A 57671-nucleotide genomic window follows, 5' to 3' on the forward strand; every position below is an offset into this window, starting at 1 on the left:
GAAAAGAAAGAGCAACGCCTTGTAAGAGGTGATCTAGTTTTAGAAGAAGCAAAACATCAGATTTTAAAAGACGGAGACGTCTTAGAGTTAACGAAGACACAGTTTAAAATTTTGAGCTATTTTATGCGTAATAATGGTCTTATCATTAGTCGTGAACAGTTGATTCAAGGTCTAGGCATGGAAGAACTGACAGGCGGAACTCGTAGTATAGATGTTCATATAGGCAACTTGCGCGAGAAAATAGAAATTGATCCGAAACATCCAGAACGTTTAAAAACAGTTCGAGGGTTTGGGTATCGTTTTGAAAGCGGCACGAGTTAGTATGAGAAAAAAGGGGAAACTATTAACCGGCTTAGTTTTACTCGTTCTAATGGCTAGCGTGAGTTATTTTTTTAGTAATCGCTATGTGACACATCAACTCTATGACCAGCATAAATATGAAATGTTAGATGAGGCGAATGTTATTTTACGTGCGACAGCCATTCGTGATTGGACCGTCAGCCCGCCTGAAAATCAACAAGCGATTATTCGAGCAATTGCTAGAGAAAATAAGCAACGTATTTCAGTTTTAAGCGCAGAAGGACGGGTCGTTTTTGATACAGGGGAAACATTAGACACTGAATCAGAACAAGATCATGCGAATCGACCAGAAATAGCAGCAGTTATTGATGGGTCTAAATTAGGGGCTGATTTAAGATTAAGCCAAACGTTACATGAAGACTATTACTACATTGCTATTCCAATTACGTCAAAATCAGGCGACTTAGTAGGTATTTTACGCTTATCAGAGAATGCCAAGCACTTTACTAAGAATGTTCACTATTTTCAAAAAATTCTGTTGAGTTTATTAGGATTATTTGTCTTACTAATGATTCTGTTGGTCATCAATGTTTTGTATTATCAAAATCGTAAGGATAAAGAAATAACTGATGCTCTAATTGGAATACAGGAGAAACGTTATACAAGTCAGTATCTTTTGATGGAGAATGGCCATTACTCAACCTTAGGACGAATCGTTCGCGATTTGGCAGAAGAGATGGAACAGCAGAGTCAAGATTTCTATTTAAGTGAGAAGCGTTTTGAAGAATTACTAGATCAGCTTAATATAGGCGTGATGTTAGTTTCACCTAGTCGAACGATTGTGATGGCGAATCCAACGGTGACACGCATCTTTGGCTGGCAAGAATCGGTACTAGGCTCTGATTATGTCCAACACATTCCGATAGCGGAGTTATTTGAACCGATTGAAAAAGTGTTTGAAACAGGAGACTTAATTCGTCAAAATATGGCAATTAATGAGAGATACTACGATGTTAAAATAACACCAATTACAGAAGGACATGGCACGCATCAATTAATGCTGCTATTCCATGATATTACAGACATTCAAAATGTTTTAAAACACCAAAATGATTTTATAAGTAATGTCTCTCATGAGTTAAAAACACCAGTAACGGCGATTAAAGGCTTTAGCGAGACGTTAATTGATGGTGCTCTTGATGATCCAGCAGTGGCGACTGACTTTTTAACGATTATTTTAAATGAAAGTTTGCGACTGGAGAATTTAATAGAAGACATATTGAGTTTGTCTCGTTTAACTGATCGTGTTAAGAATGAAGCGACGGCATTTTCGCTTGTAACCGTAGTTGAGAAACTTGAAAAGAAATACAACTTAACCTTAAAGAAAAAGGAATTAGATTTCATATTCGAGCTCACAGGGTCACCAGACGTTATCTTAGATTATCATAAAGTGTACCGTTTGGTAGACAACTTAGTGAGTAATAGTATTAAGTACACGCTAAAACAAGGTAAGGTTCAAGTTACAATAAGCGGAGATGATGAGATGATTACTCTTGTTGTATCTGATAATGGTATGGGGATAGCTCCAGAAGAACAGCAACGTATTTTTGAACGTTTTTACCGTGTGGACAAAGCAAGAACGAGTGATATTAAAGGTACCGGTTTAGGTTTAGCTATCGTGAAAGAATTAGTCGAACAATTAGACGGTGAACTAGAACTTGAAAGTCAATTGAATAAGGGAACATGTATCACCATACATCTTCCTAGAAAAGTGTAAGGATAATATCCTTACACTTTTTTTTACATTAATTTTACAAAAGACTGGCTAACTTTTTACATCACTTTTGTATAGTTGGGTTAGCAAGAAGAGATGTAGGAGGGTATGAATGTGAAAAAATGGGGTATGTTACTCGCTTTAGTTTTTGTTCTAGGAGGATGTGGAGCGAAACCTGATTCAACAACAGCAGTAGGGTCAACAGCAATTCAACCGTTAATTGAAGCCGTTGCCCATGATTTTATGCAAGTAAATAAAGGGAAGGTTATCAATGTTCAAGGCGGCGGTAGTGGAACGGGATTAAGTCAAGTTCAAGCAGGCGCTGTTGAAATAGGAAATTCAGATGTGTTCGCAGAGGAGAAAAAAGGGATTGATGGCGATAAGCTAATTGATCACAAAGTAGCAGTGGTAGGAACTGTCCCTGTTGCAAATAAAGAAAATGGTGTGAGCTCTCTTACCACAGAGGAATTACGTGCGATATTTGCAGGTCAGCTTAAGAATTGGAAAGAATTAGGTGGCAATGATTTACCGATTTTAGTTGTTAACCGTACGGAAGGCAGTGGAACACGCGTTAATTTTGAAAAGTATGGGTTAGCTAATCAAGAAGTTATTCCAAGTCAAGAGCAAGAAGCAAATGGGATGACTCGTGAGATAGTCGGACAAACACCAGGTGCGATTAGTTACATGGCGATCCCTTATATCAATGAGCAAGTGGTTCCTTTAAAAGTGGACGGTGTTGAAGCATCGACTGAAACGATTAAAACTAACAAATGGAAAATTTGGTCGTATGAACATATGTATACGCAAAAAGATGCAAGCGAGCAAACGAAAGAGTTCATCGAATATGTCTTATCAAAACCAATTCAAGAAAAAGTCTTTAAAAAATTAGGTTATATCCCGATTTCAGAGATGGAAGTAGAACGGGACCAAACAGGTGAGGTTATGCCGATAGCAGGAGGTCAAAACTAGATGAGTAAAAAGCATGAGTTGTTGGAGCAATCGCCAAAATCGAAACGAGAAAAATTTGGCTATAGTCTGAGTCTTATTTCAATTATCGCATTAGCAGGTGCTGTGTTAGCAATTTTTATTTTTATAAGTAGCAAAGGCTTACCGTTATTTTTTAATGATGAAGTAAGCATCCGTTCATTTTTTACAGGAACAAAATGGTCGCCAGGTAAAACAGGAGCAGATGGTTTTCGCTTGGTAGGTGTTTTACCGATGTTAGCCGGATCATTATCGGTTACCTTGTTAGCCCTACTAATTGTAACGCCTTTTGCAATTGCGGTGGCGTTGTATATTACTGAGATTGCTCCTAAAATTGGGCGTTATGTGTTACAACCGATTTTAGAATTACTAGTAGGTATCCCTTCTGTTGTTTATGGATTTGTAGGACTATCTGTTATTGTCCCATTCATTCGTAATCAATTTGGAGGCAGTGGTTTTGGTATTTTAGCTGGGGGGTTAGTTCTAGCACTGATGATTTTACCAACTGTTATTAGTATGACAGTAGATGCTTTTAAACGTGTGCCACGTCATTTGAAGCATTCATCACTAGCACTGGGGGCAACGAATTATCAAACAATGTACCGTGTGACGTTGCCAGTAGCAAAGACTGGTGTTTTAACAGGAATTATTTTCGGTGTGGCACGTGCCTTTGGTGAAGCGTTAGCTGTTCAGATGGTTATCGGTAATGCCATTGTGATGCCAGATAGCTTAATCACACCAGCAACAACCTTAACCAGTGTCCTAACATTAGGTATGGGAAATACAATTATGGGAACATTTGAGAATGATGCGTTATGGACGTTAGCTTTAATTCTCTTAACAATGTCATTAGTGTTTAATTTAATTATCAAACGTATCAGTAAGAAAGGAGCGATTTAATATGAGAAAACAACAGTTAGACCGTTTAAATACGTTCTTTTTAAGTACGATTACACTTGGTGTTTTTGCTTTAGTTGCAACCTTTTTAATTTATATTCTCGTTAAAGGAGCACCTGCTTTATCATGGGAATTTTTAACTTCAGTGTCCAAAGCATTTGAAGAAGGTGGCGGAATTGGTATTCAGCTATTTAATTCCTTGTATATCATGATTTTAACATTACTGATTTGTATTCCAATCTCATTAGGAGCAGGGATTTATCTAGCTGAGTATGCAAAGGATACACGAACAACACGATTCTTTAGAATGGCAATAGAAGTGATGAGTTCACTTCCTTCAATCGTTATTGGGTTGTTTGGTTACTTACTCTTTGTTGTTAAGTTTGATTTTGGGTTTTCAGTTATTGCAGGGGCATTTTCACTGTCACTTTTAAACTTATCATTCCTAACACGTATGGTGGAAGATGCGATTAGAAGTGTGGATGAGGCCCAACGCGATGGCGGATTGGCACTTGGTTTAGGTCGATTTGAAACGATAATGAAAATCGTTGTTCCGTCTGCTATACCAGGGATTGTGACGGGAGTAGTCCTTGTAGCAGGACGTGTATTTGGGGAAGCGGCAGCTCTGATTTTCTCTGCAGGGCAAAGTGCACCGGCTTTAGACTTTACAGTTTGGAATCCAATGAATCCAGCAAGCCCACTTAATATCTTTAGACCGGCTGAAACATTAGCTGTTCATATTTGGAAATTAAACAGTGAAGGCTTGATGCCTGATGGTCCACTTGTTGCAGCAGGAGCAGGGGCAGTATTGGTTATTATTATCTTACTGTTCAATACACTGGCAAAAGTTTTAGGTAATTTATTAGAAAAAAGGTTATCACGATAAGGAGCGTATGAGGCAATGGATGAAACTAAAACGGACTATGTCTTAGAAACAAAAGACCTTTCAGTTTTTTATGGAGACTTTGAGGCAGTAAAACGTGTCTCAATGAAAATTCCTCAAAATAAAATTATAGCGTTGGTTGGCCCTTCTGGCTGTGGGAAATCAACTTTTTTAAAATCACTGAACTTAATGCATGATACGGCAGAAGGAAGATCTGTAACTGGTGAGATTATGTATCAAGGGATTAACATTAACCAGCGTGCTATTAATCAGTATATCTTACGTAAAAAAATAGGAATGGTATTCCAAAAACCTAACCCCTTTAAAATGAGTATTCAAAAAAATATTACATTTCCATTGGAACGTCACGGTTTACATGATAAGGAGAAGCTCCAAGAAATTGTTCAAGACGTGTTGATTAAAGTAGGTCTGTGGGAGGAAGTGAAGGATAAACTTTCTGAAAGTGCACTGTCATTATCAGGTGGACAGCAACAACGATTGTGCATCGCCCGTGTGTTAGCTATGGAACCAGATATTATTTTGATGGATGAACCAACAAGTGCACTAGATCCGATTTCAACCAAAACAATTGAAATGACACTTGATTCATTGAAGAGTCAGTACACAATCGTTATGGTAACCCATAATTTAGCTCAGGCTGCCCGTTTAAGCGACTATACCGCCTTCTTCTCATACGGAGAGCTTATCGAGTACAACCCAACAAGTAAGGTCTTTACAGATCCTGATAAAGAATTAACAAATGATTATATTACAGGTGATTTTGGTTAGGAGAGGAAGAATGACATGTCATTACAAGTAGAAAATTTAAGTGTGTATTACGGAGACGTGAAAGCTGTTAAAAATGTGTCAATTGATTTTCCTGACAAAGGAATCACGGCGTTGATTGGACCATCCGGTTGTGGTAAATCCACTTTTTTAAAAACCTTAAATCGGATGAATGATTTGATACCTTCTGTGAAAGTAGAAGGCTTGGTTACTTTAAATGGAAAAAACATTTATGCACCTGATGCCAAAGTAACGTCACTTAGACAAAAAGTGGGTCTCGTTTTTCAGCAACCCAATCCTTTTCCATTTTCAATTTATGAAAATGTCGTGTATGGTTTAAGAGTAGATGGTATTAAAGATAAGCAAGTGCTAGATGAAGCTGTTGAAGTTAGTTTGAAAAAAGCAGCAATTTGGGACGAGGTTAAAGATAAACTTCAAACAAGAGCAGATAAATTATCAGGTGGGCAACAGCAACGTATTTGTATGGCAAGGGTATTGGCGATGAAACCGGATATCATTTTAATGGATGAGCCAACAAGTGCTTTAGATCCAATTTCGACTAAAGCGATTGAAGATATGTTAGATCAAATAAAAAAAGAGCATACGATTATCATGGTCACACATAACCTTCAACAAGCGGCTCGTATCTCAGACTACACAGCGTTTTTCTCAAAAGGAGAATTAATAGAGGTAGGCAAAACAAAGCAAGTCTTTTTAAATCCAGAAAAGAAAGCAACTGAAAATTATCTAGCAGGTAAATTAGAATAGGAGTGTGTCATGATGAAAGATAGACTTGAAAGACGCGTGAATCGCGTGAATTTAGCAATGGTTGAAATGTCTAGTTTAGTTAATGAGGCAGTTAAAGAGTCCCTTGAAGCGTTTCAAGAAGGGGATTTAAAGTTAGCAACAAGCGTAATAGAAGGGGATTCGCTAGTTAATCTAAAAGAGCTTGAGATTGATAAAAAATGCATCGAATTAATTGCGTTACAGCAACCTGTAAGTAAAGCGCTCAGAGAAATTATTTCAGTGATGAAAGCTAGTTCAGATTTAGAACGAATAGGAGATCATGCGGCAAGTATTGGTAAAGCTGTATTACTCCTTGAAGATAAACCACGCTATCCTGAAATTGAAGAGCAATTACTGGCGGTAGGAGATATTATTTACAGTATGGGTGAAGAAGCGATTGAGGCGTTTATTAAAGGTGATTCATCCTTTGCCAAGGAAATAGCCAGTCATAATCAAGAAGTTGCTGCTCTTTACTCACACTTTTATGATACAAGTGTGAAAAAAATGACAGTCGAACCTGCAAGTATTTTAACTGTGACAGAGTATCAAAAGATTGGACATTACTTAGAGCGTATAGGAGACTATATTACGAATGTCTGTGAATGGAGTGTCTACCGCGAAACTGGTGATATGGTTGATTTAAATTAATACAAAAAAGTCCTGCCTATTTATGAATAGGTGGGACTTTTGCTAGTTTAGCAGCTAATTTTTTTTCGGCCATGACTTTTCTGATATATAATTTTGTGATAGAACGAGTAACATCTTCTAACGTTTCTTCAGTATATGTATTTGCAAAATAAAAGAAGTGCTCAGCAGGTGGAGCTAGATTGAACTTGTTAGAGATATAAAGATCAATTTGTTTTGATGTTTTTGGGACTACTTTCACAGATGCGGCAAACAATTTGGACACGAGTAAGGTAAGGTGTTTTGTAAGAAAGGCATTTTGTTTAATGTCAAAAGCAATTGTTAACGTTGTTGCGTAGTCATATTGGAAAAAATTATTTAATAATATATTGAAAAATGACATATTGTTTTCTAGAAGGAGGCGTGTATCTTCAGACAAGTCTACTTCATTTTTGTAATAGTCATGCAGTGTTTCTAAGTCATAGGTATGAATTAAGATAGGATCAGATATAACTTTATTCATTGTCATATCAAATAATTCTAAGTTGACTAATTTTAATAAAATATCAAAAAATAATGTTTCTTTATTGTTAGAAAGACCTGTGATGTGTTGAAAGTAATTACTAATTTCATGCGCTCTAGCTAAAAGAACAGACTCGCCACTGGCTAATTTTTTTATTAAGGTGTTTTTTTCTTGAGGGGTGTATACTTGTTCAGTTAGAAACTGTTTAATATAAAAACTACTGTTTCTAAGGGCTTTATCTGCTAAATACTTATAGAAATGTTTGTCATGAAGAGAGCTATTCTTTTTTAACGTGTTATAGAATAAGTTTAAAAAGAAAGTTAAATCATGATTTTCTAAATTTAACGAACCGCGTAAGAGTTGCGTATTTGTTATTAAATCTTCAAATGTCAATGTAGAGTAACTAGTATTTATAGCATCTTCAGCTGAACTTGAGCCACCATAATTTTGGTAAAAATCTAGAAAAAGGTATTGAAAAGCTAATATATTTGGAAAACTACCAGTTAAGGTCGTTTTTTTATTCTGCTGTAAAATTTGTATTTTTAAAGGGGCTAATTTTTCATTTGTTTTTTTTATGACAGTAGCTAAATAACTTTGAGAAATCGCTATATCTTTTATAAGTTTATTAGACGATACCTCTTGATGAAGTATCAACGTTTTAACTATAAAATAGCTATATGAATTTTGTAAAAAGTAGTTTAGGAAAATGATGATCATATCATGTTTTGTTTGAGCTTCAGAAGGGGCGAAGTTAGTTTCTTTTTCATATGTTAAGTGAAAACCACCGGATGAGCGCACTATCTTTGGAGAATGATCGAAGTCAGCTAATTTTAGCTGATCATTTATTATTGTTATATAGCGAGAAAGAGAAGTTCGTGTGATATTAAGTTCTTCTAAAAGAGTTAATTGGTCAATAGTTTCCGAAAAACTCAACTGGTTAATTAATTCGAGTATTTTTAGTTCATTTTTTTTGATAAATAAAGACAGTAACATGTTTTATATCCTCCAAGGTAGTTTATGGGTCTATGTTAGCATGAGTTTTAGTATAAATGTATGCAATATTCAACTTTAAAACGAACGAATGTGAACGAAAAAAAGTTCTTGTGCAATAATGTTAAGATAGCATTTTCATAATTCTGAAAAACTGTTTTTTTTTAAGGTTTTTACCTAAAAATTAAAAAAAAGAGACGTTTAATTATCGGTATACTGTTTTTATAGAAGATGATTAGATTAGGAGAAAAAAATGAAAAAATACAGTTATATGCTTTATACAGCTTTATTAGTCTCTGCGCCTGTGGTGAATGCGTCGACAAGCCTTGCTACTAACACAAATTCTAAAATGAATGACGTAACTTCAGAGCAAAAAAATAGAAAGAAAACGAAACGTAAAAAAAGCTTATCATTAAATTCAGTAGTTTTGAAGAGTGAGGTAAAAGACGTTTTAGCGGGTGAAGTTGCCCCATTCAGATTAAAGTTAAATATTTCTAAGCCAGTTAAAGCCACAACGGCCACATTAGTAGTTAAACTACCTGAGAAAGCTGAATTAGCAACATCTTTAAAGGACTTAACAATCGAAGAAGTGACACCCGTTCTAAAAAATGGAACGCTTCGCTATGATTTTAAAAAACTAACAAAAGGTATTTCGGCTAACAAAAAGCTGAGTTTTAAAACAAAAAACGGAATTACACCAAATGGTACAAAATTGTCAGTTAATGGAGAACTCGAAATAGATGGTGCGCGGTCTAAAACAGAGAAAGCAGTTGTTACAATTCTGAGTGAAGCAACGTTTGCATTAACAAATAAATTCAGCCATAAAGTTGGCGACGATTCAAAAGTACAAATCCCAGCTCCAGGTGAAGAAGCAGTTTGGAATTTTAATATAACAAGTCCGAAAGTAAAAGAAGGAATAGAGTATATTAAAGAAGGAACTGATTTAACTTACAGTCTAATACTGGATGAAGGGTTGACTTTTGTCTCGATGGAAAATAATCAGCCAAAACCTACAGTCAGTGTGATCAATGTACCTGGTAGTCCTAATAACGGTAAACAAGAATTGACTTGGGTCTTACCCGCACCCTCTTATGAGGAACAAGGAAAGAAAGAAGGTGTATTACAAGGGCATGATTTTTCTTTAAAATTAAAAGTAGCTGAAGATGCAAAAGTATTTGAATCATTAATGACAAGTCTTACAGCATTTGCCACATTTGTAGGTGGCGAGTTTAAATCAATTAATCATGATGGCTCGTTAATGGTTGGACCGGACGATACAAAGAATCCTCCTCCAGTCACGGACGGTGGAGTTTATGCGATTGCGCATCGTGGTGCTTTAGATGGGCATGGAAATGTGTCGACACAATCTGATAATCCAGATCCTGATGTTTATGAAGGTGCCCAACTTAACTGGCAAGTCATGTTGACATCTGGAATGACAAATAGTCCACACTTAACTAATGATATGAAAGACTACACAGTTGTCTACGATTTAGATAAACATCTAGAATTCACAGGATTTGCAGCAGGTAGTGCTGATTACCGTCCGAATAGTTCGTATCCAGAAAATGTTCCTCTCCTTAAGCAACCTAATTATGATTTATATGTTAAGTATACAGATGAAGCTGACTTTAGAGAGAAACCTAACTATAAAGATGTGAAACCTGGAAATAATTATACACCAAAAGTCTTAGGTATTGAAAAAGGTAAAAAAGTAGATAAAATCATGTTGAAATTTAACTACGCACCAGCAGGTATGTATGGCCCTACTGTAGCATTTGGTACAACACCTGAAAAAGAGTATTTTGGTAAGATTACTAATCATGCAACTGTCCAAGCTCAAGGTGTCCGTTTTTCTAGTCAAGGTGCTATCTATAAATACAGTGAAAAAGGTGTATTTGACTTTTTAACCAATGACTATATTCCGGGAAATGACAAATGGTTGGGATATATGGGTGTTCGTTCTGCAAATGTTGTCGCTTATCCAGAGGGTGACGATAAAGTTATCAATACAACTGTAGGGCTAACTCAAACAGCAGAAGATGAAACTGTTATTTCTGGTGATAATAAAGTTCAAGTATCATTGGTTAGTGATGAATCAAGTTTAGCTACAATTAAAGGCCCATTTGAAAGTTTTGTGGCGCTACCAAAAGGCATAACATTAGATGAAAGTGCGGTTAAAGATTTAACTCACTCAATCAAAGTAATTGAGAATGATTTTCAGGGTAAGGGTAAACAGTTAGTTGATATTAAATGGGATGCAGAACGGATTGTACCCAAAGCTGATCTGACAGAATCACTACCCGTTCATATTGATGTTGAAAAAGCACCAAAAACACTTAATTTTGAGTTGTTTACAACGATTAAAGAAGATCAAAAAGTAAAGGTGCCAGAATCAAGTCAAGAATTGGGAACGAAAAAAGTTGAAGATGTATTTGATATTGATAAGGATGGGGATACAAAAGAGTTTATTTTAAAGAATGATAAAAAATACGTTTCTGTTAGAGATGAAGCCTTAATCATAGCTACAAGCTTTAATAATAAAAATGTATCAGTAACCGAAGGAATCAATGAAGCAGATCTTGGTGATACGGTAACTGGTGTGATGGATATTCATAAAACATCTTCAGAAGTCTTTGATGATTTTATCCTGATGGGAAGTGTTCCGTCATTAAATGACTCTACTTTGATTACAGGTGAAGAAAGAAAGTCTGAATTTGAGCTTAGCTTGAAAAAAGCAATTACGCTACCAGAAGATTGGAAAGATAAAGTTAGTGTATTTTACAGCACAACTAAAAATCCTAATACTGTAGGTGAATTAGATGTCAATACAGATTATGCGGGTCAAGACCCAATTAAAAATCCGATTCAAGGTGAGAACGCTAAATGGATAAGTGAATCAGATGTTAAAGATTTTTCTGAGATGAAATCATTTAAATTGATTTTTGATAAGAAAGATAAAGAGTGGGTAGCAGGGAGTACTCGTCGTGTGTTATTTGAAATGGGAGTACCGGAAAGCGTTTGGGATTTAAAAGTGGGTGACGTTAAAAAAGCATGGTTTACTGTTGCAGCAGCAGCTGATAAATTAGTTCCGACAGAGGCTGTTAAAACAGGTGTCTCAGTAGAAGGTAAAGCTGAATTTATTTCAGTCACTCATAAAGTATCTTCAGGTGAAGACTATGCGCCAATTGAAAAAATAAAAGGTAAAGCTGGAGAAAAAGTAACGGTTAAATCAGCTCCGATAAAAGAAGGGTATCAATTAGTAAGTGTTAAGGTTGACGGTAAAGAAGTCGGAGTAAAAGAAGCCTTGGACTTAGAAATAACTAAAGTTGAACAGAAAGTAGAATTTACATACGGCCCCAAATTGGTGATTGAGTTACCTGAGCTAACAGAGCAACCAATAACAGCTACTCATATAACAACCGAAGGTAAAAAATATGCTGATGCGGAAGTATTTGAAGGGAAAATAGGGGAAATATTTGATATTAAAGCTGCTCCGATAAAAGAAGGCTATCAACTAGTGGGTGTAAAAGTTAATAATAGATTACAAAAAGTGTCAGAGACAGTGCCTGTCAAAGTCACAGCGAGTGCCCAAAGTGTTGTCTTTATTTACGGACCTAAATTAACTATTGAATTACCTGAATTGGATGTTCAACCTGTAAGTGTTCAACATGTCACGACAGAAGGAAAAGAATATGCTGAAACCGAAATATTAACAGGAACAAGCGGTGAAAAAGTAACAACAAAAGCCGCACCATTAAAAGAAGGTTACCGTATTGTAGGTGTTAAAGTTAATAATAATTGGCTAGAACCAATTGAGAGCACAGATGTTACTCTAACAGGAACTGCTCAATCCGTAACGTATGTTTATGGTCCCGATTTAACTATAGAATTACCTGAATTAGAGAGTCAACCAGTTATGATCCATCATGTATTAACCACGGGTGAAGAGTATGCCCCAAGCGATGTTAAAACAGGGGCTATCGGTGACGTTTTAACTACGGTACAAGCTGGATTAAAACCAGGATTCAAATTAGTCGGTGTGAAGGTTGGCGACAAGTGGGTAACGCCAGCGGAAACGGTCGATATCAAGGTGACAGCACAAGCACAATCAGTGACCTATGTCTATGGACCAGATATTACCGTCGAATTACCAGAGGTGACAGCTCAGCCTATTACGGTTAAACATATTACATCAGATGGTAAAGAATATGATAAAACAACAGTAATTGAAGGGAAGAATGGTGACGTTGTTAAAGCTAAGTCAAGTGCGCTAAAAGAAGGTTATGATTTAGTAGGTGTCTTGATTAATAAACAAGTAGTTAAAACTAATGATACGGTAGAGTTGAAAATAAAACCTACTGCCCAATCGGTTATATTTATATATGGGCCGAAGCTAATTACGGAATTACCTTTATTAGATGCGCAACCTGTAAAAGTGATGTATAGCTATAATAATGGTGAGGAATACGCTAAATCAATACAACTAAGTGGAAAAATTGGCGATAAAGTCCATCCTAAACCAATTAAGCCTAAAAAAGGTGATGAATTAGTAGGGATAAAAATTAACGATAAGTTGCTAGATGAACGTAACGATAAAGAGTTAGAGATGACCGTTACGGCATCTGTCCAAACTGTCGAATTTATCTATGGGCCAAAAGTAATAGAACCAACACCTGAAGTTGAAGAACATAAAATTAAAGTATCGTATGTTATGAAAGATGGTTCAGAATATGCGCCAAGTATTATTTTAAGTGGTAAAGTAGGAGCAAAAGTCCTTGCTAAATCAGCTAAATTAAAAGAGTTAGTTAAATTAGTTGCCGTTAAAATAGATGGTGAAGATGCACCGTTAGATGAGGGAACAAAATTAAAAACAGAGTTGGAAATGGTTATTGGAGACAAGGATAAAGAAGTACAGTTTATTTATAGTAAACACAATAAAACTGAGCCTTTAACTGAAGAAAAACCAAGTATTTCGTTTAATAAACCAGACCGACCGAAGTTTAAATCTCACTCAACATCAACTAGACCAGAAGTTAAAAAATCATCAAAAGATAGCACAGCTTTACCACAAACAGGAGAAGGAAAAGTAACAGGTGTTATCGCTTCTATCTTAGGTGGTATAGTAATAGCTGGCGCTGGATTTATATATGTTAAATCATCACGATCACGTAAAAGAGATTAAAAAAAGAAGCCAAAGGCTTCTTTTTTTTGTGGGTTTAATTGTAAAAAGTTAGTAAAAGAAACAAATAAGAACGGTGTTGTGTTAAACTAAACATTATAATTATTCAAAGGAGCGTGTCAGGTATGAAATTTGGCGTTTTGATTGAAACAAAGGAACCAGAAAAAGCGTGGAATGGTTTTAGGTTTGCGTGTGCGTCTTTAGAAAAAAAACATGAAGTTAAAGTGTTTTTGATGAGTGAAGCAGTTGAATGTGAGCTTATAGAACATGCTGTTTATAATGTTAAAGAGCAGATGGAACGTTTTGAAAAATTAGGTGGAGAACTATTAGCTTGTGGAACATGCCTTAAATCAAGACAGTTAGAAGAGGAATCCGTATGTCCAATATCTACAATGTTTGATTGTGTGGAGATGGTGGAATGGGCGGATAAAACGATCACTTTCTAGCTTTGGAGGATGACCTAAAGGGGAATTTTTTTCACTACGAAAAAAGTTCTTCTATTTTTTTATGACTATTTTAAAATATACAATAAGTTTTTTTATTGAACGGTATTTAAACGCATTGACAATAAAAGTAGCAAATGGTATTTTTAATTCAATGTATGAGTGTTATATAGTGTTATATTCATATAGAGCTAAAAAAGTGTAAAAAATTAAATTTATCCGGATTTTTTGTATATAAAAGGTGCGTTAAAAATTTAACGAGATTTCTATTTGTTTTAGGAGGAGTTGTTAGCAGTGATTAAGTTATTTGGAAAGAAAAAACCAAAAGTTCAATATTTGAATTATGATTCATATGAGGAAGAGTTAGATTTAAATTTAATGAGTGATAGTGTTATTATTAAAGTTGAAAATGGGTTAGGAAATTTAAAAACGACTGTGTCACAAATTGGTGAGGAAAATGGATTGTCGTTAGAGTTGAATGGTACGAAGGTTCTTTTAGCAGAGTCCGATGTAAATGTGGATGAGACAACTGTAAAAACTATAGAAGATTATGCGAATGTAACGAATCCAGAGCGTATTGTTACCAAATCAGATGATTATCGTATGATAATGAATGAAGAAGAGGCAACGTTTGATGAACTTTTGAAGATTAATGAGGATATTTTTGGAATGATGGCGTCTGGATTTTATAAAATATCTTTAAAAACTATTTTTCCAACTTATGGTCAAAAAGAACTATTTTCTTCAGAAATTAAAAATAAAGAATTAAAAGCCTCTGTAGATACTTATTATGGCTCAGTTGAGGGAGATGCCATTTTTGCAGATAAACGCTTGGCCTACATGTTACCCACTCAAAATGAAGAAACTATTTCGGATAAATGTTTAGAGAGTTATCGTAATAAATCGTATTTAGGTAGAGGACTAATTCTGTCGTTTACTGGATTTCTAGGCGGCCTTTTAGATGGTCATCATAAAGCAACAGTTGCATATGAACGTGGCATTCCTTTAGAGTGTTTAACAATTGAAGCTTTGTCAGACCAACGTGCGCTTCGTTTGAAGCGTTCACAGCTCAAATTGTTAGGTGTTAGACCACAAGCTTTCCCAACACCCAAGTCTATTCCTACAATTGAAGAGTACGCTCAAATTAATAGTTTTATCAATGACTTAGGTTTAGCAAGTCACCGTGAAGTAGGCTTGCTTTATAGACGTATTTTAAATGGTGAACAATTGTTATCAAGTTCTGAATTTGATGCTTTAATATCGTATTGTCACTTGTATTATAAGAAAGCATTGGTTGAATTATATCCAATTGCATTGGAATTGCAGTATAAAAATTCTAGGAAAAAGTACTTCTCATATGTGACACAAATCAATAATGAATCGAGTGTAGATGAGATTTTGTATGATTATTTGAAAAAGGATCAACGTAGTTGCCCTGAAACAACAAAAGAGTGTGAGGGATACTTTGGTCGTAAGCTGAAAGTAAATAACTCATATGTTATAAATTCAAAATTTGAAAAAAAACACCAATCAGATTCTGCATTTTCAGCAAGACCAATGTTGCCATTATTAGCATTACTTAAAATGGACGAAGCAAAATAAAATACCGATCTTTCGGTATTTTTTTTTTGAGTCCAAACGATTGACCCGCTTAATTCCTTTGTGTTAAGGTCATAGAGTTGAGTTTTTTAAGGAGGAGTTAAGAGTATGACAAGAAAAAGACAGCAGTATTTATTAATGCTGGGCATTATATTGGTTGCAACGAATTTAAGGGCCCCAATTACTTCGGTAGGCCCAGTTGTTAATCAAATTAGTAGTGAGTTAAATTTGAATGGGACATTAACAGGATTGGTTTCAACGACCCCTTTAGTTTCCTTTGCAGTATTTTCAATGCTAGCACCAAAAATTGAGAGACGGTTTGGTATTGAGCGAGTATTATTTGTTGCCTTATTATTTTTGACAGTTGGAATTATAATTCGCTCGCTTGGTTCAACATTCAGTTTATTTTTTGGTACGGTATTTATTGGAATTGGCATAGCGCATGGTAATGTACTATTACCTAGTATGGTGAAACGTTATTTTCCAGATAAACTTGGAATGATGACCGGAGCCTATTCTGTTGCAATGACGACGTTTGGAGCATTGGCATCGGGTATTAGTCTACCCGTTTCAAAGATAGGTGGAATGGGATGGCAAGGAGCACTAGCTATTTGGATGATCCTTTCACTTGTAACAGCATGTGTATGGTTCCCACAACTCAAGACTAAAACAACAGTTGATTTGTCGATAAGTAAAGAGGAATCAACTAAACTTATGCATTCGTCACTTGCATGGGCGATTAGTTTATTTATGGGAATTCAATCTTTAGTTTTCTATACGTTAGCTGCATGGTTGCCTGCTATATTGTCAGATAAGGGAATTAAGGCAGAGAGTGCAGGTTTGATCTTAACTGTATTACAATTGTTTATTATTCCTGCGACATTTTTTGTACCAGTTTTAACAACAAAAGTTAAAAAACAATATCTATTAGTTATTGTAGGTGTTGGTAGTATCATTGTCGGTGTATTTGGTATTATAGTTTCAGATTCAGTTATTATTAATTATATAGCTGCTGCTTTGATTGGAAATGGTGGGGGATTCTGTTTTAGTTTATCAATGATGTTCTTTAGTTTGAGAACATCAAGCCCGCATCAAGCTTCTGAGTTATCTGGTATGGCACAGGCGATTGGTTATTTACTTGCAGCCTGTGGACCATTGATGTTTGGTATGTTGCATGATTTAACAAATAGTTGGTTATCTCCACTCTTTATTTTATTAGCATTATCTGTTATTTTATTAGGTGTAGGGTTAAAATCATCCCAAAATAAACAATTATAAATCATTGTGTTCTTCTATAATAAGTGAGGTGTAACATGATACAAGATGCATTGGTAGTCATTGATTTACAAAGAGGGGTTCATACGATAGAAGCTCCTTTGTATGAACTAAATAAAATCATAAAAGGTGTGAATGACCGTATTGATTTATACCGTGAAGCGGGTAAGACAATTATTTTTGTTCAACATTTTAATGATAGTAATTTAGTTAAAGGCAGCAAAGACTGGGAATTATTTTCAGTATTAAAGAATGAGCCAACGGATAGTTATATTGATAAAGAAACGGCGAATTCTTTTTATAACACAACTCTTTTAGATATTTTAAAAGAAGAGGAAATAAATTCAATTGAATTTTGTGGAGCGCAAACAGAGTATTGTGTGGATACGGCGATTCGATTTGCTCAAGGTAGTGGCTTTAACTGTTATGTTACCCCGGGGTTGCACACGACTTCGGATAGCGAGATTTTATCAGCAGAACAAATTATTGCGCATCATGATTATATTTGGCGTAATTGGTTTTTAAGTAACTAATAGCAGTAACAACACCTATTTAGATTTTATTCTAAATAGGTGTTGTTTTTTTATAATCCCAATGTTACACTCTATTTAGAAAGTTATCTAATTAGAAAAACTTCTAAATAGAAAGGAGTAAGAAAATATGGGGATGTCAGAAACGTTAAAAGCCATTTCAGATCCTGTCAGGCGACAGATTCTTGAGATGTTAAAAGGTGGCGATTTATCCGCAGGGGATATTGCAGAGCGCATTGATTTGACCAATGCGACGGTATCTTATCATTTATCTCAATTGCAAAAAGCAGGATTGATTGAAAAACGTAAAGAGAAGAATTTTATTTATTATGAGTTGAATCTATCAGTTTTTGAGGACGTTCTAGTATGGATTCAACGTTTGGGAGGAAATTAAGATGGAAAAAGTAGATTGGAAAACAGCGATAATAACAAGTGTGGTTACTCTTTTACCAATAGGAGCGGGCTTGTATTTTTATAAAGACTTACCTGAAAGAATGGCCATACATTTTGATATTAATAACGTCGCAGATGGATTTGCAAGTAAAAATGTCACATTATTCTTGTTGCCACTCTTTATGGCAGCTGTTCAGTTATTTACTTGTGTGATGAGTGATCGAAAAAAAGAAGCAGGGTATAAACCTAAAATTGATTATATTTTTAAATGGATTATTCCGATTTTAAGTTTTATCGTATATGGTTTAACACTAGCGGTAGGGTTAAATAAACCTGTTGATATTCGTGTTGTGATTTGTCTTGTTTTAGGTCTTATCTTTATGATTATTGGAAACTATCTACCTAAAACACGTGGTAATTATAGTTCTAGTAACCGGCCGTTTAGAAAAGTTAAGTCGTCATCTGTTATGAAGGAATATAATCGAGTGATGGGGTATGTCTTTTTAATTATAGGTTTGCTAATGGTTGTTTCAATTTTCTTTGCACCAGTTGTTTCAGCAGCGGTTATTGTTATATTTGTTGTTATAAGCATTGCTATGGGTCTGTATTACATGAGAAAAGGGAGATAGTTATTATGTTATACTATAAGTAATATAAGAGGGACAAGGGGAATGGTTATGAAAAGAAAAGCGTTTATTTTTGATTTAGATGATACGCTATACGATCAGTTTTTAACCTTCAAACAAGGGTTTGATTTATTTTTAGGTACGTATACGGGAACTGAACCATTGTCGTCAATACCTGATACTATTTTACATTCGATATATATCAAGAGTCGTTACTATGGGGATCAAAATTTTGAAACCATTCAAAAGTATCCCGATAAACGTTTTTATTATGACAGTTTACGTGTTCGTTTAGCTTTTCAGGATTTTGGCTTTAACTTGACAGAAGAGGATACAAATTCTATTGATACGTTATATAAAAAAGAACAGTCAAACCTTATATTAGCTCATGGTATGAGAGCGTGCTTAACAGAGCTGAAGAATGCAGGTCACTTTATTGGAGTCATAACAAATGGCTATTCTCAACAGCAACGTGATAAACTAGCGGCCCTTCAAGTGTCAGATTTGATGGAGAGGGAAACGATATTAGTATCAGCGGATACGCCCTGGATAAAGCCTCAAAAAGAGTTGTTTGAGTATTATATATCTGAGCATCATTTAGAAGATTTCGCTACATTCTATATAGGAGACTCTTATGAGAATGATGTACTAGGAGCGTGGAATAGTTCTATCACGCCAATCTGGTTAAATAAAAAGAAACAGCTAGTTGAAGAGGGTGAACATGATTTGTATCATGTAACATCTTACGACGACATGTATCATTTACTAAAAAAAATAAGCACCCAATAATAGGGGGCTTATTTTTTTTAGAGACAAGAATCTGCTAGTTGATTTAGAGTTTCATTAGTAAGCGAATACTCTGCGACAACCGAGCCTTTTTCAAGTTCGATGATTGAGTCGGTTGTTAGTGCAAGTAGTTCCAAGTCATGGGTGATAAGTATCACGATTTTACCAGCTTCTTTTATTTCCTGAATAGCAGAGGCTACTTTAACTAAATGATAATAATCTAACCCACTTGAAGGTTCATCTAAGATAATGATAGGTTTTTCAGATAGGTACGCGGTAGCAAGTGCTAAGCGCTGTTTCTCACCACCAGATAATGTCCTTGGGTGATGGTTAAGTAGGTGCTCAAGATCAAATAAAGAAAGAGCATGGTCTACTTTTTCTTTATCAGGTGAATTAAATAGTAATTCTTGCTTCACTGTTTCGAAGAAGAATTGTAACGAAACATCTTGCATAACCATAACAGATTGTTTCATGCGTTTTTTCTTTTTTAATTGTTTATCATCAAGATGGACGGTCCCATGCTTGAATCGTTTTAGCCCAGCTAACGAGTTAATTAGAGTGCTTTTTCCTGCACCGTTATGCCCCATTAGACTCGTGACACGGTTTGAGTTAAACCTGATGTTATCTATTGTGATAACGTTGGGTTTTCCTGAGAATCCTGTTACGAGTTGTTTCCCATCTAGTTTAGTATCAGGTGCAACTTTATCTAGGTTGTTGATAGCTAGATGAGAAGGTTCAAGCGTTCTAAGGCCGATTTCTTTTCGGTAGTTTTCGCCTAGTTTTTTAAAGCCATCATTAGCTAAATCAAGAGTAATGTTTCCTTTTTCTAGGATAAGGTAACGGTCTGCTAATTCGTTCAGGTAAGAAAGTCGGTGCTCAGATATAACAATTGTTGTTCCTTTTTCTTTTATCGTAGTAAGGATAGCAGCTAGTTTTTTTGTGTTTTCAAAATCAAGATTACTACTAGGCTCATCTAAAACAATAAGCTTCGGGTTTTGAATATAAGCCGCTGCACAAGCTACAAGTTGTTTTTCACCACCGGATAAATCAAACATTGAACGGTTTAAAAGTGGTGTCAAATCAAAGAGTGAAATGGCTTCTTCTCTTTTTTGCAAGATTTCTTCAGGAGAATGCCCTAAATTTTGAGCAGCAAATGTGAGTTCGTCATTTACTTGTGTTGTAAAAAATTGTGTACGCGGTTGTTGGAATACAGAGCTTATGTCTTCTGAAAAATCATTAAGTGTGCTTTTTCCCAGTTCTTGATCACCTACAAAACATTTTCCAGAGAAAGCGTTAGGGTGGTTAATCGGTAATAGACCATTTAAACACTGAGTAAGGGTTGTTTTGCCACACCCGCTTTTCCCGCAAATGACTACAAATTGTCCTTTTGGAATAGAGAGGTGCCCAATAGAAAGTACTGGCTTTTTTTTATTAAATTGAACGACCATGTTTTGAATCTCTATCATAGTGCTTCCTTTCTATACTATAAAATTAAAAGCATGAGTGATGCTATGACTACACAAGCATCAAGTGTTTTAAATTGTAATGTTTGCAGCTGTGTACGTGGATTAGTTCGATCGAGACCTTTAGATAGACCTGCGAGTGTGAGTTCTTCGGCGCTTGTAATAGCAGAGTTTAGCAATGGGATTAAAAAAGCTTCCCATGAAAAACGCTTAAAAAAAGGTTTAGAACTTAATCTAAGGCAGATACTATGGTAAACAGATTTGGCATCGCTTAGAAAGTGCGGTATAAATCGTATCATAATTAAGAGAGGAATCACTAATTTTTTTGGTATTTTTAATTTTTCGAGTGATAAAATTAATTCTGATACAGTCGTTGTTTTAATCAAGTAGATGCCAGCCATCATAGTCGGCATAAGTTTAATTAATCCTAATGAAAAAGCGGCTACGGCACTTGCGAAAAAATACTCGTGAGATGTGGAGGTAAGTGTGTAGAGTGTTACCAGCACAAGTAGTATCGAAAGTGTTGTAAAAAGTGTTCGGTATTTCTTAGCTATAAGCAATAAAAAAGCAAGACCTCCGATTAAAAGTGCTTGCTTTGTAAAGGATAGATGGAATAGAAAGGCAAGATTGCCAATTATAATCATAAAGAATTTAATACGAGGGTCTAAAATTAATCCAGGCATTCTTGACCATCCTTATTAAAATGTTTTTTTACCATCTTTTGTCCATATAACCCACCAACAATTGAAAGTAACAGAATCAGTAAAATGATAATGATTAAAAAGCTATTAGTTACATAACTAAAAGTTTGATCGATGTAAGCTGTATCTTTTCCACGACGAACTAAATCGTTAATATACTGATTTTTCATAAACCAAAGTGGAAGCAACGGTCCAATTAAACCAAAGCTGAATAAAATGTAGCCAGCTAAATCTTTAATTTTTTTACGCGATCCTATATGTGTGAGACAATCTGCCAAAATACCGAATAGAAAATTTGGTATAAATGATAATGGGAAATGACCAGTTAAAAGCATGAAGACACCCATCACAGAACTAAGAATAGTGATGACTCCAAATTTAGGAACACGGTCTAAAAGAACAAAGTAGATTGGACCTACAAGAAGTGCGCAGACACTAGGTAGTAAGAAATTACCTAGACCAGGTAACAAGAACATGCAACTGAAAGTTATAATTGTAACGATTACAAAGTATAAACCAGAAAAAACGCCAGTAGTAATTAAATCTTTTGTTGATAAATTAAGTTTCATTGCGGTATTTCCTTTCATTTTTAAGTCTAGCCTTACCTTATCTATTTTATCACAAATGAGAACTGATATCAGTTGATAGGCTTGTGAAATATAAAAAAACACCCACTTTTTTTTAAGGGGGTGTTTTTTTGTTTGGTCTGACATGTTAAGTTGTAATAGTTTGACCACGCTTTATATGTTGCATAATTTTTAAAGCTGTTTTTTCGTCGATAATCATGTCTGTAAAGAAATTCCCATTTAGTGCTCCGAGACAAGGGTTGGCCTTGAATTTATTATTACATATAGCAATTCGCTTAGGAATTTGTAAAATCTCTACAAGACTTAAACCGAACGTTTTGTCATGTGCTTGATTTAGGAATTGTCCATTGATGTCATAGGGGCGCCCGTACACCATACCGATAGCTTCCTTAAATTGGGGTCCAAAAACAAGCTCTTTATTTTGATTCCAAGCATCAACACTTGTAATAGAGCTTGGAGTGGCCAATCCTGTCAAAAGTAAATCAGCTTTTTTAGCGGCTGATAATGTTGTATTGATAATCGGTTCAAGAGCAAGTAACTCACGAACGTCATCATTCATAATATAGAGAGGGGCACTTAAGGTTAGGTAATTGGCTTCGAATTTACTAGCTGCTTTTTGAACCAATCTTAATGAACCGGCAAGAGAATGGTATTTTCCGACTTCACCTATAAATTGAGTGAATGTTAAATCTTCACGAATTTCGTTTTTAAATTGTTCTATGACCTTGTATACACTATCTCCCCATGAGAGAGCTACAGTTTGAGATTGATCAATACGAGATTGAACTGTTTTGGCACAGAAGTCCCAGAAATGTCCGTCGTCTTCGGTAATATTCTCTGTGTTTTTTAAAACTTTTACATTTGTTTGAAATTGTCGATTGAAAAAGGCTTCTAATTCCTTATTTCTTGAAAAAGGAGAATTGATTGTGATTGATACCACGCCAGTATCAATTGCTTGTTCCAAGTTTTTTAATATTTTATAACGACTTAAGTTATATTTTTTTGTTAAGTCAGTGATGGGTATATTTTTTAAATAGTAATCTTCAGAAAGATTCACTAATAGTTCGTCATTATCAAGATTATTGTCCATAAAATCACTTCTTTTCTCTCAGATTATTAATAGTATAGCAAATCTTGACTAAAGTTTGTAGTGTGATTATTTAAAGTTATTTAAAAACAGATATAGTTATTTACTTTTTTGAAAAAAAGTTTATAATAATATTTATAATATTTCAAAATATTTAATAAATTTTTTAAATACTTAAAAAAGGAGGAAGTTGAATGGAACAAGAAGTATTAGATTTACATAAAAAACACACGGGTGTTTTAAGTATCAAAGATGAGATTAATGTGACAAATAGTCATGATTTAGCCTTGGCTTATACCCCAGGGGTTGCTGGTTTGAGCAAATTAATTGAAAAAGAACCTGATTTAGCTCGTGATTACACAATTAGTGGCAAAGTTGTTGCGGTGGTAACAGATGGAACCGCTGTTTTAGGGTTAGGAAATGTTGGACCACAGGCAGGTTTACCAATCGTTGAAGGGAAAGCGTTATTATATAAATCCTTAGCAGATGTAGATGCCTTTCCAATTTGTATTAAACAAGGAAGTGTTGATGAAGCTGTTGCAACGATTCAAAATTTAGAGCTAAGCTTTGCTGGTATTCATTTAGAAGATATTCAAGCCCCAGCTTGTTTTGAAATTGAAGACCGTCTACAAGAAATGTTATCTATTCCTGTTTACCATGATGACCAAGAAGGAACAGCTATTGTTGTTTTAGCAGGTCTATTGAACGCTGCAAAACTTGCGGGCAAACATTTGTCTGAAATGAAAGTTCTAATTAATGGTGTTGGTGCTTCAGGTATTGCTACAGCTAATCTTTTACATGCTGCTGGCATTACTAAAATGACACTTGTTGATATTGAGGGTGTCTTGAGTAACGGAAAGGGTTGTTCAAATCCTTATCAAGAAGCGTTGGTAGAACGTATCAATTATGAAGTAGACGCTAATACGTTAGAAGAGGCTCTAGTTGGTCAAGATGCATTTATCGGATTATCAGATGCAAACTTAGTAACGAGTGCTATGGTAACTACAATGGCTGAAAACCCTATTATTTTTGCCTTAGCTAATCCAGTACCTGAGATTACACCTGACGAAGCTAAAAAAGGTGGTGCCCATTTAATAGGAACAGGCTCGTCGGCTTATCCAAATCAGATTAATAATATTTTAGCTTTTCCTGGTTTATTTAAAGGATTATTGAAAGCTAAAATTAATGCTGTTACATTACCACTTCAAGTAGTTGTAGCAGAAGCAATTGCAGGGTTAGTTTCAGAACCAACGGCTGAAAAGTTAGTCCCCGGAGTATTTGATGCGGGTGTTGTTGAGGCTGTAACGGATGCTATCGTTAATTTTAAAGAAAAAGAGGAGGCGTTATAATGTCAACGCAAACAGAGACAAAACAAACAAAGACGTTTGTTGAAAAATTAAAAGGATTTAAAATTGGGTTCATTCCATTGCCATTATATTTATTATTAGCTATCGGTTATGCTCTTATGACATTTGCAGAAAAAGTACCTGAAAATGATATGTTAGCAGCATTAGGTATCATGACGGTATTTGCTTATTTATTAGAAGAAATTGGAAAAAATATTCCAGTTCTTAATTCACTAGGTGGGAAAGTATTAGTAGTAACATTCTTCCCAGCATTTATGGTTTATAAGAATTGGTTACCTCAAAGTACAGTTAAAGTTGTAAGTGACTTTATGAATAATACAAATTTCTTAATGTTCTTTATTACATTATTAGTAGTAGGTAGTATTGCATCAATGAACCGTCACACATTGATTAAAGCAAGTTCTAGAATTATTATTATTCTAATCTTATGTGACATTATTGGGTCATTAGTTGGAACAGGTGTTGGGATGATGTTAGGTATGTCAGCTTGGAAAACCTATTTCTTCATTGTTGCGCCAATCATGGCTGGTGGTGTTGGTGAAGGTGCGATGCCACTTTCAATGGGTTATGCAGCAATTATTGCTAAAGATCAAGATGGTATTTTTGGACAAATCTTGCCGTGTGTTATGTTAGGCAGTTTAGTTGCCGTTTTATGTGCAGGAGCTCTTAAAAAATTAGGTGATGTTCGTCCTGATTTAACTGGTAATGGTAAATTGATTGATGATCCTAATGAAGAAAAATTAGCAAGTCTTAAAGGTGGTAAGGTAGAAGTTAATATCGAGCAAACATTGATTGCTGGTGTTGTTGCTATTTCAATTTATTTCTTAGCAGTATGGGTAGAGCATATCTTTAAAACATATGTTGGTTTCCATATCCCATCTCCTGTTATTTTATTAGTATCTGTTATGGGTGCTAAGATGTTAGGTTTCATCCCTAAAGAGATTGAAGAGGGTGGAAACAGTTTATATGGATTTACAGTTAAGGGTATTACGCCACCGTTACTATTTGGTGTCGGTGTTGCCAAAACAGATTGGAATAAATTAATCGAAGTATTTAATAGTCCAGCAGCTATCTTGACTATTATTGCAACAGTTTTAGCAATTGTGGCTACAGCTTACTTTGTATCAAAAGCCTTAGGTTTATATCCAGTAGATACAGCTATTGCCGTATCATGTTGTAGTGGACAAGGTGGGACAGGTGCCTTAGCTATTTTAGGTGCTGGGGACCGTATGGAATTAATGCCATTTGCTCAAGTTGCTGTAAGACTTGGTGGCGCAATGACCGTAACTTTTGCCATTTTCCTAATGGGAATTTTATCATAAGCTATTTTTAAGGAGGACTACCATGTATTCAGAATATAATGTAGTTCATCTAAATTTAAGTCATACGAAACAATTAAATGAGTGGTCAACTCTTCTTAAAGAAGAAGGGTTAACAGCTTTCTCTAAGGTAGAACTAGCAGAGCTAGATTTTACCTTAGGGATTTATTTAGATGATGAATTAATTGCAACTGCATCAAGTTCAACTAATATAATCAAATTTGTAGCAATTAAAGAATCAGAACGAGCAGGCGGAAGTTTGTTTAATACACTTATTTCAAGTGTTATTTCTGATTTAGCAACACGTCATATTTTTCATGTCTTTGTTTTTACGAAGCCAATGTATAGTCAGTCTTTTCAGTATTTAGGATTTAAAGAATTAGCTTCAATTGAAAAAGGCTGTTTATTAGAAACTGGTGATCAAACTATCATGGACTATTTGAGTACTATTCCTCATAAAAAAGGGGAGAAGATTGCTAGCATTGTCATGAATGCCAATCCATTTACTTTAGGACATCGTCATTTAGTTGAGACAGCTGCAACTGAAAATGAGTGGGTTTACTTATTTGTTGTCAGCGCGGATAGATCACTATTTACAACGGAGGAACGTTATCGATTGGTTCAAGAAAATACAAAGGATTTAGAGAATGTCATCGTTTGTAGTGGCGCAGATTATCAAGTTAGTCCGATTACTTTCCCGACCTATTTTTTAAAGGACACAGATGATAAGGTTGCATTTCAAACAAAACTAGATGCTAGTATTTTTAAAAAGTGGTTTGTTCCAGAGTTAAATATAACAAGTCGCTATTTAGGAGAAGAACCATTTTCGGTAACAACACAAGCTTATAATGAAGCGTTACAGTCCGTTTTGAATGACGTATGTGATGTAAAAGTGATTCCTCGAAAGGAAACACAAGAAGGTATCGCTATATCAGCGACAGAAATTCGACATCTATTGGCTCAAAACCAATTAGAATATATAAAAGACCAAGTGCCTAAACCGACATTTGATTTTATTATGGCGCACAAGGAGAGCTTGTTGACGCGAATAAAAACTAGGGAGGAAATTAAGAATGAAGATTGAAAAAACAGCCATTGCAGGCACATTGGAATCAAGTGATATCCAAATTACAGTATCAAAAAGTACTGAAGGGATTCAAATAGAATTAGATAGCCAAGTAGCTAAACAGTACGGAACACAAATTAAAAAAGTGATGATAGACACACTGGAAGCTTACGGTATTACAGAAGCTAAAGTTAAAGCTGTAGACAAAGGTGCACTAGATTGTACGATCAAAGCTCGTATGGTTGCGGCGATTAACCGAGCTATTGATGCGAAACACACAGATATTAATTGGGAGGTACTGTAAAATGGAAGAACGTTTAAGAAGAACGATGATGTTTGTACCTGGGAATAACCCTTCTATGATTAAAGATGCTGGGATTTACGGTGCAGACTCGATTATGTTTGATTTAGAAGATTCAGTATCATTATTAGAAAAAGATGCAGCTAGAATGTTAGTTTATCAAGCCATCCAAACAGTTGATTACGGTGAAACTGAATTAGTTGTTCGTATCAATGAGTGTTCATCAGAATTTGGTAGAGCTGATATTTTTTCAATGGTTAAAGCAGGTGTAGATGTTATTCGTTTACCAAAAACTGAAACGGTTGAAGATGTTTTAGAGGTTGAAGCAGTTATTTTAGAAGCGGAAAAAACTTTTGGACGTGAAGAAGGCTCAACACGAATGATGGCGGCTATTGAAGGGGCGAGTGGGGTTTTAAATGCACCAGCTATTGCAGTCTCATCTAAGCGTTTGATAGGTATAGCTATTGGGGCTGAAGATTATGTGACTAATATGAAAACACGTCGCTATCCAGACGGTCAAGAGTTATTCTTTGCTCGTAGTATGATTATTCACGCGGCACGTGCAGCTGGTATTTCAGCATTTGATACAGTTTATTCAGATGTTAACAATGAAGAAGGTTTCCGTAATGAAGTTGCGTTAATTCGTCAGCTTGGTTTTGATGGCAAGTCTGTTATTAATCCTCGTCAAATACCTGTTGTTAATGAAATTTATGCCCCAACTATTAAGGAAATCGAAAATGCTAAAGCTGTTATAGAAGCTATTAAGACTGCCGAGAAGAATGGTTCAGGCGTGATCTCATTAAACGGTAAAATGATTGATAAGCCAATTGTAATGAGAGCTGAGCGTGTCATGATGTTAGCGAAAGCGTCAAAAATAATTGATGAAGAGGGTAATCTCTATGAATAAAATTGAAAATACATTTAAAAATAGTTTAGGACAAACTTATGAGCCGTTTAAAACAGCAGATTTAGAAAGTTTGGAAATAGAGCGTGTTGCTCCTAAAGTTAAAACAATGCCAACAACGGGTTCGAAACGAGTAGATGATATTCAAGAAGTAATCAAACGCACAGGACTTAAAGATGGGATGACTATTTCATTCCACCATCATTTACGTGAAGGAGATTATGTTTTTAACCAAGTGATGACAGAGATTAAAAATATGGGCTTCAAAGACTTAACGCTAGCACCGAGTTCTTTAACAAATGTTATGAATGACATGGTGGTTGAGTGTGTTAAAGCGGGTGTTATTACATCGATTACAAGTAGTGGTATGCGTGGAAGTTTAGGAGAATTTGTTTCAAGTGGACAAATGGAAAATCCTGTAATCTTACGTTCGCATGGTAACCGTGCTCGTGCGATTGAATGTGGTGAGATTAAAATTGACGTGGCATTCCTTGCAGTACCTTGTTCAGATGATTATGGTAATGCTAATGCAGTCAATGGAAAAGCTGTTTTTGGTTCCCTTGGTTACGCTCGAGTTGATGCTCAGTATGCAGATAAAGTTGTTTTAATCACAGATACAATTTGTGGCTATCCAAATACACCGATTAGTATTCCTCAAACGCAAGTTGACTTTGTTGTGAAAGTCGAAGAAATTGGGAATCCTGATAAAATTGGGGCAGGCGCAACTCGTTTCACAAAAGACCCTAAAGAATTAAAAATTGCAGAGATGGTTAATAATGTCATTGTCAATTCGGAGTACTTTAAAGACGGTTTCTCTTTCCAAACAGGAACGGGTGGAGCTGCCTTAGCTGTTACACGCTATTTAAGAAATTCTATGATTGAAAATAATGTAAGAGCTAGTTTTGCGTTAGGTGGTATTACTCGTCCAACTGTTGATTTATTAGAAGAAGGGTTAATTGATACTATTGTTGATGTTCAAGATTTTGATAAAGGTGCGGCATTAGGTATGGCTGAAAATGCTAAACAACAAGAAATTGATGCGTCATTCTATGCTGGGCCGCATAATAAAGGTGCAGTAGTTAATAAGTTAGATGTTGTTATTTTATCAGCGCTTGAAATTGATACCAACTTTAATGTTAATGTTATGACAGGTTCAGATGGTGTCTTACGTGGGGCTATTGGAGGCCATCAAGATGCTGCTAATGCTAAGTTAACCATCATATCAGCGCCACTGGTACGTGGTCGATTAGCCACGATTGTTAATGAATTAACGACTGTCGTAACACCTGGTGAAAGTATTGATGTTGTTGTGACAGAAATAGGAATTGCTATTAATCCTGCCCGTACAGATTTGATTGAACAATTCAAAAATAATCCTAGTATCCCTGTGTTTACTATGGCAGAATTACAAGAAAGAGCTGAAAAAATTGTTGGTGTTCCTGAGCCGATTGAGTATACAGACAAAGTTGTGGCTTACGTGGAATACCGAGATGGGTCACTGATTGATGTTGTTAAACAAGTAAAAGAATAGTGAGGTAAGCGAGATGGATATGTTCTTAACAGGTACACCGCAAACATTGCTTGATATATTAGATAATAAAGAAGAACGGGAGCGTTATAAATTGCAACAATTGGCTGAATTCCCTACATGTCAATTGGTTTCAATTGGGATTAACATACCTGGAGATATCAAAACAAATGAGAGTATTGAAAAAGTATTTAACTTGGCAACAGAAGCGTTCGAACGCTACCTAATGGATAATGAATTAATCATACGTCATGTGAGAAAAAAATATAATCCAACTGGGCCTGAATTTTATACATTGATTGACTCTGAACGAAATGATATTAAAAGACTTTGTATTAACTTTGAAACATTCCATCAAGTAGGTAGACTGCTTGATATTGATGTGTATCAACGAGATGAGGCGGGAGAAATGCTAATTATTGATCGCGATTTTTACAATTTGCCGTCAAGACGATGTTATGTTTGTCAAAAACCTGCTAAGGAATGTACCCGTGCTAAAACTCATTCGATAGACGATTTGAGAACTAAGATAAATAAAATGTGTCAGTCACTAATTTAAAGGAGATAACAATGAAAAATGCTAGATATTACAGTCAATTTGCACAGCGGGCTATGCTTTACGAAGCGGTATGTCACCCAAAACCTGGTTTAGTAGATCCAGTTAATTCAGGGGCACACCAGGATATGGATATTTTTACATTTATAGATAGCAGTTGTAGTATGCAAAAAGAGTTCGAAGATATGTATCTAGCTGGTTATCAATTTGAAGGGAACGATTTAAACGAACTTTTTGATTCAATTCGTCCTATAGGTTTGAAAGCGGAAAAAGAAATGATGCAGTCAACTCATAATGTTAACACTCACAAAGGTGCTATCTTTTCGCTAGGTATTATACTAGCAGGATTAGGACATTTAGAAAGTCAAAAAAAAACTGTAACAATTGACTCACTTCAGAGTGTTGTTAAAGCCATGACAGGTCATCTTTTAGATGATTTCAAAGGATTGGAGTTAAAAACGGAAGAGGCGCTTACAAATGGCGAAAAATTATACATCGACTATGGTTTACTAGGAGTTAGAGGGGAAGTAGCACAAGGATTTCCTACTGTATTAAATTATGGTTTACCTTTATTAGAACAGTATGGAGCGTGCTCTAACGAGTCGTTATTGAATGTACTAATGCTGATGCTTTATTATAATGAAGATAGTAATTTAATAAAACGAGCGGGTGACATCAAAATATTAAACTGGTCCAAAACAATTGTGACGCGTTATTTTGAAAAAGGTGGCAGTCAAACAGAAGAGGGAATAACTTATTTAAATGAATTGAACGATTTATTTATTTCAGAAAATTTATCAATTGGTGGGACAGCTGACCTACTTATTGTGACTGTTTTTATATTTTTAGTGACATCAAATCAAAAAAAATAAGACCATAAGGTCTTATTTTTTTTGGAAAAGTTTTTCTAAATAAACATCAGAAATCAAACGGCACAAGCTTCGAAGGTCTTTATCTGCTTCAATATTAGCGTAATAGTAAAATTTTACAGGTTCCTCATAGGCGTGTAATTGATCAGAAACGACTAAATCTGCCTGTCTTGCATCATTATGAAAGACGATGGTGTCAGGTTTGAATAATTCTGATAAACGTTCTTTTAAGTAGTATTCATAAGATAATTTAGTTTGAAAATCTAATACAACATAAAGTTTAGTTTGGCGTGTTTTTCGATAGAAAGATGATGTTAATTCTTCGAAAAAGTCAATATTATCTAATAATAGTTTTGCATAGCTTGGTGAAATGCCTGTTTTAATTAAATCTGATGAAATATTAGCTTGAAGAGTTGATTTTGGAGAAGTATCTTTGACGTCCTCAGTTAGCTGAGTTGCTTTAAAGATACTCTTCATGTCTGATGAAAAAAGTTTGAGATAGATGAGGCTGACTAACGTTGTGTAGTTAAATGTTAGAGCATCTTTTTTTGAAATAGGGCCAATACTGTCTAGTAAATGTTGGCTGATTTCTTCAGACTGCATAATAATTTCTGGTAATTCAGTATTTAATTTCTCTAAGATGTTTAAGTAGATTATAAGATGGTCATTTTGTTCAGCAACTTGAGAAAATAGTATTAGAATTAAAAAGTTTGTAAAAGCAAGGGCATCCGGGTTGGAAATCATGTCAGTAATTTCAGGACTAAATAAATTCGTTTCCTCATATAAGAGTTTCAACAATAGCTTTACATCTGGATCTTCTATTGTATAGGTTTCTAATTCTGGTAAGAAGTTTCTTATACAATTGTATAAGGTATTGGCACGAAATTGTTGAAAATCATTTAAATCACTAATGGTATGGTCCGCAAGATAGTGTTCTATTTCTGATTTTTTGTCGTCATTATAGTTTTCTCCATCAGAAAATAATTTATCATGCATTTCTGAGAATAGGTATGAAAAAAGAAGGATATTTTGCAAGCTACCCTCTAACCCGATATTTCCGCGTTTCGTTTTGATTGTTATATTATAGTGTTTTAAAAATGCCTTAAGTCGAGCTAGAATTTGATTGTAGTAAACTTCTGAAATATTAATTTCAGTTAAAAGTTCACTTAGTTTAAAATGGCGATGTTTTACTAAATAGTTCAAGATTAAATACTCATAGGAATGAGATAAATCAGATTGAACTTTTTTTATAATTAGGATATTTTTACTTAGGTGTTGATTTTCAGGTGAGTTAAAATCAATTTGTAAAGTTTGCCCTGTATTTATAATAATAGGTTGGCTTGTTTTAAATTGATCCTGATAATAATCATTAAGCTGTGAAACGTATCGATCTAATGTCGGTCGACTTACTGCTAAACTTTCACAGAGGTCCGTTTTTTGTTTCGGGTTCTCGCTAGAAAGTTGATTAAGCAGCATTAGTATTTTGTGTTCATTCGTTTTAAATATAAGATTTAACATAAAGATCTTTTCTCCTTTATTCAACAGATATAATGAATTCTATTTATTTTATCATAAAACAAATAGGTTGTTATTATATGAAAATAACAAAAAAAAACCAAAAAATAAAACAAAACGCTCAAATAGGGTAGTTTTTTCAAAAAAATAGTTATTTGAACAAATTGATTTATTATTAGGAAGTGATTTTTTTTCACCATTAATATACAAAACGAACGTTATTTGAAAAAACGTAAATAAAAAGACCATAACGGCCTTTTTATTTACGTTTAAATATACCAAGTACACTACGGCTCATTTCTCGACCAATGCTTCTGATTAACTGATTTGTGAAAGAGTCTGCTATTTTTTCGACAGCACCTTTTGGTTTTTTCTTCTTCGCTTTTTCTTTAATTTTCTCTTCTTTTTCTAACTCTTTTTGTAACTTCTCTTTCGCTTCTTCTTCTCGTTCAGCATCAATTTTTTTAGAAAGGAGTTCATAAGCTGATTCACGATCAACAGGAGTTTTATACTGTGCATCGAAAGGAGAGCTTTCAATTAGTTTTTTGTACTGTGTTTCATCAACTGTTCCTAGGAAACTTTCTGGTGGCCTAATCATTGCACGTTCAACAACACTAGGGGTTCCAGTCTCATCTAAAAATGAAATTAAAGCTTCACCAACTTGCAATTCAGTAATAACATCTGCCACTTTGAAGTTTTCATTGGGACGATAGCTATCAGCAGCAGCCTTAATAGCTTTTTGTTCTTTAGGTGTGTAAGCGCGTAAGGCATGTTGGATACGATTGCCTAATTGAGCTAAAATCGATTCTGGTAAGTCGATAGGGTTTTGGGTAACAAAATAAACACCAACACCTTTCGAGCGGATTAAACGAACGACTTTTTCAACCTGTGAAACTAGACTCTTGGGCATATCATTAAATAAAAGATGCGCTTCGTCAAAGAAAAAAACAAGTTTTGGCTTATCTAGATCACCAACTTCAGGTAGTTCTTCAAACAATTGTGCAAGCAACCAAATTAACATGGTTGCGTATAATAATGGGTTTTGATAAAGTTTTTGTGCCATTAAAATATTAAGATAGCCTTTGCCAGTCTCATCTTGTCTGATGAAATCAGTTAGTTTTATAGCGGGCTCTCCGAAAAATAAATCTCCGCCTTGTTCTTGGATTGTAAGTAGGTGACGTTGAATCGCCCCTAAAGTTTGTTTAGTAATATGGCCATATTCACCAGTGTAGTCAGGCAAATGATTGCTTACTTCTGTTACTAGTGCTTGTAAATCCTTTAAATCAATTAAAAGATAGCCTTTGTCATCTGCTATTTTAAATAAAACTTGTAAGACGTCTGCTTGAGTCTCACTTAATTCAAATAAACGAGAAAGTAAGATAGGCCCCATCTCTGAAATTGTCCCTCTAACAGGGTGACCTAATTCACCGTATACATCCCACAGCCGAACTGGAAAAGGTTGAGCAGTGTAGTCGCTAATTCCAAGTTTTTCAAGGCGTTCCTTCATTTTACTTTCATCTCCAGCCTGAGATAAACTAGCTAAATCACCCTTGATATCGGCTAAAAATACTGGAATCCCTTGTTTACTTAATTGTTCAGCAATAACCTTGAGTGTGACTGTTTTTCCAGTTCCGGTAGCACCTGTAATAAAACCATGGCGGTTTAAGTATTGTAGCGGTATTCCCAAATCTTTGTCATTTTTTGCGATAGTGATACTTGTCATAATTTATACGACCTCCTTAATTTCTTCTTATTTAGTCTATCATTTTAAGTGTTTATTTTGCAATTAAGCTCATAAAATTCTCATCGTTTTTCTAGAGTCCAATTGTATAATAGGTACTAAAAATAACAATTAGTCTTTACACGAAAAAACGGTTACTGTATACTTAGTTAGGTTAGTGATTAACTGATTAACTAGGAGGGTGATGGGATGAGATTAGATTTTGATAGTACATTACCTTTATATAAACAAATTGCAAAGCAAATAGAAGAAGGTGTGATGAAAGGGGTATATAGCCCAGGTACACAGATTCCTTCTACGACTGAAATTTCTAAACGCTATAATGTTAATCCTGCGACTGTTTTAAAAGGAATGAATTTACTCGTATCAAAAAAAATATTAGTCAAACGACGTGGTATTGGAATGTTTGTAACAGAAAATGGGAGTCAACTTATTTTTGAAGAGCGCAAAGAGCAATTTATTAATGAAAATATTGTAGGTTTAGTAGCGGAGGCGAAAGGCTTAAATTTATCCAAATCAGAACTACTAGTATTAATTGAGAGAGGGTTTGAAAATGAGTAAATTAGAAATAATTAGTATTGATAAATCATTTGGTAAGAAGCAAGTGTTGCATCAAGTTAACTTTAAATTAGAAGAAGGACAGTTGTATGGCTTGTTAGGTCGAAATGGTGCAGGAAAGAGTACTCTCCTTTCAATTATAAATAACAGAATAATAGGTGATGAGGGTGAAGTTCTATTAGATAATGAAAATGTTCTTGAAAATGACGAGTTATTGTCTGAAATCTTCTTAGTCAACGATAGTTGTTTGTTTGGAAAAGATGACTCTATGCAAGCAAAAGATTATTTCAATTTTGCTAAGCTAGTGTATGACGATTTTGATACAGAGTTAATGGAGCGTTTAGTTGATATATTTGGATTGGATGTCAAAATGAAATTAGCTAAACTTTCAACAGGTTATAAATCAATTTTTAATATTATTTTAGCCTTATGTGTTCCGTGTAAATTTATATTTCTAGATGAACCTACATTAGGACTGGACGCCAATCATCGTGATATTTTTTATAAAGAATTGTTGGCAACATTTATTGATAAACCTCGTAGTTTTATTTTGTCAACACATTTAATTTCTGAGATAGCTAATGTTATTAATTCAGTTATTGTATTGGATGAAGGACAAATAATTTTAGATGAGACAGTCGATCATATTTTAGCTAAAGCGTGGTCCGTAAAAGGTCCTAAAGAAAAAATGGAATCATTACTTAAGGAACCAACGATTATTGGCTCTGAAGAAATGGGCGGAGAAGTGACAGTATACTGCTACGGGAAGTTACCGGAACTTTCAGATGAATTGACCGTGGATCGTGTTGATCTACAAAAAATGTTTATTCAATTTACATCAGGTAAGGAGGTTTTGACACATGAAGATTAAGCCTATTTTTAGATATTATTTTAAAATTTGGGTGATAACAACACTAATTGTTTCGAGTTTCGCTATATTAATAGATATTGTTTTTCCTATAGCTGTTGATTTGATTAATAATGTAAACTGGCAAGGGGATTTTAAAGCATCTAATGGTTTTACACAATCCTTATGGTTGTTATTTATTATTGTCATGACCAATCCAATCAAGAAAGTATTTACCTTAGGAGCACAATTTAGCATTTCAAGAAAAACGCAATATGTGGCGAATTTACTTGGCATTTTATTTTTTGCAGTGACGTGGGTTGTTCTTTACAGAGTGCTTTATCCGATAGTTTTGGATTATTTATTTTATTATACGGATGATACGTGGAAGTATACACTAGCACCAAGCTTAGCCGTTAACTTTTGGTTGACTCGCTTGATTGATGTAATTGAATTAGTTTTACTTGGAATTGTTGTTTGGTTTTGCATGGCTCAAACAAAACGTTTTGCTGTACTACCTGTTTTTTTTGTTAGTTTAATAGTTATTATATTAATACCTGTGTTATTGATTGCGGTGATGAATGTCACCCCTGAGTATATCCAAATTGACATTTTTGAGAAATTTAAGATGATTTTTACAAACCCTATCGGCTTTTGGTTAGGTATTGTAGCTGTGGTAGGATTAGGACTTTATATTGTACGTCGATCAACTCGTTCATTATCCATGAAATAAAAAAAGAAGACCAAGAGGTCTTCTTTTTTTATTTAGATATGAAACACATCGTTTCATGCTTGTTTTTACAATCAGAATGTGAGAAACCCGTCATAGTTGTATGGTTTTGTATTATCATGAGTATATAAAAAAAATGAGGAGTGAATATATGGCTAAAGAGGAGAGAAGTTTGTTTTCATCAGATTTTTTATGGGGCTCAGCCTCAGCTGCTTATCAAATTGAAGGAGCTTGGAATGAAGATGGAAAAGCGGCTTCTATTTGGGATGAATTTGTGAAACAGCCTGGGGCAACTTATAAAGGTACAACGGGTAATATAGCAGTTGATCATTATCATCGTTACAAGGAAGATGTTAAATTGATGGCTGAACAGGGATTAAAGGCTTATCGTTTTTCAATTTCGTGGTCGCGCATTATCCCTAACGGTAAAGGTGAAATTAATCTGGAAGGTTTGAAATTCTATAGTGATTTAATTGATGAGCTTTTGAAATACGGTATTGAGCCAATCGTTACTCTTTATCATTGGGATTTACCTTACGCACTTCAAGCATCATATGGGGGCTGGGAATCCAGAGAAATCATTCAAGATTTTACAGAATATGCAAAAGTTCTTTTTGAAATGTTTTCTGATCGAGTAAATTATTGGGTTTCATTAAATGAACAAAATATATTTATCATGCATGGTTATTTATTCGCTACGCATCCGCCGGCTGTTAAAGATCCTAAGCGTATGTATGAAGCTAATCATATTGCTAATTTAGCTAATGCTTCTGTTATAAAGGCATTTCGAGAGGGCGGTTATAAAGGAAAGATTGGTCCAAGTTTTGCTTATACGCCTTCTTATGCATTGGATTGCCAGCCTGAAAACTGTTTAGCTGCTGAACAACACCAAGAACTGCTTTCTTATTTTTGGATGGATTGCTACGTTCGTGGAACCTATCCAAGGTTAGCGATGAAAGTATTAGAAGACAAAGGGCTTGCGCCTACACAATTACCAGGTGATAGCGAACTCTTAAAAGCGGGTCGACCAGATTTTATGGGTTTGAATTATTATCAAACGGCGACACTAGAAGCAAATCCTAGTGATGGAATTGGTTTTGATAGTAAAATGAATACAACTGGAGAAAAAGGGAAGAGTGAAAGTAAAGGGTTACCTGGTTTATTTAAAACGGCAGTTAATCCCACTCTAGAAACAACCAATTGGGATTGGACGATTGATCCAGTAGGATTGAGATTAGCCTTAAGACGGATTGCTAGTCGTTATGATATACCTATCCTAATTACTGAAAATGGGCTCGGAGATTTTGATAAGTTAGAAGAAGATGGGACTGTCAATGACGCTAATCGGATTGATTTTCTTGAAAAACATGTCAGTGAGATTGGAAAAGCAATAGAAGACGGTGTCGACGTTTTAGGTTATTGTACGTGGAGTTTTACTGATTTGTTAAGTTGGTTAAATGGATACCAAAAACGCTATGGTTTTGTTTATGTAGACCGAGATGAAGAGTCTGAAAAAGAACTGACACGTATTAAAAAAGAGAGTTTTTATTGGTATAAAGATATCATTAAATCGAATGGATTAAGCCTTAAAAGAAAATAAAAAATTGAATAAGTGTTTCAATAAAATACACAGTGGGCAACTGCGAGCTCAAATCCAAATTATGAGGTGTACGCTCAACTGCTGAATTGTAGTTGAAATGATAATCTGTGTACGTTGCCAAGGAGTTGAAGGCTTTGCTTGAAATACTAATGGTCACAATAGTTGTACCTTTTAACTCTTTCGCTAGCTGGACAATACTGTGTGATTCTCCAGAAGCAGAAAAAATCAAACAAACATCTGGAATCGAAGAAGCAGAGTGTTGTTTATTATTTAGACTGTAGGAGGATAGGACAGGATCTGTACTAAAACTCCGATAACCGATAGTGGTTAGTAAATTTGACGCGTAAGTTGCCATCAATTGAGAGTTTCCTAAACCTAAACAATAAGTAATATCTGCTTTCTCAATCAACTTTCCGATAGCTGCTAAGTCTTTCTCAAAATTTTTTTGAAAAGAAAACGGGAGATCTGGATTCAGTTTTTCTCTTTTTTGATTTTTTTTAAGTTGGAGTTGTGCTTTAAAGTCTGGAAAGTTAGCGAACCCAAGTTTCTTAACACACCTCAATACAGTAGCAGGTGATGTATAAGTTTCATTTGCAAGGTCTCTTACTCGCATATACATAACTTTTTCGTAGTTATTTTCTATGTAATTGATAATCGTTCGATCAAGAGCGCTAAGATTGTTAGAATGTTCAAAAGTTAGCATCATAATTCCTCGTTTTTATAGGTCTAGTTAGTGCAGTGAAAGTGATTTTTTTAAAGGGTAATGTGGTATTCCGATTTCTTCAAAAGGACGACCACTTACAACATAGCCCTGTTTAAGATAAAAAGGTAAAGCATGTTCTTGTGCACTTAGAACGATGTTAGAAGCCCTGTGTTTACTTACAAATGATTCGACCTCTTGAATAAGCGATTTTCCAATTGCTTTTTTTCGGTAGGTAGGTCTAACCGCAAAACGTTGCAGTTTAAAGGTTGTGTCATCTAATTGCTTGAGACGACAAGTAGCAATAGGTGTATTTTCTTTAGAATACACCACAAAGTGATAGGACTCTTCTTCCTCGCTGATCTCAATGGCAGGCGAAATGTGTTGTTCATTAATAAATACGTCTTTTCTAATTGCCAAGGAATCATTGTAAATGGGGTCTGAAATAGAGTCTGTCCAGCGTATAGTCAAAGATGTTCCTCCTTTTAAGTTAAAAGTGTCTCGTGGTAGGTTTTATTTCCCTTAGTTAGTAGTGCTTGTCCGCTAAATAACTCAGTTATTTCATTATAAAACACGTCAATGTCAGGCTCATCAACCATACAGGTCACAACAACTTTATCTGTAAAAGCAGTTTCTTTAATAGTGTAGGTTGAATTTTCAATAAAGTAATCAAATTTACTATGTTGATTGTAATCTAATGTGACAAATACTTCTTGTTGAAGTTTCCCTTCGACTATTCCAATCGCGTCTAGAGCATCATTAACTGAGCCACCATATGCACGGATTAAACCACCTTTGCCTAATTCAGTACCGCCGAAATAGCGTGTGACAATAGCGAGCGTATTGATAATATTTCGCTTCTTTAGGATATCCAACATGGGTAGACCAGCAGTTCCACTTGGTTCTCCGTCGTCACTACTCCGTTGTAATTCATTGGTGTCACCCAAAACATAAGCATGACAGTTATGACTCGCTTTCCAGTGTTCTTTTTTTATTTGATTTAAAAGTTCTTTTGCCTCATCTTCTGATTTTATGCGGTAAAGATGACAAATGAAGCGTGATTTTTTAATTTCGATTTCATGTGTTCCATTTTCTTTAATGGTTAAGTATGTTGTTAACATGTTACACCTCGTTTCATATTAAGTATAGCGAGGCTATGTGTATCAAGCAAGCAAAAATAATGAGTATTTTTAATTAATATTTGAATTTATAGGGGATTTAATAGTAGAATGAAGAGGAAATCAAATAGTAAGGAGTGGATTGTTTTGGATGCAATTAAAGGCGTGTTTGAAAATGAACGATTGGTTTTAGCTAATGGTAAAAAAGTTTCACTTACTGATATTTGGAGAGCTAGAATAGAACTTATACCCTATTTATTATTTCCTGTAACAGAAGAAGTTGAGGAGAATGTATTTGAAGAGGGAGAAGGTCGAATTCTTTATCCTGTAACAACAGATAATTATTTAAATAAGGGACAGATGGTATATGGAGAAAGTAGAACAACTCGTATTGGTCATTTTTTATACAAGGGTGCTACAGAGGTTGTCCGTAAGCCTGATTTAAAAAATCCTCATAAAGTAAAAACATTAGGATATAGAAAACTAGTGTTAGAGATGAAAGATAAATCAGAGGTTGATGTAGTGTTTGATGGGAATAGTATTGAGTTACCAAAATCTGTCACTATTTTGAAGCAAAGTGGTGAGGCAACGGCCTTAGTACCATTTTTTGATCGACCTTCAGAGTTTATTAATATTTTGAAAAAAGAAGGTATTGAAGTTTATTATAGTGAAGATCATTAAAAAAGACGGTTAGCTTAGCTAACCGTCTTTTTATTTAGTAAGTTGGTGATTAATCCAGTTCAGGATATCGGATTGAATTAAATCACTTTCTTTTTCATTTAAGAGTTCATGACGTAAATCTGGATAGAGTTGTAAGGTAATAGCGTCAAAGCCGTCAGTTGCCATCTCTTCAGTGACTTGTATCACAGCTTTTCCGAAATTACCTACAGGGTCCTGTTCACCACTTATAAAGAGAAAAGGTAAAGTATGATTGATTGCGTTATACCACCCTTTTTCATTTGCCGCAGCGGTTAATTGGAACAATGTGTCAAATCCATTGTTGGTAAAGGTGAATCCAAGTAGTGGATCTTCTAGGTAGTCGTCTACGTTTTGTTTGTTTTTAGATAGCCAGTCCATAGGTGTCCGTTTTTCAGGGAATGATTTGTAAAAATTACCAAAAGCAAGCGTGTCGATTTTCTTATTTATCACAGTGGGTTGTTTTTTGTTAAGTAGGGCGGTAACAGCCAAGGCAGCTTTGAGTTCAGGGCGACGGCCACCTGTTCCCATTATAATGGCACCATCCACAAGTGATGAGTATTTCTTAAGGTAATTTCTAACTACAAATGATCCCATACTATGTCCCATAATGAAATAAGGTAAATCGGGGTAAACTGTTTGAGTTTTAAGTGTGATGGAATGGACATCCTCAATTAATATTTCAGGGCTGTTTTCCTTACTAAAGTAGCCGTATAGAGGTGCACCTTCATCTACTGAATAGCCGTGACCTAGATGATCGTGACCTACAACGAGTATCTTATTTTCATTTAGGTAATGAGCAAATGCGTCATAGCGCTCAATGTACTCAGCCATACCGTGAACAAGTTGTAAAATAGCTTTTGGTTTGCCTGTTGAAGGGGACCAAGTCACGTGATTAAGGGAAGTTTTTCCATCAGTAGAGAGTACCTTTTCTTTTGTTTTCATGAGAATCATCCTTTCGATTCTTTAACATAATTGTAAAGTCCCTTTGATTATAAAACAAAGTATAATAAACTGCTAATATTTCGTAAAAAAAACGTATCTATTTTCAGGAGGTGTTATATGGAGATAGATAAGATGTTGTTAATAGGCAGACGACTACTATTAAATGAATTACCCTATAGTAAAGAACAATTGGAGGGAGAAGTGGGAATAACTATTTCACAAACAATGAGTATTGAACATGGCATTTTGACATGTTTGAGATGTGGCAACACGGAACTTGTGGACTTAGCTTTTACAGACAGTCCGATTAAATATTGTCCTGCTTGCATTATGTTGGGGAGGGTTACGAGTATAGGTGTTTTTTATGGGATCAATAGTGATTATTCTATGCAAGGGAGAATAAAAGGGGCACTGACTTGGGACGGAGTGCTTTCAAAAGATCAGAAGAGAGTTTCTGAGAGGATTGTGAAGGCGATAGAGGATAGGTCCTCAATTTTAATTCATGCGGTTACAGGGGCAGGGAAAACAGAAATGCTTTTTAAAGGAATAGAATTAGCTTTAGCGAAAGGGTATAGAATTGGAATTGCATCGCCGAGGGTAGATGTTTGTATTGAATTATTTCCTAGAATAAAAGCAGCTTTTTCTGCTATAGAGGTTTCTCTTTTGTATGGTAAACAAGATGAACCGTATTTTTATAGTCAATTGGTGGTGTTGACATGTCATCAGCTTTTCCGTTTTTATAGAGCTTTTGATGTGTTGATTATTGATGAGGTAGATGCCTTTCCATATTTAAATAATAAGGAGCTAGACTATGCAAGTAACAACGCGCTGAAGGAAAAGGGATCTTTTATTTATCTTAGCGCTACACCACCTAAGATGCTGCTTACAAAAGTAAAAAAAGGAGAGCTTGAGGGAATAACCTTAGCCAAGCGTTATCATGGTTATGCTTTGCCCGTTCCCGAATTCAAATTTGTGAGAAATTGGCAATACAAACTTAAGCAAGGAAAACTAGACAGAACTCTTAAAAGGATACTGTTGCAAAAAGAAAGTAAACAAAGGCAGGTATTAATTTTTTGTCCAAGCGTTGTGATGTTAAAGAAGTTAGTTCATCTCACAAAACAATTATTTCCAGGTGTTATGCAAGGTTTTTCTTATGCATCAGATGAAGATAGAATTTTAAACGTGCAAAAAATGAGAGAAGAAGAGTACAGATGGTTTTTTACAACAACTATTTTAGAGCGAGGTGTAACTTTTCCTTGCATAGATGTCATTGTTGTAGATGCAGATCATATCGTGTTTAACACTCATAGTCTTATTCAAATTGCGGGAAGAGCAGGTCGAAGTGGTCAGGACCCATCTGGTGATGTTTATTTTTTAGCGGAAGGTCGGAGTCGAGCGATGAGTCAGGCAAAAAAAGAAATAAAGAAGATGAATGAGTTGGTTAAACGTGGTGAAAATGAGGTGAGATGATGAATTGTATAATTTGTGAAAGACGGATTGATGTTAGATTATCACTAGTAGATTTATTTTTATTTAAACCCTTAATTCCAGAAATGATATGTCTAACGTGTAAAAATCAATTCGAACGGATTGATAAAAGTAAAAGTTGTCCCAATTGCTCAAAACCGAATGAAGAATCCATTTGTAAAGATTGTTTAGCTTGGGATAAGGCTGATAATCTTGGTCGTATTCAACATGAGGCTATATTCTCATATAATACAGTCATGCAAGAATGGTTTAAACAGTATAAGTTTATTGGTGATATACGGTTAGCGAAGTGCTTTCATTCAGATTTTAAAAAACTATTAACTGCATACCATGGGTGGATTATTACAACTATACCGTTAGGGACTCAGCGTTTAAATGAGAGAGGATTTAATCAAGTGGACGAGTTACTAAATCAAGCTGGAGTCAAAGTTGTTCCGTTATTTATTAAACTTGATACAGCTAATAAAGCACAAAGCGAAAAAAATCGTGATGAACGTCTAAAAACTCCCCAATCGTTCGCATTATATTCGAATAGTGAAATAAATTTTAAAACGGCTAAAATAGTAATTGTAGATGATGTGTATACAACTGGTCGCACGTTAAGGCACGCTTGTTCATTGTTGAGGATGGAAGGAGTTGCTGAGATTAGGACAGTTTCGCTAGCACGGTAATTTAACTGAAATTTAATTTTAGTATAAATAGGAGCTTGCAAGTGTTGGTAGCGCTATCTTTGTAGATTTTTGATAGAAGTGTTCAACGAGAAGTGAGAGGTTATTAATTGAAATTTAATTTTTAATTAGTTATAATAAAGACAAGAAGAAGTTAAGTAATTAAGAAAAACTACTTCTTATAAATGGTAAATGAGAGGGGTAATTGTTATGCTAAAATTCAATATTCGTGGAGAAAATATCGAGGTAACAGATGCTATTAGAGACTATGTTGAGAAAAAAGTATCTAAATTAGAACGTTATTTTGATAAAGAAAAAACGATTGATGCAACAGCTCATGTGAATTTAAAAGTTTACTCAGATAAAAATGCAAAAGTGGAGGTTACGATTCCTTTACCATACATAGTACTAAGAGCGGAAGAAACGTCTCATGATTTATATGCAAGTATTGATCTTGTAGTTGATAAATTAGAAAGACAAATCAGAAAATTCAAAACGCGTATTAATCGCAAACAAAGAGAAGGCAATATCGATACTCAAATGGCGGCTGTCTTCCTAAATAACCAAGGCGACGAAAAAGAAGAGAAAGAGCCTGAACTTGAAATTGTAAGAACAAAACGCTTATCACTTAAACCAATGGATAGTGAAGAAGCGGTTCTACAAATGAACATGCTTGGTCATAATTTCTTTATCTTTGAGGATTCAGAAACAAATGGAACAAGTATCGTTTATAAACGTAAAGATGGTAAATATGGATTAATTGAAACAAATTAAAATAAAAAACCTTGACCATGGTCAAGGTTTTTTATTTTGTTAGAAACGTTGCGACCTCTGTGACAAGTGAGGTGTTCTCTGGTGATATGAGTTCACCATGGGATGCTTTGATTGTTTTTTCTTGGTACAAACTCACAGTTGGTTTAAAAATGATACGGGAGCCAAAAGCACTACTTATGGGGACCGTTCCATCTGATAAGGTTCCTTGCTGATTATCGCCAGCGATTGATAAAACTTTTAAGGTATGTGGAATACCATCTGTTGCATCAGAGAATTGTTTGAAGTAGGAGTCTGATTTTGTTGTAAGATCGTCTAGTGTTTCGTTAGTGATAGGATCAAGATCATTGAATGGTGAACCTAGTAAAGCGAGGTGTGTTATATCTTTTTTATGTTTTTTGGAGAGCGGAGACTCAATGTAGTAGGAACCGGCAAGGCCACCGTTAGAAAAGCCAACAAGTTTATATGATTTGAAATGATAGGTTTTATCTAAAGAGTCGATGACTGTTGCTAGACCTACAGCCCAATTTTGAATGGAAGCTTCTGGCTCTTCATAGCCAATAAATACACATGGATATTGTGGTTCTCGTCCAAAATCAGATAAATACTCAAGTGTCCCGTCTTTTTTTACTTTTATTTTTAAAATATCATCTGAGGTCATTTTTTTATTTAACTGTTGTGCAAATGGAATCATGTTTGTTTCATTACCGCCGCTACCGTGTATAAAGATTACAGGGGAAGTATCGTTTAAAACGTTTGGAGCAGGGTGAAAAACTTGCTGTTGCTTATTTATTACTGAAAGATAACTTATTCCGCTAAATACAAGAACAAGAAGGAGTAGCACTAGTAATCTATTTGGATTTTTTATATATAACGCCCCCTATTTCATTCATTTTTTTTTTTTTTGATAATTTAATTATACATTTATTTAAAAAAATATAAATATTTAATTAAAACTAATTGTACAATGTGGTATTGTATTAGAGTAAAACTATTTCAATTTCATTCCAAAAATGCTAAAATAATAGAGATGGATTGATAAATTATTAAATTGTTTATAAACTAAAAAATAAGAACAGATAGAATCGTATTGATTCTTTTATTATGAAAGGAACGACAGAATGGCTAATTTTCTTAAAAAGATAATTGAAAGTGACAAAAAAGAAATTAAACGCTTAGAAAAGCTTGCAGATAAAGTTTTTATACATGATGAAGCTATGTCAAAATTAAGCGATGATGAATTAAAAGGTAAAACAGAGGAATTCAAAGGGCGTCTACAAAAAGGTGAAACGTTAGATGATTTATTACCAGAAGCATTTGCTGTAGTTCGTGAAGGAGCTAAGCGTGTACTAGGCCTACACCCTTATAAAGTTCAAGTTATGGGTGGTATCGTTCTTCATGAAGGTAATATTCCAGAGATGAAGACCGGTGAAGGTAAAACGTTAACAGCTACAATGCCAGTATACCTAAATGCTTTATCAGGAGAAGGCGTGCACGTTGTTACAGTAAATGAGTACTTATCTACTCGTGATGCTAGTGAAATGGGTGAGTTATATAATTTCTTAGGTCTGACAGTTGGACTTAACTTAAATGAAAAATCATCTGAAGAAAAACGTTTAGCTTATGCTTGTGATATTACTTATAGTACAAATAGTGAGTTAGGCTTTGATTATTTACGTGATAATATGGTTGTTTACCGTGAAGATATGGTACAACGTCCATTAAACCATGCTATTGTCGATGAGGTTGATTCAATCTTAATCGATGAAGCCCGTACACCACTTATTATTTCTGGTGGAGCAGAAAAATCAACAGCTTTATATTCTAGAGCAGATAATTTTGTAAAACGTTTAGAAAATGAAGTGGATTATAAAATTGATGTTCAATCTAAAACGATTGCTTTTACAGAAGAAGGTATTTCAAAGGCTGAAGAAAATTTTGGTGTCGAAAACTTATATGACATTGAAAATACGGCGTTAACACATTACCTAGATAATTCATTACGCGCAAACTATATCATGCTGTTAGACATTGATTATGTTGTCCAAGATGGTAAAGTAATGATCGTTGATCAATTTACTGGTCGTATTATGGATGGTCGTCGTTATTCTGATGGCCTTCATCAAGCTATCGAATCTAAAGAGGGCGTTGAAATTGAAGATGAAACAAAAACTATGGCTAACGTTACGTACCAAAATTTCTTTAGAATGTATAAAAAATTATCAGGTATGACTGGTACGGCTAAAACAGAAGAAGAAGAATTCCGTGAGATTTATAACATGGAAGTGTTCCAAATTCCTACAAACCGTCCCATCGCTCGTGATGACAGGTCAGATTTACTATATCCAACTCTTGGAAGTAAATTTAAAGCGGTAGTTCAAGATATTAAAGAACGTCACGCAGCCGGACAACCGGTTCTAGTTGGTACGGTTGCCGTTGAAACTTCAGAATTAATATCTGATTTATTAAATAAAGAAGGCGTTCCTCATGAAGTTTTAAATGCGAAAAATCATTTTAAAGAAGCTGAAATCATTTTAAATGCTGGCCAAAAAGGAGCGGTAACAATCGCAACAAATATGGCTGGTCGTGGTACAGATATTAAATTAGGCTTAGGTGTTAAAGAATTAGGTGGACTAGCAGTTATTGGTACTGAACGTCACGAATCTCGCCGTATTGATAATCAGTTACGTGGTCGTGCTGGACGTCAAGGTGACCCAGGTGTTACTCAATTCTACTTATCTTTAGAAGATGATTTAATGAAACGTTTCGGTTCTGATAAAGTTAAAGCAATGTTAGACCGTTTCAAGATTGCAGAAGAAGATGCAGTTATCCAAAGTAAAATGTTATCTAAACAAGTTGAAGCAGCACAAAAACGTGTTGAGGGTAATAACTACGATACACGTAAAAACGTCTTGCAATATGATGATGTAATGCGTGAGCAACGTGAAATTATTTATGCACAACGTAATGAAGTTATCATGTCTGATGAGTCGTTAACACCTGTTGTTATGGGCATGGTTGAACGTACGATTAAGCAAGTTGTTGTAGACCATACAACAGCTCCAGAGAAAAAAGATTGGAACTTGCAAGGTATCGTTGATTTTGCTGGCGCATGCTTAATTCATGAAGATGATATTACATTAGCTGATATTGAAGGTAAGACACCAGAGGAAATGACAGACTACCTAGTTTCTAAGGCTAAGGAAGTATTTGAAACAAAAGCTGATCAGTTACAAAGTGAAGAACAATTACTTGAATTCCAAAAAGTAGTTATTTTACGCGTAGTAGATATGAAGTGGACAGATCACATTGATGCTATGGATCAATTACGTGAGTCAATTGGTTTACGAGCTTATGGGCAAAATAATCCGCTTGTTGAATATCAACAAGAAGGTTATAGAATGTTTAATGAAATGGTTGGTTCAATTGAGTATGATGTTACTCGTTTGTTCATGAAATCAGAAATTAGACAAAATGTTCAACGTGAGCAAGTAGCGCAAGCTGAAGTGACTAAACCTTCATTGGATGAAGGTCGAGTGGATTCAGACTCTCGCAAAAAACCTCGTCAAGTTGAAAATGTAGGACGTAATGATTTATGTCCATGTGGTAGTGGCAAGAAATTTAAGAACTGTCACGGTAAAGAGATGTAATATGACAGTGCGGTTTGGATAATCCAAGCCGCATTGCTTTTTTTTAAAGGAGATGACAGCGTGGAAATTAGTGAAATCAAAAAAGAACTAGAATCTGCTCAAAGCAAATTGCTCGAATTTGGGAGGTCCCTTTGACTTAGATGAGTTAGAACAGACTCTTGCTGTTTTAGATAACAAAATGTCTGAACCAGGTTTTTGGGATGATAATAATTCAGCACAAAAAGTAATTGATGAGAGTAATGCTTTAAAAGCTAAATATGAATTGTATAAAAAGTTGGAAGAAGAGTATGACGAGTTGATGGTATTTCTTGAAATGCTTGGTGAGGAAGATGATGTAGAGTTTGAAAAAGAGTTAACTGACCGACTAACATTATTCTTAAATCAATTATCTCAGTATGAATTAACACAACTTTTAAATGGACCATACGATAGTCATAATGCTATTCTGGAGTTACATCCGGGCGCAGGCGGAACTGAATCGCAAGATTGGGGAGATATGTTACTCCGAATGTACACAAGGTGGGCGAATGCTCATGATTTTAAGGTGGAATATATCGACTATCAAGCGGGTGATGATGCCGGAATAAAAAGTGTTACATTATTAATCAAAGGTTTAAATGCGTATGGGTATTTAAAAGCTGAAAAGGGTGTCCATCGATTAGTAAGAATTTCACCGTTTGATTCGCAAAGTAGAAGACATACTTCTTTTTGTTCGGTTGATGTCATGCCAGAACTTAATAATGAAATAGAAATAGAAATTAACCCTGATGATATTAAAATGGATACATTCAGAGCAAGTGGGGCAGGTGGTCAGCATGTTAATAAAACCGATTCTGCTGTTCGATTGACCCATATTCCAACGGGATTTGTTGTTTCAAGCCAAGCTCAGCGTTCTCAATTGAAGAATAGAGAGCAGGCATTGGGCATGTTAAAAGTTAAGCTACATCAATTAGAACTTGAAAAACAAGAAAAAGAAGCAGCGGCTATCAAAGGAGAACAAATGGAAATTGGTTGGGGATCACAAATCAGATCTTACGTTTTTCACCCGTATTCTATGGTTAAAGATCATAGAACCAATTTCGAAGTTGGGAATACTCAGTCTGTTATGGATGGAGATTTGGACGACTTTATAGACGCTTTCTTACGATTAAGTTTATAATGCGTGATATATTTGAAATAAACTTGTAATTAAAAGTAAGATGAATTACAATATTCAAGTGCTATAATAGTGACAGTCTTAAAAAGATAAAACTAGTTATTTTTCAAAAAACAACTATTGTAAGATAGGGGAATGTAAATGATTGAAATGATTGATGTTACGAAAAAATATTCTAATGGTACAACAGCCCTTAGAAATGTTTCGATTAATATCGGACAAGGCGATTTTGTTTATGTTGTAGGGCCCAGTGGGGCTGGTAAATCAACATTTATTCGTCTTTTATACCGTGAGGAAAAAGCAACAAAAGGTAGTTTAACAGTATGTGATCATGATTTAATGCAAATTAAAGATAAACAAGTACCATACTTAAGACGTGATGTTGGGATTGTATTCCAAGATTATAAATTATTACCTAAGAAAACAGTGTATGAGAATGTAGCTTACGCTATGCAAGTAATTGGTAAAAAACCAAGAGAAATCAAAAAACGTGTATTAGAAGTTTTAGATTTAGTTGGATTGCGTCATAAAGTGCGTATGTTCCCAAGTGAATTATCTGGTGGGGAGCAACAACGTGTTGCGATTGCTCGTGCAATCGTAAATACACCAAAAGTTCTAATAGCTGATGAACCCACAGGGAATTTAGATCCTGAAAATTCTTGGGAAATTATGAAACTTTTAGAAAAAATTAATTTACAAGGAACAACTGTTTTAATGGCAACACACAATAGTACAATCGTAAATACGATTCGTCACCGTGTATTAGCTATTGAAAATGGTCGTATTATTCGCGACCAACGTGAGGGGGAATACGGTTACGATGATTAGAACATTTTTCCGTCATATTGGCGAAAGTTTAAAAAGTTTAAAACGTAATGGATGGATGACTTTAGCATCAGTTAGTGCGGTTACCGTTACATTAGTTTTAGTAGGGATTTTCTTATCAATTATCTTTAATGTAACGAAATTAGCTAAAGATATTGAACGTACTGTAGATGTCTCAGTATTCGTTGAGATTGGAACAGAGAAGAAAGAATTGGATAATTTAGAAAAAGAGCTTAAAAAGCTACCAGAAGTGAAAGAAGTTAAGTTCTCAAGTAAAAAAGAACAATACGAAAAATTAGTTGAAGATATGGGAAATAGCTGGAAATTATTCTCTAAAGATGAAAATCCATTATATGATGTATTTATTGTCAATGCATCAACACCTGAAGCTACTAAAGAGGTTCAAAAGTCAGCAACTAAACTTAAGAATGTCTATAAAGCCGATTATGGTGGACTATCTTCTGATAAGATTTTCAAAATATCTAAAGCAGTGCGCAAGTGGGGAATCATTGCAACGGCCGTCTTATTATTTATAGCGGTATTCTTGATTTCAAACACAATTCGTATTACTATCATTTCACGAAAGCGCGAAATTCAGATCATGCGACTTGTTGGAGCTAAAAATAGCTTTATCCGTTGGCCATTCTTTTTAGAGGGGGCTTGGATTGGTATTTTAGGTAGTATTGTACCAATTATTATTATGACTTTAGGTTATATGCAAGCGTACTTTTATGTGAATCGTGGATTAGTAACATCAGGTTATTCATTAATTAAACCAGATGCTCTTATTCCGCAGATTAATATACTAATGTTAGTAGTTGGGATATTGATTGGTTCTGTAGGGTCAATTTTATCGATGAGACGTTTCTTAAAAATATAAAAATAAAGACCGCATATATGATATGTGGTCTTTTTTTTTATAAAAAAACAGTTGGTCACAAGACCAACTGTAAGGGGATGAATCAACCATAGAGAGGACGATTGGGGAATAACCCTCTCTATGACATAATTCTTTGAAAAGTTATTCTAGCATAAACGGTCAGACTTTGGGGAAGTAACAACTGCCCTTGCTCAGAAAAACACCAAAGATGATTCGTTTAAAGTATACCATATCTGTTAATTAAATATCAATTAGCGGACATATTTTAAATCTTTTAAAAATAAGAATGGATTTTGAAGTTGAGAATGTTACTATTTGTTAATGTATAAACAAGTATTTTGAAAAGAACATCTGATTGTAAGTATGGTGTAACTAGGGTAAAATTAAGGTATAAAATACTGGAATAGGTGGGATAAAATGGAGAAGTTTATTTTAGTTATTGATCAAGGAACGACAAGTACACGAGCAATTTTATTTAATAAAGATGGTGTAGATATTGCGAAATCACAAGAAGAATTTCCACAATATTTCCCACAACCAAGTTGGGTTGAGCATGATGCTAATGAAATTTGGCAAAGTGTCCTTAACGTAACACACAAAGTTATGCAAGAGGCAGGCATTAGTGCTAAAGATATTGAAAGTATTGGAATCACCAATCAACGTGAAACAACAGTTATATGGGATAAAGAATCAGGAATGCCGATTCATCATGCGTTGGTTTGGCAATCAAGACAAACTAACGATATCACTAATCAACTAATTGACGAAGGTCATGAGGACTTAATTCGATTAAAAACAGGATTAAAAGTGAATTCTTATTTTTCAGCTACCAAAGTAATGTGGTTATTAAACGAAATTCCACAGGCTCGTAAGCGTGCAGAAAAAGGAGAGTTATTATTTGGTACAATTGATACGTGGCTAATTTGGAAACTGACAGATGGACAAGTGCATGCTACAGACTATACAAATGCATCTCGTACGATGATGTTTAACATTCACAGCTTAGAATGGGATGAAGAATTATTATCGATTTTTAATATTCCTAAAACCCTTTTACCAGAAGTCAAAAAATCCTCAGATTTTTATGGTAAGACGGCCTATTATCATTTGTTTGATGAAGAAGTTAGTATTACAGGTGTTGCGGGTGATCAACAAGCAGCATTATTTGGTCAAAATTGTTTTGAACCAGGTAATGTAAAAAATACTTATGGAACAGGTTCATTTATCTTAATGAATACTGGTAAAAAAGCAGTTAATTCTGAACATGGGTTACTTACAACGTTAGCCTGTGATGACAAGGGTGAAGTTTGTTATGCTCTAGAAGGTAGTATCTTTGTAACAGGTTCAGCCATTCAGTGGTTAAGGGATGGGTTAGAAATAATTGAAGAATCGTATGAAACTGAAAAAATGTCTTATGAGCTTGCGAGTAATGAAGGGGTGTATGTTGTTCCAGCATTTGTTGGTTTGGGAGCGCCTTACTGGGATTCAAATGTCAGGGGCGCAATTTTTGGTGTGACAAGAGGGACAAGTCGACAAACATTTGCACGTGCCACGCTTGAAAGTATCGCTTATCAAACAAAAGATGTCATTGAAACAATGGTTTGTGAAACAGGCTTGCCAATTACACAAATGAAAGTAGATGGCGGGGCATCAAAAAATAAATTTTTATTAGAGTTTCAAGCAGACATACTGAACATTCCGATTTTTAAACCTCTGGTTACTGAGACAACTGCTATGGGAGCTGCTTTTTTAGCGGGATTAGGTACTGGATTTTGGAAAAATACAGAAGAAATTCGTCATATATGGCAAGTTGAAAGTAGTTTTTACCCTGATATGGATGTAAATGATCGTGACGCTTACTATAAAAAATGGAAAAAAGCTGTAGCAGCTGCTCGTTTCTTCCACGAAGACTAAACCTCATCCTTAGAATTGAGAGATAAATCCATCTTAGGTCCTATGACAATTCATTGTTTTAGAGTGATAATAGTCATGTAAGATAAAACTTCAATAAGAAGTATATTAGCTAAGGAGGCTATTTATTATGAAAGAACAAGAACGCGTATTTGAATTAGTAAAAAAAGGAATTATTACAACTGAAGAAGCATTAGTGCTTTTGGAAAATATGGCAACAGAAAAAGATGTCAAAACTGTTACTAAAGAAGCTGGGGATATTAAAAATACAGTTAAAAAAACAATCAATCCAGTTGAGAATGACTATTTTTATACGGAAGATACCTTATCTTTTGAAGAAGAGAAAGAACAAGCGGAAAAAGCAAGAGCTGCGAGCGAACAAGAGGATAAACAACGACTTGAAAGATTGCTTGCTCAATTGACACAAGAGGCGAATAACGCATCTGCTGAGCTTGATAATGTGTGTAAGGATATTGAAGTATTAGAAAGTAAAATAAGTGCAAAAAAAGAAGAGTTGATGGTACTTAATACACTATCAGATTTAGAAGACCTGACAGAAGAACAGCAAGCCAAAAGTAGTGAATTGCATGATATCATTTCTACCTTAGAACTTGAAATGAATCAATTAAGTGATAAGAAAACAGATCTAGAGATTAAATTATCTGCGATTAACAAAGAGAAGAAAGAAACACGTAAAGACACACCAAGATTTGAAATCCCAGAGGATTGGGAAGAGTCTATTAATGAATTTGGACAAAAAGTAGGGGAAGCGGGTTCTCATTTCGGTAAGAAAATGGGAGAAGCGGGTGTTCAATTAGGACGTTTCTTTAAAGATACTATAAAAACAGTCAATGAAAATGTAGATTGGAAAGATATTAATATTAAGGTTCCAGGACTGTCATCAAGTAGTTTTAAACATGAATTTTATTATCCTGAAATGACCGCTTCGCTTATTGATGTCAAAGTTGCAAATGGAGAAGTATCCTTTATTCCTTGGGATTCAGAAGATTTAAAAGTTGAAGCTGATGTTAAATTATATGGAAAAATGGAAGCAGACACACCTTTTGAAGCTTTTTTAGAAAGAAGTCAAATTTTAGTAGATGAAGAACAAATTCTATTCCATATCCCAAATAAACGCATTAAAGCGGATCTGAATTTCTACCTACCACGCCGTGTTTACGATCATGTTTCTGTTAAGTTATTGAACGGTGATGTGACGGTCAGTGAGTTGGAAGCTAAAGATATATTTGTCAAAAGTACTAATGGCGATATGACATTCAACAGCTTGATTGCAACGATGCTTGAAGTAGAAGGTGTCAACGGTAATGTGGCAGTATCGGGTGGTAAAGTTATGGACTTCCTTTCAGAAGCAGTGAATGGTGACTATAGTTTACAAGGTAACATTGAAAATATTAGTGTCAGTAATGTGAATGGTGATGTAAAAATTACTGGGACAGATAGCTTAGCTAAAGTAGAAGCGAGTGTTGTTAATGGTACGCTTAAATTAGCACTGCCTGAATCGCTAGGTGTTGATGGTATGGTTAAAACAAGCTTAGGAACTATTAAAAATCGATTAACTGATTTTGAAGTTATCCGTGAAAAAGCAGATAAAACGAACCAATTATTACAGTTTAGAAGATATAATGAAGACAAAACTGCTTATATTCGTTTAAATACAACAACAGGTAGTATTTATATGAAAGATACAGAGCAGTAGTTAGAACGAATAGAGGAGTGAACCAGTATGAAAAAGAAATTAACCAAATCAAGACATAACATCGTCTTTTCTGGTGTATTAGGAGGGATTGGTGAATTTATAGGTATTGATCCGACTATTTTGAGAGTTATTTTCATAATTCTAACATTCTTTGGTATTGGAACTCCAATTGTGTTGTATATTATTTTAATGGTAATTATACCTGCTGACAGATCAGGTAGAGGCTCATATGATACATTTGGTAGTTTTAAAGGGCGTGAAAATAGCGGATACAATCAGAGAAACTATGAAAACAATCCATATACATCAGGAAATAAAAAACGTAAAGAAGCTGAAAAAGTTGACGATGATGATTGGAGTGATTTCTAATGACTTATTTTCAAAGATTAATTGTCAATACTCTTACATTTATCTCGCTTTCAGTTGTTTTACCTAATGATCGCTTTTACGTGAGTAGTTTAATGGTGGCACTATTAGCAAGTTTTGTATTATCAATCTTGAATACTCTTGTAAAACCTTTGTTACATATTCTGTCATTACCCATAACAATTTTAACATTCGGTTTATTCAGTTTAGTTATTAATGGTATGATGTTGTCGATGACGTCTTACATACTTGGTGAACAAAATTTCGGTTTTTCAAGTTTAGGGACAGCAATACTTGTTGCAGTAATCATGTCGCTTGTTAATTCTGTTGTAATTAATAAAAATGTTGGTAATAGATATTAAAATAAGCGTTGACCCATATGGGTCAACGCTTATTTTTTTAATGAGTGAACTTTTTCTTTATCTGGTGTAACAAATAAAGTTTTTTGATTTTCATAAATCACATAACCAGGTTTAGACCCATTCGGTTTTTTTATGTGTTTAACTTGAACGTAATCAACGGGCACGCTACTTGATAATCTGAATTTCGAATAATAGGCTGCAAGGTTTGCGGCTTCGATTAAAGTGTCTTCTGAAGGATGAGCACTCTGAACAATAACATGAGAGCCAGGAATATCCTTTGCGTGAAGCCAGAAATGATTTTTATCAGCTGTTTTAAGTGTCAGCTGATCATTTTGAAGATTATTTTTCCCTACAAGAATAATTGTTCCGTCAGTAGCCATATATTTTTCTGGTTTACTTTTTTGATTCTTTTTAGCTTTCTGTTGCTTAGTAGGGCGAATATATTTCTCGCTGATTAATTCTTCCTTGATATAATCGACTTCAGAAGGTGTAGCGAGTTCGAGTTGAGATAAAACAGAATCTAAATAGTTGACCTCTTGTTCCGCGATTTCAAGCTGCTCTTCTATGATTTTAACACTATTTTTTAACTTGCCATATTTTTGAAAGTATTTCTGAGCATTCTGAGAAGGACTTAAATCTTCACGTAAGCTAATGGTGATTGGTGTATTCTCTTCGTAGTAGTTATCAACGGTGACAACTTTAGCCCCTCTGGGTACTTCGTGAAGAAATGTCGTCAACAATTCTCCTTTTTGTCTGAAGACTTCAGCATTTTCAGTATCAAGTAATGCTTGTTTGAATTTCTTTTGCTTTGCTTTAATTTTTTTGCTTTCACCAGCTATTTTTTTTACTAAGGCCCCGGCTTGTTGTTTGACACGTTCTTTTTCAGCCTTACCTTCATAAAACATCTCTAATAAGGCGCTTAAAGAATCAAAAGTATACTTTTCAGGACCTAGATAATCGTAGGTGATAGGTGTGAAGTATTCTTTGTTTTCGAAAATCGTAAGTGTGGGAACAGGATTTGATACTATTTTTGACCAAAAGTCTTTCCATGTCGCGAGTAAAGCAGTTGGATTTTCAGCCATCTGATAAGCGAGTTCTCTCGCAGTATCTTGTCCCAAACCTTGAAAAGTTTGTTGGAAGTAATGAGGAGTCAATTCCTCAGCTGTAGCAAGTAGTTCAAAAATAAGCGTATAATCTGTTGTAAATGGATCACGTTGTTCAACGTTTTTAGGAGGGCGTACATATTCTGCACCAGGTAAAAGTATTCTGTAGCTATTTTGACTAGGTCCTACATGCTTAATACAGTCTAGTATTTTATTGCTTTCTTTATTTACAAGAATGATGTTACTGTGACGGCCCATTAATTCAACAACTAAAACAACATTTTCTAAGTCACCTAACTCGTTTCGTTTTGAAAATTCAAAGTGAACAATTCTATCATTTTCAATTTGCTTCATTTTTTGAAGAATAGCCCCTTCAAGATACTTTCGTAACATCATACAAAAATTTGGTGGTGTGGATGGATTTTGGTAATCAACTGTCGTAAGTTGTATACGTGCATAAGCTGAATGAGCTGATAGTAGTAGTTTATGATTCTTTCCTTGGTTACGAATGACCAAGATTAATTCATTGTCGAAGGGTTGATGTATTTTTGATAGACGACCATTCATTAATGTGCCGGAAAGTTCATTTATCATTGCGTGAGTAAATACGCCATCAAATGCCATAGGGTAAAACCTCATTTCTAATTTTCAATAGTTAACTAATTATAATAATAGCGATTTTGAATGAAAAAGGGTACAAATTATGCTTTCCTTTTTGGCTATCAATTAGTATACTTATATTATAACAGAGTAAAGGTGAAGTGAATGGAAAAAATAACGAAGTTACTAGAGAATTTAAAACAAGCTATTATTGACTATAAAGATAAAGTAATGACTTACTTCAAAGAACGTGAAGAGAGGTTGATTGAAAAGAATAAACAAGCGATTGCAAACAAACAACCTAGAAAAAAATCTGACAAAAGTTTTATAGAGATTTTTATGGAGAAGAAAGAATTAGTTCTTATATCCATCCTCTCAATTATAGTGTTGGTGTTATTTTTAACTATTGCAGGACCGAGAATTAATCATAGTATTATATTGAAACAAAATGAGACATTGATTGGTCAAACTTTTGAAGGAAATAAAAAAGTTAAAGTTGTTGCTTATGATGAACTTGAAGATATTATCAAGAAAAATAAAAAAGTGACTGTCATGATGGTTGATCAAAATGGTAAGCATTATGAACAGTTAGAAA

Annotated in this window: 53 protein-coding genes and 2 pseudogenes (2 of these 55 only partly in view); 42 read left to right on the top strand and 13 right to left on the bottom strand. The window is 34.8% G+C overall.

What is annotated here, in order from left to right; genetic code table 11:
- The 8 genes from OL233_RS01940 to phoU form a co-directional block, all read left to right on the top strand.
- Window positions 1-321, top strand: the 3' end of a protein-coding gene (locus OL233_RS01940; RefSeq protein WP_275470678.1) for a response regulator transcription factor. It extends 387 nt beyond the left edge of the window; the window shows 321 of its 708 coding nt (coding positions 388-708); its start codon lies off the left edge, out of view; its stop codon occupies window positions 319-321.
- Window position 322: 1 nt separating this feature from the next.
- Window positions 323-2077 carry a sensor histidine kinase gene (locus tag OL233_RS01945; RefSeq protein ID WP_275470679.1) on the top strand — a complete coding sequence of 585 codons (1755 nt, stop codon included), beginning with the start codon at window positions 323-325 and terminating at the stop codon, window positions 2075-2077.
- A gap of 111 nt (window positions 2078-2188) precedes the next feature.
- The gene (locus tag OL233_RS01950; RefSeq protein ID WP_367618485.1) at window positions 2189-3043 is read left to right on the top strand and encodes a phosphate ABC transporter substrate-binding protein PstS family protein; all 855 of its coding nucleotides are present in this window, start codon (window positions 2189-2191) and stop codon (window positions 3041-3043) included.
- Window positions 3044-3958 carry a phosphate ABC transporter permease subunit PstC gene (gene pstC / locus OL233_RS01955; protein WP_275470681.1) on the top strand — a complete coding sequence of 305 codons (915 nt, stop codon included), beginning with the start codon at window positions 3044-3046 and terminating at the stop codon, window positions 3956-3958. It abuts the gene before it with no gap.
- 1 nt (window position 3959) lies between these two features.
- Entirely contained in the window at window positions 3960-4841 is an 882-nt protein-coding gene (gene pstA / locus OL233_RS01960) for a phosphate ABC transporter permease PstA (RefSeq protein WP_275470682.1), read from the top strand.
- A gap of 15 nt (window positions 4842-4856) precedes the next feature.
- Window positions 4857-5627: a phosphate ABC transporter ATP-binding protein PstB gene (gene pstB / locus OL233_RS01965; RefSeq protein WP_275470683.1), complete on the top strand. Its 771-nt coding sequence runs from the start codon at window positions 4857-4859 to the stop codon at window positions 5625-5627.
- Between the two features lie 15 nt (window positions 5628-5642).
- Window positions 5643-6392, top strand: a complete 750-nt coding sequence (pstB, locus tag OL233_RS01970) for a phosphate ABC transporter ATP-binding protein PstB (RefSeq protein ID WP_275470684.1) — start codon at window positions 5643-5645, stop codon at window positions 6390-6392.
- A gap of 9 nt (window positions 6393-6401) precedes the next feature.
- On the top strand, window positions 6402-7058 hold the full coding sequence (gene phoU / locus OL233_RS01975) for a phosphate signaling complex protein PhoU (protein WP_275470685.1): 657 nt from the start codon (window positions 6402-6404) through the stop codon (window positions 7056-7058).
- Window positions 7059-7074: 16 nt separating this feature from the next.
- Here the strand turns inward: phoU and OL233_RS01980 are convergent, their stop codons facing one another.
- On the bottom strand, window positions 7075-8550 hold the full coding sequence (locus tag OL233_RS01980; RefSeq protein ID WP_275470686.1) for a helix-turn-helix domain-containing protein: 1476 nt from the start codon (window positions 8548-8550) through the stop codon (window positions 7075-7077).
- Window positions 8551-8800: 250 nt separating this feature from the next.
- Between OL233_RS01980 and OL233_RS01985 the strand changes: the two genes are divergently transcribed.
- From OL233_RS01985 to OL233_RS02020, 8 genes are all read left to right on the top strand, one after another.
- A complete protein-coding gene (locus OL233_RS01985) occupies window positions 8801-13732 on the top strand; it encodes a MucBP domain-containing protein (protein ID WP_275470687.1) in 4932 nt (1643 codons plus the stop codon).
- 122 nt (window positions 13733-13854) lie between these two features.
- The gene (locus OL233_RS01990) at window positions 13855-14175 is read left to right on the top strand and encodes a DsrE/DsrF/TusD sulfur relay family protein (protein WP_275470688.1); all 321 of its coding nucleotides are present in this window, start codon (window positions 13855-13857) and stop codon (window positions 14173-14175) included.
- A gap of 291 nt (window positions 14176-14466) precedes the next feature.
- Entirely contained in the window at window positions 14467-15774 is a 1308-nt protein-coding gene (locus OL233_RS01995; RefSeq protein WP_275470689.1) for a hypothetical protein, read from the top strand.
- 105 nt (window positions 15775-15879) lie between these two features.
- The gene (locus tag OL233_RS02000) at window positions 15880-17049 is read left to right on the top strand and encodes a CynX/NimT family MFS transporter (protein WP_275470690.1); all 1170 of its coding nucleotides are present in this window, start codon (window positions 15880-15882) and stop codon (window positions 17047-17049) included.
- Between the two features lie 35 nt (window positions 17050-17084).
- The gene (locus OL233_RS02005; RefSeq protein ID WP_275470691.1) at window positions 17085-17579 is read left to right on the top strand and encodes a cysteine hydrolase family protein; all 495 of its coding nucleotides are present in this window, start codon (window positions 17085-17087) and stop codon (window positions 17577-17579) included.
- 127 nt (window positions 17580-17706) lie between these two features.
- Window positions 17707-17970, top strand: a complete 264-nt coding sequence (locus OL233_RS02010) for an autorepressor SdpR family transcription factor (RefSeq protein WP_275470692.1) — start codon at window positions 17707-17709, stop codon at window positions 17968-17970.
- Window position 17971: 1 nt separating this feature from the next.
- Entirely contained in the window at window positions 17972-18598 is a 627-nt protein-coding gene (locus OL233_RS02015; RefSeq protein ID WP_275470693.1) for a DUF1648 domain-containing protein, read from the top strand.
- A 48-nt stretch (window positions 18599-18646) separates the two neighbouring features.
- Window positions 18647-19384, top strand: a complete 738-nt coding sequence (locus OL233_RS02020) for an HAD family hydrolase (RefSeq protein ID WP_275470694.1) — start codon at window positions 18647-18649, stop codon at window positions 19382-19384.
- A 17-nt stretch (window positions 19385-19401) separates the two neighbouring features.
- Here the strand turns inward: OL233_RS02020 and OL233_RS02025 are convergent, their stop codons facing one another.
- The 4 genes from OL233_RS02025 to OL233_RS02040 form a co-directional block, all read right to left on the bottom strand.
- Complete coding sequence (locus OL233_RS02025; protein WP_275470695.1) at window positions 19402-20847, bottom strand: ABC transporter ATP-binding protein; 1446 nt, start codon at window positions 20845-20847, stop codon at window positions 19402-19404.
- 17 nt (window positions 20848-20864) lie between these two features.
- Window positions 20865-21527: an energy-coupling factor transporter transmembrane component T gene (locus OL233_RS02030; RefSeq protein ID WP_275470696.1), complete on the bottom strand. Its 663-nt coding sequence runs from the start codon at window positions 21525-21527 to the stop codon at window positions 20865-20867.
- A complete protein-coding gene (locus OL233_RS02035) occupies window positions 21515-22114 on the bottom strand; it encodes an MptD family putative ECF transporter S component (RefSeq protein ID WP_275470697.1) in 600 nt (199 codons plus the stop codon). The genes OL233_RS02030 and OL233_RS02035 overlap by 13 nt, the downstream gene beginning before the upstream one ends.
- 145 nt (window positions 22115-22259) lie before the next feature.
- Complete coding sequence (locus OL233_RS02040) at window positions 22260-23222, bottom strand: sugar-binding domain-containing protein (protein WP_275470698.1); 963 nt, start codon at window positions 23220-23222, stop codon at window positions 22260-22262.
- 191 nt (window positions 23223-23413) lie between these two features.
- Between OL233_RS02040 and OL233_RS02045 the strand changes: the two genes are divergently transcribed.
- From OL233_RS02045 to citG, 8 genes are read left to right on the top strand one after another with little or no spacing between them, the layout of a single operon-like run.
- Window positions 23414-24568, top strand: a complete 1155-nt coding sequence (locus tag OL233_RS02045; protein ID WP_275470699.1) for an NAD(P)-dependent malic enzyme — start codon at window positions 23414-23416, stop codon at window positions 24566-24568.
- Complete coding sequence (locus OL233_RS02050; protein ID WP_275470700.1) at window positions 24568-25908, top strand: 2-hydroxycarboxylate transporter family protein; 1341 nt, start codon at window positions 24568-24570, stop codon at window positions 25906-25908. Before OL233_RS02045 ends, OL233_RS02050 begins: the two co-directional genes overlap by 1 nt.
- 22 nt (window positions 25909-25930) lie before the next feature.
- Window positions 25931-26989, top strand: a complete 1059-nt coding sequence (citC, locus tag OL233_RS02055) for a [citrate (pro-3S)-lyase] ligase (RefSeq protein ID WP_275470701.1) — start codon at window positions 25931-25933, stop codon at window positions 26987-26989.
- The gene (gene citD / locus OL233_RS02060; RefSeq protein ID WP_126830565.1) at window positions 26979-27275 is read left to right on the top strand and encodes a citrate lyase acyl carrier protein; all 297 of its coding nucleotides are present in this window, start codon (window positions 26979-26981) and stop codon (window positions 27273-27275) included. Before citC ends, citD begins: the two co-directional genes overlap by 11 nt.
- Before the next feature lies 1 nt (window position 27276).
- On the top strand, window positions 27277-28179 hold the full coding sequence (citE, locus tag OL233_RS02065) for a citrate (pro-3S)-lyase subunit beta (protein ID WP_275470702.1): 903 nt from the start codon (window positions 27277-27279) through the stop codon (window positions 28177-28179).
- The gene (citF, locus tag OL233_RS02070) at window positions 28172-29707 is read left to right on the top strand and encodes a citrate lyase subunit alpha (protein WP_275470703.1); all 1536 of its coding nucleotides are present in this window, start codon (window positions 28172-28174) and stop codon (window positions 29705-29707) included. Before citE ends, citF begins: the two co-directional genes overlap by 8 nt.
- A gap of 13 nt (window positions 29708-29720) precedes the next feature.
- Window positions 29721-30263, top strand: a complete 543-nt coding sequence (gene citX / locus OL233_RS02075) for a citrate lyase holo-[acyl-carrier protein] synthase (RefSeq protein WP_275470704.1) — start codon at window positions 29721-29723, stop codon at window positions 30261-30263.
- A gap of 11 nt (window positions 30264-30274) precedes the next feature.
- Window positions 30275-31132 carry a triphosphoribosyl-dephospho-CoA synthase CitG gene (gene citG, locus OL233_RS02080; protein ID WP_275470705.1) on the top strand — a complete coding sequence of 286 codons (858 nt, stop codon included), beginning with the start codon at window positions 30275-30277 and terminating at the stop codon, window positions 31130-31132.
- Window positions 31133-31144: 12 nt separating this feature from the next.
- On the opposite strand, the gene OL233_RS02085 is transcribed toward citG, so the two are convergent.
- Together OL233_RS02085 and OL233_RS02090 are read right to left on the bottom strand one after the other, a co-directional pair.
- Window positions 31145-32647, bottom strand: coding sequence for a helix-turn-helix domain-containing protein (locus tag OL233_RS02085; protein ID WP_275470706.1), 1503 nt, complete (start codon window positions 32645-32647; stop codon window positions 31145-31147).
- A gap of 256 nt (window positions 32648-32903) precedes the next feature.
- Window positions 32904-34367: a helicase HerA-like domain-containing protein gene (locus OL233_RS02090; RefSeq protein WP_275470707.1), complete on the bottom strand. Its 1464-nt coding sequence runs from the start codon at window positions 34365-34367 to the stop codon at window positions 32904-32906.
- A 207-nt stretch (window positions 34368-34574) separates the two neighbouring features.
- Here OL233_RS02090 and OL233_RS02095 point away from each other — a divergent pair, with 207 nt between their 5' ends.
- From OL233_RS02095 to OL233_RS02110, 4 genes are all read left to right on the top strand, one after another.
- Entirely contained in the window at window positions 34575-34946 is a 372-nt protein-coding gene (locus OL233_RS02095) for a GntR family transcriptional regulator (RefSeq protein WP_275470708.1), read from the top strand.
- On the top strand, window positions 34939-35814 hold the full coding sequence (locus OL233_RS02100) for an ATP-binding cassette domain-containing protein (RefSeq protein WP_275470709.1): 876 nt from the start codon (window positions 34939-34941) through the stop codon (window positions 35812-35814). The genes OL233_RS02095 and OL233_RS02100 overlap by 8 nt, the downstream gene beginning before the upstream one ends.
- On the top strand, window positions 35804-36523 hold the full coding sequence (locus OL233_RS02105; protein WP_275470710.1) for a hypothetical protein: 720 nt from the start codon (window positions 35804-35806) through the stop codon (window positions 36521-36523). The genes OL233_RS02100 and OL233_RS02105 overlap by 11 nt, the downstream gene beginning before the upstream one ends.
- 148 nt (window positions 36524-36671) lie before the next feature.
- The gene (locus tag OL233_RS02110) at window positions 36672-38120 is read left to right on the top strand and encodes a glycoside hydrolase family 1 protein (RefSeq protein ID WP_275470711.1); all 1449 of its coding nucleotides are present in this window, start codon (window positions 36672-36674) and stop codon (window positions 38118-38120) included.
- On the opposite strand, the gene OL233_RS02115 is transcribed toward OL233_RS02110, so the two are convergent.
- From OL233_RS02115 to OL233_RS02125, 3 genes are read right to left on the bottom strand one after another with little or no spacing between them, the layout of a single operon-like run.
- The gene (locus OL233_RS02115; protein ID WP_275470712.1) at window positions 38107-38826 is read right to left on the bottom strand and encodes a MurR/RpiR family transcriptional regulator; all 720 of its coding nucleotides are present in this window, start codon (window positions 38824-38826) and stop codon (window positions 38107-38109) included. The two genes, OL233_RS02110 and OL233_RS02115, sit on opposite strands and share 14 nt — an antisense overlap.
- 24 nt (window positions 38827-38850) lie before the next feature.
- Window positions 38851-39291 (bottom strand): GNAT family N-acetyltransferase, encoded by a 441-nt coding sequence (locus tag OL233_RS02120; protein ID WP_275470713.1) that lies wholly within the window; start codon window positions 39289-39291, stop codon window positions 38851-38853.
- A gap of 14 nt (window positions 39292-39305) precedes the next feature.
- Window positions 39306-39941 carry a YigZ family protein gene (locus tag OL233_RS02125; protein WP_275470714.1) on the bottom strand — a complete coding sequence of 212 codons (636 nt, stop codon included), beginning with the start codon at window positions 39939-39941 and terminating at the stop codon, window positions 39306-39308.
- Window positions 39942-40049: 108 nt separating this feature from the next.
- Between OL233_RS02125 and OL233_RS02130 the strand changes: the two genes are divergently transcribed.
- Window positions 40050-40619 carry a hypothetical protein gene (locus OL233_RS02130; protein ID WP_275470715.1) on the top strand — a complete coding sequence of 190 codons (570 nt, stop codon included), beginning with the start codon at window positions 40050-40052 and terminating at the stop codon, window positions 40617-40619.
- A 30-nt stretch (window positions 40620-40649) separates the two neighbouring features.
- Here the strand turns inward: OL233_RS02130 and OL233_RS02135 are convergent, their stop codons facing one another.
- Window positions 40650-41579 (bottom strand): alpha/beta fold hydrolase, encoded by a 930-nt coding sequence (locus OL233_RS02135; protein WP_275470716.1) that lies wholly within the window; start codon window positions 41577-41579, stop codon window positions 40650-40652.
- A gap of 117 nt (window positions 41580-41696) precedes the next feature.
- Between OL233_RS02135 and OL233_RS02140 the strand changes: the two genes are divergently transcribed.
- The 3 genes from OL233_RS02140 to hpf all read left to right on the top strand — a co-directional run bounded on the left by OL233_RS02140 (window position 41697) and on the right by hpf (window position 44509).
- Entirely contained in the window at window positions 41697-43049 is a 1353-nt protein-coding gene (locus OL233_RS02140) for an ATP-dependent helicase ComFA (RefSeq protein WP_275470717.1), read from the top strand.
- Window positions 43046-43738, top strand: a complete 693-nt coding sequence (locus OL233_RS02145; protein ID WP_275470718.1) for a ComF family protein — start codon at window positions 43046-43048, stop codon at window positions 43736-43738. Before OL233_RS02140 ends, OL233_RS02145 begins: the two co-directional genes overlap by 4 nt.
- A 207-nt stretch (window positions 43739-43945) precedes the next feature.
- Window positions 43946-44509, top strand: coding sequence for a ribosome hibernation-promoting factor, HPF/YfiA family (gene hpf / locus OL233_RS02150; RefSeq protein WP_275470719.1), 564 nt, complete (start codon window positions 43946-43948; stop codon window positions 44507-44509).
- Between the two features lie 31 nt (window positions 44510-44540).
- Here the strand turns inward: hpf and OL233_RS02155 are convergent, their stop codons facing one another.
- On the bottom strand, window positions 44541-45350 hold the full coding sequence (locus OL233_RS02155; RefSeq protein WP_275470720.1) for an alpha/beta hydrolase: 810 nt from the start codon (window positions 45348-45350) through the stop codon (window positions 44541-44543).
- Window positions 45351-45627: 277 nt separating this feature from the next.
- On the opposite strand from OL233_RS02155, the pseudogene secA reads away from it, so the two are divergent.
- The 9 genes and pseudogenes from secA to OL233_RS02195 form a co-directional block, all read left to right on the top strand.
- Window positions 45628-48007: pseudogene (secA, locus tag OL233_RS02160) on the top strand (preprotein translocase subunit SecA); the annotation flags it as partial.
- A 68-nt stretch (window positions 48008-48075) separates the two neighbouring features.
- Window positions 48076-48156, top strand: a pseudogene (locus OL233_RS11460) (SEC-C metal-binding domain-containing protein); the annotation flags it as partial.
- A 60-nt stretch (window positions 48157-48216) separates the two neighbouring features.
- Window positions 48217-49315, top strand: a protein-coding gene (prfB, locus tag OL233_RS02165) for a peptide chain release factor 2 (protein WP_275470722.1) whose coding sequence is annotated in 2 segments (ribosomal slippage) — window positions 48217-48276 and window positions 48278-49315 — 1098 coding nt in all. Because the reading frame shifts where the segments join, the coding sequence is not laid out codon by codon here.
- A 138-nt stretch (window positions 49316-49453) separates the two neighbouring features.
- Window positions 49454-50140, top strand: coding sequence for a cell division ATP-binding protein FtsE (gene ftsE, locus OL233_RS02170; protein WP_126830522.1), 687 nt, complete (start codon window positions 49454-49456; stop codon window positions 50138-50140).
- Window positions 50133-51017, top strand: coding sequence for a permease-like cell division protein FtsX (gene ftsX / locus OL233_RS02175; protein ID WP_275470723.1), 885 nt, complete (start codon window positions 50133-50135; stop codon window positions 51015-51017). Before ftsE ends, ftsX begins: the two co-directional genes overlap by 8 nt.
- 417 nt (window positions 51018-51434) lie before the next feature.
- Window positions 51435-52931, top strand: coding sequence for a glycerol kinase GlpK (glpK, locus tag OL233_RS02180; protein WP_275470724.1), 1497 nt, complete (start codon window positions 51435-51437; stop codon window positions 52929-52931).
- Window positions 52932-53058: 127 nt separating this feature from the next.
- Window positions 53059-54645: a daptomycin-sensing surface protein LiaX gene (gene liaX / locus OL233_RS02185; protein WP_275470725.1), complete on the top strand. Its 1587-nt coding sequence runs from the start codon at window positions 53059-53061 to the stop codon at window positions 54643-54645.
- 27 nt (window positions 54646-54672) lie between these two features.
- Complete coding sequence (locus OL233_RS02190; RefSeq protein ID WP_275470726.1) at window positions 54673-55014, top strand: PspC domain-containing protein; 342 nt, start codon at window positions 54673-54675, stop codon at window positions 55012-55014.
- Window positions 55014-55373 (top strand): phage holin family protein, encoded by a 360-nt coding sequence (locus tag OL233_RS02195; RefSeq protein WP_275470727.1) that lies wholly within the window; start codon window positions 55014-55016, stop codon window positions 55371-55373. Before OL233_RS02190 ends, OL233_RS02195 begins: the two co-directional genes overlap by 1 nt.
- A 29-nt stretch (window positions 55374-55402) precedes the next feature.
- Here the strand turns inward: OL233_RS02195 and OL233_RS02200 are convergent, their stop codons facing one another.
- Window positions 55403-57100, bottom strand: a complete 1698-nt coding sequence (locus OL233_RS02200) for an NFACT RNA binding domain-containing protein (RefSeq protein WP_275470728.1) — start codon at window positions 57098-57100, stop codon at window positions 55403-55405.
- 141 nt (window positions 57101-57241) lie between these two features.
- On the opposite strand from OL233_RS02200, the gene OL233_RS02205 reads away from it, so the two are divergent.
- Window positions 57242-57671, top strand: partial view of a hypothetical protein gene (locus tag OL233_RS02205; RefSeq protein ID WP_275470729.1) — the 5' portion only. Its footprint extends 347 nt past the window's final position; the window shows 430 of its 777 coding nt (coding positions 1-430); the start codon lies at window positions 57242-57244; its stop codon lies off the right edge, out of view.

The sequence above is a fragment of the Vagococcus proximus genome (genome assembly GCF_029143285.1).
Classification (GTDB): domain Bacteria; phylum Bacillota; class Bacilli; order Lactobacillales; family Vagococcaceae; genus Vagococcus_D; species Vagococcus_D proximus.

What these genes read in the sequence shown, in the direction of transcription:
- OL233_RS01945 (WP_275470679.1), top strand. Translation starts at nt 323, where the DNA reads ATGAGAAAAAAGGGGAAACTATTAACCGGCTTAGTTTTACTCGTTCTA.
- pstC (WP_275470681.1), top strand. Translation starts at nt 3,044, where the DNA reads ATGAGTAAAAAGCATGAGTTGTTGGAGCAATCGCCAAAATCGAAACGA.
- pstA (WP_275470682.1), top strand. Translation starts at nt 3,960, where the DNA reads ATGAGAAAACAACAGTTAGACCGTTTAAATACGTTCTTTTTAAGTACG.
- pstB (WP_275470683.1), top strand. Translation starts at nt 4,857, where the DNA reads ATGGATGAAACTAAAACGGACTATGTCTTAGAAACAAAAGACCTTTCA.
- pstB (WP_275470684.1), top strand. Translation starts at nt 5,643, where the DNA reads ATGTCATTACAAGTAGAAAATTTAAGTGTGTATTACGGAGACGTGAAA.
- phoU (WP_275470685.1), top strand. Translation starts at nt 6,402, where the DNA reads ATGATGAAAGATAGACTTGAAAGACGCGTGAATCGCGTGAATTTAGCA.
- OL233_RS01980 (WP_275470686.1), bottom strand. Translation starts at nt 8,550, where the DNA reads ATGTTACTGTCTTTATTTATCAAAAAAAATGAACTAAAAATACTCGAA.
- OL233_RS01985 (WP_275470687.1), top strand. Translation starts at nt 8,801, where the DNA reads ATGAAAAAATACAGTTATATGCTTTATACAGCTTTATTAGTCTCTGCG.
- OL233_RS01990 (WP_275470688.1), top strand. Translation starts at nt 13,855, where the DNA reads ATGAAATTTGGCGTTTTGATTGAAACAAAGGAACCAGAAAAAGCGTGG.
- OL233_RS02000 (WP_275470690.1), top strand. Translation starts at nt 15,880, where the DNA reads ATGACAAGAAAAAGACAGCAGTATTTATTAATGCTGGGCATTATATTG.
- OL233_RS02005 (WP_275470691.1), top strand. Translation starts at nt 17,085, where the DNA reads ATGATACAAGATGCATTGGTAGTCATTGATTTACAAAGAGGGGTTCAT.
- OL233_RS02010 (WP_275470692.1), top strand. Translation starts at nt 17,707, where the DNA reads ATGGGGATGTCAGAAACGTTAAAAGCCATTTCAGATCCTGTCAGGCGA.
- OL233_RS02015 (WP_275470693.1), top strand. Translation starts at nt 17,972, where the DNA reads ATGGAAAAAGTAGATTGGAAAACAGCGATAATAACAAGTGTGGTTACT.
- OL233_RS02020 (WP_275470694.1), top strand. Translation starts at nt 18,647, where the DNA reads ATGAAAAGAAAAGCGTTTATTTTTGATTTAGATGATACGCTATACGAT.
- OL233_RS02025 (WP_275470695.1), bottom strand. Translation starts at nt 20,847, where the DNA reads ATGATAGAGATTCAAAACATGGTCGTTCAATTTAATAAAAAAAAGCCA.
- OL233_RS02030 (WP_275470696.1), bottom strand. Translation starts at nt 21,527, where the DNA reads ATGCCTGGATTAATTTTAGACCCTCGTATTAAATTCTTTATGATTATA.
- OL233_RS02035 (WP_275470697.1), bottom strand. Translation starts at nt 22,114, where the DNA reads ATGAAACTTAATTTATCAACAAAAGATTTAATTACTACTGGCGTTTTT.
- OL233_RS02040 (WP_275470698.1), bottom strand. Translation starts at nt 23,222, where the DNA reads ATGGACAATAATCTTGATAATGACGAACTATTAGTGAATCTTTCTGAA.
- OL233_RS02045 (WP_275470699.1), top strand. Translation starts at nt 23,414, where the DNA reads ATGGAACAAGAAGTATTAGATTTACATAAAAAACACACGGGTGTTTTA.
- OL233_RS02050 (WP_275470700.1), top strand. Translation starts at nt 24,568, where the DNA reads ATGTCAACGCAAACAGAGACAAAACAAACAAAGACGTTTGTTGAAAAA.
- citC (WP_275470701.1), top strand. Translation starts at nt 25,931, where the DNA reads ATGTATTCAGAATATAATGTAGTTCATCTAAATTTAAGTCATACGAAA.
- citD (WP_126830565.1), top strand. Translation starts at nt 26,979, where the DNA reads ATGAAGATTGAAAAAACAGCCATTGCAGGCACATTGGAATCAAGTGAT.
- citE (WP_275470702.1), top strand. Translation starts at nt 27,277, where the DNA reads ATGGAAGAACGTTTAAGAAGAACGATGATGTTTGTACCTGGGAATAAC.
- citF (WP_275470703.1), top strand. Translation starts at nt 28,172, where the DNA reads ATGAATAAAATTGAAAATACATTTAAAAATAGTTTAGGACAAACTTAT.
- citX (WP_275470704.1), top strand. Translation starts at nt 29,721, where the DNA reads ATGGATATGTTCTTAACAGGTACACCGCAAACATTGCTTGATATATTA.
- citG (WP_275470705.1), top strand. Translation starts at nt 30,275, where the DNA reads ATGAAAAATGCTAGATATTACAGTCAATTTGCACAGCGGGCTATGCTT.
- OL233_RS02085 (WP_275470706.1), bottom strand. Translation starts at nt 32,647, where the DNA reads ATGTTAAATCTTATATTTAAAACGAATGAACACAAAATACTAATGCTG.
- OL233_RS02090 (WP_275470707.1), bottom strand. Translation starts at nt 34,367, where the DNA reads ATGACAAGTATCACTATCGCAAAAAATGACAAAGATTTGGGAATACCG.
- OL233_RS02095 (WP_275470708.1), top strand. Translation starts at nt 34,575, where the DNA reads ATGAGATTAGATTTTGATAGTACATTACCTTTATATAAACAAATTGCA.
- OL233_RS02100 (WP_275470709.1), top strand. Translation starts at nt 34,939, where the DNA reads ATGAGTAAATTAGAAATAATTAGTATTGATAAATCATTTGGTAAGAAG.
- OL233_RS02105 (WP_275470710.1), top strand. Translation starts at nt 35,804, where the DNA reads ATGAAGATTAAGCCTATTTTTAGATATTATTTTAAAATTTGGGTGATA.
- OL233_RS02110 (WP_275470711.1), top strand. Translation starts at nt 36,672, where the DNA reads ATGGCTAAAGAGGAGAGAAGTTTGTTTTCATCAGATTTTTTATGGGGC.
- OL233_RS02115 (WP_275470712.1), bottom strand. Translation starts at nt 38,826, where the DNA reads ATGATGCTAACTTTTGAACATTCTAACAATCTTAGCGCTCTTGATCGA.
- OL233_RS02125 (WP_275470714.1), bottom strand. Translation starts at nt 39,941, where the DNA reads ATGTTAACAACATACTTAACCATTAAAGAAAATGGAACACATGAAATC.
- OL233_RS02130 (WP_275470715.1), top strand. Translation starts at nt 40,050, where the DNA reads ATGAAGAGGAAATCAAATAGTAAGGAGTGGATTGTTTTGGATGCAATT.
- OL233_RS02135 (WP_275470716.1), bottom strand. Translation starts at nt 41,579, where the DNA reads ATGAAAACAAAAGAAAAGGTACTCTCTACTGATGGAAAAACTTCCCTT.
- OL233_RS02140 (WP_275470717.1), top strand. Translation starts at nt 41,697, where the DNA reads ATGGAGATAGATAAGATGTTGTTAATAGGCAGACGACTACTATTAAAT.
- OL233_RS02145 (WP_275470718.1), top strand. Translation starts at nt 43,046, where the DNA reads ATGATGAATTGTATAATTTGTGAAAGACGGATTGATGTTAGATTATCA.
- hpf (WP_275470719.1), top strand. Translation starts at nt 43,946, where the DNA reads ATGCTAAAATTCAATATTCGTGGAGAAAATATCGAGGTAACAGATGCT.
- ftsE (WP_126830522.1), top strand. Translation starts at nt 49,454, where the DNA reads ATGATTGAAATGATTGATGTTACGAAAAAATATTCTAATGGTACAACA.
- ftsX (WP_275470723.1), top strand. Translation starts at nt 50,133, where the DNA reads ATGATTAGAACATTTTTCCGTCATATTGGCGAAAGTTTAAAAAGTTTA.
- glpK (WP_275470724.1), top strand. Translation starts at nt 51,435, where the DNA reads ATGGAGAAGTTTATTTTAGTTATTGATCAAGGAACGACAAGTACACGA.
- liaX (WP_275470725.1), top strand. Translation starts at nt 53,059, where the DNA reads ATGAAAGAACAAGAACGCGTATTTGAATTAGTAAAAAAAGGAATTATT.
- OL233_RS02190 (WP_275470726.1), top strand. Translation starts at nt 54,673, where the DNA reads ATGAAAAAGAAATTAACCAAATCAAGACATAACATCGTCTTTTCTGGT.
- OL233_RS02195 (WP_275470727.1), top strand. Translation starts at nt 55,014, where the DNA reads ATGACTTATTTTCAAAGATTAATTGTCAATACTCTTACATTTATCTCG.
- OL233_RS02200 (WP_275470728.1), bottom strand. Translation starts at nt 57,100, where the DNA reads ATGGCATTTGATGGCGTATTTACTCACGCAATGATAAATGAACTTTCC.